Origin of the sequence: Plastoroseomonas hellenica (genome assembly GCF_018129085.1) — a bacterium.
GTDB lineage: Bacteria > Pseudomonadota > Alphaproteobacteria > Acetobacterales > Acetobacteraceae > Plastoroseomonas > Plastoroseomonas hellenica.
In genome coordinates, this window is sequence record NZ_JAAGBB010000009.1 from 113,329 (window position 1) to 170,228 (window position 56,900).

General features: G+C 69.1%; 49 protein-coding genes (2 of these 49 only partly in view). 29 read left to right on the forward strand and 20 right to left on the reverse strand.

The features are described from left to right. The 4 genes from GXW71_RS09520 to GXW71_RS09535 form a co-directional block, all read right to left on the reverse strand. Positions 1-278, reverse strand: the 5' end (the start) of a protein-coding gene (locus GXW71_RS09520; protein WP_211852257.1) for an ABC transporter permease. It extends 553 nt beyond the left edge of the window; only the first 278 of its 831 coding nucleotides appear in the window; it begins with the start codon at positions 276-278; its stop codon lies off the left edge, out of view. Then, on the reverse strand, positions 278-1,255 hold the full coding sequence (locus tag GXW71_RS09525; protein ID WP_211852258.1) for an ABC transporter permease: 978 nt from the start codon (positions 1,253-1,255) through the stop codon (positions 278-280). The genes GXW71_RS09520 and GXW71_RS09525 overlap by 1 nt, the downstream gene beginning before the upstream one ends. Before the next feature lie 166 nt (positions 1,256-1,421). Next, positions 1,422-3,020: an ABC transporter substrate-binding protein gene (locus tag GXW71_RS09530; protein WP_211852259.1), complete on the reverse strand. Its 1,599-nt coding sequence runs from the start codon at positions 3,018-3,020 to the stop codon at positions 1,422-1,424. Between the two features lie 78 nt (positions 3,021-3,098). Beyond that, the gene (locus tag GXW71_RS09535; protein WP_211852260.1) at positions 3,099-3,944 is read right to left on the reverse strand and encodes a VOC family protein; all 846 of its coding nucleotides are present in this window, start codon (positions 3,942-3,944) and stop codon (positions 3,099-3,101) included. Between the two features lie 118 nt (positions 3,945-4,062). On the opposite strand from GXW71_RS09535, the gene GXW71_RS09540 reads away from it, so the two are divergent. From GXW71_RS09540 to GXW71_RS09560, 5 genes are all read left to right on the forward strand, one after another. Then, complete coding sequence (locus GXW71_RS09540; protein WP_211852261.1) at positions 4,063-5,379, forward strand: NAD(P)/FAD-dependent oxidoreductase; 1,317 nt, start codon at positions 4,063-4,065, stop codon at positions 5,377-5,379. Then, positions 5,379-5,894 carry a cupin domain-containing protein gene (locus GXW71_RS09545; RefSeq protein ID WP_211852262.1) on the forward strand — a complete coding sequence of 172 codons (516 nt, stop codon included), beginning with the start codon at positions 5,379-5,381 and terminating at the stop codon, positions 5,892-5,894. Before GXW71_RS09540 ends, GXW71_RS09545 begins: the two co-directional genes overlap by 1 nt. A gap of 120 nt (positions 5,895-6,014) precedes the next feature. Then, positions 6,015-6,239, forward strand: coding sequence for a peptidoglycan binding domain-containing protein (locus GXW71_RS09550; RefSeq protein ID WP_211852263.1), 225 nt, complete (start codon positions 6,015-6,017; stop codon positions 6,237-6,239). A 130-nt stretch (positions 6,240-6,369) separates the two neighbouring features. Next, on the forward strand, positions 6,370-8,721 hold the full coding sequence (locus GXW71_RS09555) for an Orn/Lys/Arg family decarboxylase (RefSeq protein ID WP_211852264.1): 2,352 nt from the start codon (positions 6,370-6,372) through the stop codon (positions 8,719-8,721). Continuing rightward, the gene (locus GXW71_RS09560) at positions 8,721-9,836 is read left to right on the forward strand and encodes an RMD1 family protein (protein ID WP_211852265.1); all 1,116 of its coding nucleotides are present in this window, start codon (positions 8,721-8,723) and stop codon (positions 9,834-9,836) included. Before GXW71_RS09555 ends, GXW71_RS09560 begins: the two co-directional genes overlap by 1 nt. A gap of 173 nt (positions 9,837-10,009) precedes the next feature. Here the strand turns inward: GXW71_RS09560 and GXW71_RS09565 are convergent, their stop codons facing one another. Together GXW71_RS09565 and GXW71_RS09570 are read right to left on the reverse strand one after the other, a co-directional pair. Beyond that, positions 10,010-10,414: a hypothetical protein gene (locus GXW71_RS09565; protein ID WP_211852266.1), complete on the reverse strand. Its 405-nt coding sequence runs from the start codon at positions 10,412-10,414 to the stop codon at positions 10,010-10,012. Positions 10,415-10,790: 376 nt separating this feature from the next. Further along, positions 10,791-12,011, reverse strand: a complete 1,221-nt coding sequence (locus GXW71_RS09570; protein ID WP_246526419.1) for a M20/M25/M40 family metallo-hydrolase — start codon at positions 12,009-12,011, stop codon at positions 10,791-10,793. Positions 12,012-12,196: 185 nt separating this feature from the next. On the opposite strand from GXW71_RS09570, the gene GXW71_RS09575 reads away from it, so the two are divergent. From GXW71_RS09575 to GXW71_RS09585, 3 genes are all read left to right on the forward strand, one after another. Next, the gene (locus GXW71_RS09575; RefSeq protein ID WP_211852268.1) at positions 12,197-13,507 is read left to right on the forward strand and encodes an NtaA/DmoA family FMN-dependent monooxygenase; all 1,311 of its coding nucleotides are present in this window, start codon (positions 12,197-12,199) and stop codon (positions 13,505-13,507) included. A gap of 100 nt (positions 13,508-13,607) precedes the next feature. After that, a complete protein-coding gene (locus GXW71_RS09580; RefSeq protein ID WP_211852269.1) occupies positions 13,608-14,771 on the forward strand; it encodes an HlyD family secretion protein in 1,164 nt (387 codons plus the stop codon). A gap of 144 nt (positions 14,772-14,915) precedes the next feature. Then, complete coding sequence (locus tag GXW71_RS09585) at positions 14,916-16,499, forward strand: DHA2 family efflux MFS transporter permease subunit (protein ID WP_211852270.1); 1,584 nt, start codon at positions 14,916-14,918, stop codon at positions 16,497-16,499. Positions 16,500-16,525: 26 nt separating this feature from the next. Here GXW71_RS09585 and GXW71_RS09590 read toward each other — a convergent pair whose 3' ends face one another. Continuing rightward, complete coding sequence (locus GXW71_RS09590; RefSeq protein ID WP_211852271.1) at positions 16,526-17,548, reverse strand: bile acid:sodium symporter family protein; 1,023 nt, start codon at positions 17,546-17,548, stop codon at positions 16,526-16,528. A gap of 126 nt (positions 17,549-17,674) precedes the next feature. On the opposite strand from GXW71_RS09590, the gene GXW71_RS09595 reads away from it, so the two are divergent. The 5 genes from GXW71_RS09595 to GXW71_RS09615 all read left to right on the forward strand — a co-directional run bounded on the left by GXW71_RS09595 (position 17,675) and on the right by GXW71_RS09615 (position 24,011). After that, positions 17,675-18,538: a LysR family transcriptional regulator gene (locus GXW71_RS09595; RefSeq protein WP_246526420.1), complete on the forward strand. Its 864-nt coding sequence runs from the start codon at positions 17,675-17,677 to the stop codon at positions 18,536-18,538. Between the two features lie 159 nt (positions 18,539-18,697). Beyond that, complete coding sequence (locus GXW71_RS09600) at positions 18,698-20,935, forward strand: TonB-dependent receptor (RefSeq protein WP_211852273.1); 2,238 nt, start codon at positions 18,698-18,700, stop codon at positions 20,933-20,935. 105 nt (positions 20,936-21,040) lie between these two features. Beyond that, positions 21,041-21,724, forward strand: coding sequence for a Fe2+-dependent dioxygenase (locus tag GXW71_RS09605; protein WP_211852274.1), 684 nt, complete (start codon positions 21,041-21,043; stop codon positions 21,722-21,724). A gap of 57 nt (positions 21,725-21,781) precedes the next feature. Continuing rightward, a complete protein-coding gene (locus tag GXW71_RS09610) occupies positions 21,782-22,339 on the forward strand; it encodes a DNA-3-methyladenine glycosylase I (RefSeq protein WP_211852275.1) in 558 nt (185 codons plus the stop codon). Between the two features lie 73 nt (positions 22,340-22,412). After that, entirely contained in the window at positions 22,413-24,011 is a 1,599-nt protein-coding gene (locus tag GXW71_RS09615) for a M20/M25/M40 family metallo-hydrolase (protein ID WP_211852276.1), read from the forward strand. Positions 24,012-24,054: 43 nt separating this feature from the next. On the opposite strand, the gene GXW71_RS09620 is transcribed toward GXW71_RS09615, so the two are convergent. Together GXW71_RS09620 and GXW71_RS09625 are read right to left on the reverse strand one after the other, a co-directional pair. Next, positions 24,055-24,669, reverse strand: a complete 615-nt coding sequence (locus GXW71_RS09620; RefSeq protein ID WP_211852277.1) for a hypothetical protein — start codon at positions 24,667-24,669, stop codon at positions 24,055-24,057. A gap of 84 nt (positions 24,670-24,753) precedes the next feature. Further along, positions 24,754-25,617: an isocitrate lyase/PEP mutase family protein gene (locus GXW71_RS09625; protein WP_211852278.1), complete on the reverse strand. Its 864-nt coding sequence runs from the start codon at positions 25,615-25,617 to the stop codon at positions 24,754-24,756. 85 nt (positions 25,618-25,702) lie between these two features. On the opposite strand from GXW71_RS09625, the gene GXW71_RS35410 reads away from it, so the two are divergent. Beyond that, entirely contained in the window at positions 25,703-26,869 is a 1,167-nt protein-coding gene (locus GXW71_RS35410) for a sterol desaturase family protein (RefSeq protein WP_211852279.1), read from the forward strand. A gap of 82 nt (positions 26,870-26,951) precedes the next feature. Then, positions 26,952-27,692, forward strand: coding sequence for an SDR family NAD(P)-dependent oxidoreductase (locus GXW71_RS09635; RefSeq protein ID WP_211852280.1), 741 nt, complete (start codon positions 26,952-26,954; stop codon positions 27,690-27,692). A gap of 180 nt (positions 27,693-27,872) precedes the next feature. Here the strand turns inward: GXW71_RS09635 and GXW71_RS09640 are convergent, their stop codons facing one another. The 3 genes from GXW71_RS09640 to GXW71_RS09650 all read right to left on the reverse strand — a co-directional run bounded on the left by GXW71_RS09640 (position 27,873) and on the right by GXW71_RS09650 (position 30,648). Then, positions 27,873-29,093, reverse strand: a complete 1,221-nt coding sequence (locus tag GXW71_RS09640) for a CaiB/BaiF CoA transferase family protein (protein ID WP_211852281.1) — start codon at positions 29,091-29,093, stop codon at positions 27,873-27,875. 61 nt (positions 29,094-29,154) lie between these two features. Further along, positions 29,155-29,826 carry a MarC family protein gene (locus GXW71_RS09645; protein WP_367617275.1) on the reverse strand — a complete coding sequence of 224 codons (672 nt, stop codon included), beginning with the start codon at positions 29,824-29,826 and terminating at the stop codon, positions 29,155-29,157. A 219-nt stretch (positions 29,827-30,045) separates the two neighbouring features. Then, positions 30,046-30,648: a cysteine hydrolase family protein gene (locus GXW71_RS09650; protein ID WP_246526421.1), complete on the reverse strand. Its 603-nt coding sequence runs from the start codon at positions 30,646-30,648 to the stop codon at positions 30,046-30,048. Between the two features lie 124 nt (positions 30,649-30,772). Here GXW71_RS09650 and GXW71_RS09655 point away from each other — a divergent pair, with 124 nt between their 5' ends. Next, a complete protein-coding gene (locus tag GXW71_RS09655; RefSeq protein ID WP_211852283.1) occupies positions 30,773-31,723 on the forward strand; it encodes a 2-hydroxyacid dehydrogenase in 951 nt (316 codons plus the stop codon). Positions 31,724-31,749: 26 nt separating this feature from the next. Here the strand turns inward: GXW71_RS09655 and htpG are convergent, their stop codons facing one another. Both htpG and GXW71_RS09665 read right to left on the reverse strand, forming a co-directional pair. After that, positions 31,750-33,660 carry a molecular chaperone HtpG gene (htpG, locus tag GXW71_RS09660; protein WP_211852284.1) on the reverse strand — a complete coding sequence of 637 codons (1,911 nt, stop codon included), beginning with the start codon at positions 33,658-33,660 and terminating at the stop codon, positions 31,750-31,752. A gap of 45 nt (positions 33,661-33,705) precedes the next feature. Continuing rightward, positions 33,706-35,640 (reverse strand): AsmA family protein, encoded by a 1,935-nt coding sequence (locus GXW71_RS09665; RefSeq protein WP_211852285.1) that lies wholly within the window; start codon positions 35,638-35,640, stop codon positions 33,706-33,708. Between the two features lie 189 nt (positions 35,641-35,829). Between GXW71_RS09665 and GXW71_RS09670 the strand changes: the two genes are divergently transcribed. The 4 genes from GXW71_RS09670 (at position 35,830) to GXW71_RS09685 (ending at position 41,352) form a co-directional block, all read left to right on the forward strand. Next, entirely contained in the window at positions 35,830-36,282 is a 453-nt protein-coding gene (locus tag GXW71_RS09670; RefSeq protein WP_211852286.1) for a MarR family winged helix-turn-helix transcriptional regulator, read from the forward strand. A 111-nt stretch (positions 36,283-36,393) separates the two neighbouring features. Beyond that, positions 36,394-37,509: an efflux RND transporter periplasmic adaptor subunit gene (locus GXW71_RS09675; RefSeq protein WP_211852287.1), complete on the forward strand. Its 1,116-nt coding sequence runs from the start codon at positions 36,394-36,396 to the stop codon at positions 37,507-37,509. Next, positions 37,506-40,646 (forward strand): efflux RND transporter permease subunit, encoded by a 3,141-nt coding sequence (locus GXW71_RS09680; protein ID WP_211852288.1) that lies wholly within the window; start codon positions 37,506-37,508, stop codon positions 40,644-40,646. The genes GXW71_RS09675 and GXW71_RS09680 overlap by 4 nt, the downstream gene beginning before the upstream one ends. Then, the gene (locus tag GXW71_RS09685) at positions 40,636-41,352 is read left to right on the forward strand and encodes a TetR/AcrR family transcriptional regulator (RefSeq protein WP_211852289.1); all 717 of its coding nucleotides are present in this window, start codon (positions 40,636-40,638) and stop codon (positions 41,350-41,352) included. The genes GXW71_RS09680 and GXW71_RS09685 overlap by 11 nt, the downstream gene beginning before the upstream one ends. A 138-nt stretch (positions 41,353-41,490) precedes the next feature. Here the strand turns inward: GXW71_RS09685 and GXW71_RS09690 are convergent, their stop codons facing one another. Next, positions 41,491-43,146: an acetolactate synthase large subunit gene (locus GXW71_RS09690; RefSeq protein ID WP_211852290.1), complete on the reverse strand. Its 1,656-nt coding sequence runs from the start codon at positions 43,144-43,146 to the stop codon at positions 41,491-41,493. A gap of 124 nt (positions 43,147-43,270) precedes the next feature. Continuing rightward, a complete protein-coding gene (locus GXW71_RS09695) occupies positions 43,271-44,173 on the reverse strand; it encodes a LysR substrate-binding domain-containing protein (protein WP_211852291.1) in 903 nt (300 codons plus the stop codon). 110 nt (positions 44,174-44,283) lie between these two features. Between GXW71_RS09695 and GXW71_RS09700 the strand changes: the two genes are divergently transcribed. The 5 genes from GXW71_RS09700 to GXW71_RS09720 all read left to right on the forward strand — a co-directional run bounded on the left by GXW71_RS09700 (position 44,284) and on the right by GXW71_RS09720 (position 48,389). After that, the gene (locus GXW71_RS09700) at positions 44,284-45,993 is read left to right on the forward strand and encodes an acyl-CoA dehydrogenase family protein (protein WP_211852292.1); all 1,710 of its coding nucleotides are present in this window, start codon (positions 44,284-44,286) and stop codon (positions 45,991-45,993) included. Then, positions 45,990-46,955 (forward strand): Bug family tripartite tricarboxylate transporter substrate binding protein, encoded by a 966-nt coding sequence (locus GXW71_RS09705; protein WP_211852293.1) that lies wholly within the window; start codon positions 45,990-45,992, stop codon positions 46,953-46,955. Before GXW71_RS09700 ends, GXW71_RS09705 begins: the two co-directional genes overlap by 4 nt. A gap of 78 nt (positions 46,956-47,033) precedes the next feature. Then, on the forward strand, positions 47,034-47,864 hold the full coding sequence (locus GXW71_RS09710) for a helix-turn-helix transcriptional regulator (protein ID WP_211852294.1): 831 nt from the start codon (positions 47,034-47,036) through the stop codon (positions 47,862-47,864). Between the two features lie 101 nt (positions 47,865-47,965). Then, complete coding sequence (locus GXW71_RS09715; RefSeq protein WP_211852295.1) at positions 47,966-48,115, forward strand: hypothetical protein; 150 nt, start codon at positions 47,966-47,968, stop codon at positions 48,113-48,115. Between the two features lie 4 nt (positions 48,116-48,119). Next, complete coding sequence (locus tag GXW71_RS09720; RefSeq protein WP_211852296.1) at positions 48,120-48,389, forward strand: DUF1127 domain-containing protein; 270 nt, start codon at positions 48,120-48,122, stop codon at positions 48,387-48,389. Here GXW71_RS09720 and GXW71_RS09725 read toward each other — a convergent pair. The 3 genes from GXW71_RS09725 to GXW71_RS09735 all read right to left on the reverse strand — a co-directional run bounded on the left by GXW71_RS09725 (position 48,377) and on the right by GXW71_RS09735 (position 50,752). After that, positions 48,377-49,660 carry an ABC transporter substrate-binding protein gene (locus GXW71_RS09725; RefSeq protein WP_211852297.1) on the reverse strand — a complete coding sequence of 428 codons (1,284 nt, stop codon included), beginning with the start codon at positions 49,658-49,660 and terminating at the stop codon, positions 48,377-48,379. The two genes, GXW71_RS09720 and GXW71_RS09725, sit on opposite strands and share 13 nt — an antisense overlap. Before the next feature lie 121 nt (positions 49,661-49,781). Beyond that, positions 49,782-50,228, reverse strand: a complete 447-nt coding sequence (rpiB, locus tag GXW71_RS09730) for a ribose 5-phosphate isomerase B (protein ID WP_211852298.1) — start codon at positions 50,226-50,228, stop codon at positions 49,782-49,784. Between the two features lie 77 nt (positions 50,229-50,305). Further along, on the reverse strand, positions 50,306-50,752 hold the full coding sequence (locus tag GXW71_RS09735) for a MarR family winged helix-turn-helix transcriptional regulator (protein ID WP_367617277.1): 447 nt from the start codon (positions 50,750-50,752) through the stop codon (positions 50,306-50,308). A 128-nt stretch (positions 50,753-50,880) separates the two neighbouring features. Between GXW71_RS09735 and GXW71_RS09740 the strand changes: the two genes are divergently transcribed. Continuing rightward, a complete protein-coding gene (locus tag GXW71_RS09740; RefSeq protein WP_211852300.1) occupies positions 50,881-52,644 on the forward strand; it encodes a thiamine pyrophosphate-requiring protein in 1,764 nt (587 codons plus the stop codon). A gap of 20 nt (positions 52,645-52,664) precedes the next feature. After that, positions 52,665-53,621 carry a tripartite tricarboxylate transporter substrate-binding protein gene (locus GXW71_RS09745; protein WP_211852301.1) on the forward strand — a complete coding sequence of 319 codons (957 nt, stop codon included), beginning with the start codon at positions 52,665-52,667 and terminating at the stop codon, positions 53,619-53,621. Positions 53,622-53,770: 149 nt separating this feature from the next. Here GXW71_RS09745 and GXW71_RS09750 read toward each other — a convergent pair whose 3' ends face one another. Next, a complete protein-coding gene (locus GXW71_RS09750; protein WP_211852302.1) occupies positions 53,771-54,661 on the reverse strand; it encodes a Bug family tripartite tricarboxylate transporter substrate binding protein in 891 nt (296 codons plus the stop codon). 127 nt (positions 54,662-54,788) lie between these two features. On the opposite strand from GXW71_RS09750, the gene GXW71_RS09755 reads away from it, so the two are divergent. Continuing rightward, positions 54,789-56,393, forward strand: a complete 1,605-nt coding sequence (locus tag GXW71_RS09755; protein ID WP_211852303.1) for an ABC transporter substrate-binding protein — start codon at positions 54,789-54,791, stop codon at positions 56,391-56,393. A gap of 17 nt (positions 56,394-56,410) precedes the next feature. Continuing rightward, positions 56,411-56,900, forward strand: the start of a protein-coding gene (locus tag GXW71_RS09760; RefSeq protein WP_211852304.1) for an amidase. The gene runs 884 nt beyond the window's last position; the window shows 490 of its 1,374 coding nt (coding positions 1-490); its start codon is at positions 56,411-56,413; its stop codon lies off the right edge, out of view.

Sequence of the window (56,900 nt, forward strand, 5' to 3'; positions counted from 1 at the left end):
ATGCCGATCAGGATGGCGATGCCGGTGGCGACCAGGCCAATCAGCAGCGAGATGCGGGCGCCATGGAAGATCTGCGCCGCGATGTCCCGCCCGGAATTATCGGTGCCGAGCAGGAAGCGCGGGTTGGCGCCCGGCCATTGCAGCGGCCGCCCTGCGAGCGAAAGCGGGTCACGCGGATAGGCCCAGTCCGCGCTGAGCGCCATGGCGATGACGGCCAGCAGCAGCACCAGCCCGATCATGGCCGCGGGGCCGCGGAGATAGGCACGGATCGCGCGCATCAGCGCCCCGCCCCGATACGGGGATCCAGCCGCGCATAGGCAAGGTCGACAAGGAAATTGACCAGGATGACCAGCACCGCGGAGACGAAGACGATGCCGAGCAGCGTGTTGAGGTCGCGCTGGACCACGGCTTCATAGGCGAGCCGCCCCAGGCCGGGAAGCGAGAAGACGCTTTCCACCACCACGGAGCCGCCGAGCATGGTGCCCGCCTGCAGGCCGATCAAGGTCACCATCGGCAGCAACGCGTTGCGCAGCACGTGCCGGGTGATCACCCGCGTCTCGTCCAGCCCCTTGGCGCGCGCGGTGCGGACGAAGTCGAGCGTCAGAACTTCCAGCATGGTCGCACGCATGATGCGCAGATAGATCGCCAGGAAGATCAGGCCGAGGGTCAGTGTCGGCAGCACCAGGTGCGATGCGATGTCGAGCATGCGGGCGAAGCCGGTCAGGCCCGCCTCCACCTCCTCGAACCCGCCGGCGGGCAGCCATTGCAGATGCACGGCAAAGAGCACGATCGCCATCAGCCCGAACCAGAAGGAGGGCGTCGCATAGAACACCAGGCCGAGGGTCGATATCAGCGTGTCCGGCCAGCGGTTCACCCGCCGCGCCGCCAGCACGCCGAGCACCAGCCCGAAGAAGAACGCGAAGGAGAGCGATGCGGTCATCAGCAGCAAGGTCGCCGGCAGCCGTTCCAGGATGACGGTCGCGACCGGCTTGCCGTAGATCGCGGAGAAGCCGAGATCGAGCCGCACCAGCCGCCACAGATAGTTGCCGAGCTGCGCCGGGACCGAGAGATCGAGCCCGTAGAAGGCGCGGAGATCGGCCGCGATCTCGGCGCTGCCGCCCCCCATCTGCGCCATCAGCGCATCGACGGTGTCGCCGGGTGCGAGTTGCAGCAACAGGAAGAGCCCGATCAGGATGATCAGCAAGGTCGGCAGGGAGGCGGCGAGCCGCCGCCCCGCGAGAGCAAGGACCCGCATCAGGGGGCCGTTCTGGCGATGGCAGCGGCGGAGGTGTGGCGAGGGATTTTTCGCCCCTGGTGCGGCGGCTGACGCAGCCGATGCCGGTTGCATCGGCGAGGAAGCCGGCGTGCCGGGGGCGGAAAAGACCCGTCAGACCGACCCGCGGCCATCGCCAGGGCGGCCATCATGAAGCCAGCCAGAGATCGTGCCAGGAGGAGGAGGCCCAGCGCGGCGTGTTGGAATGGTTGCGCAGCCGCTTGCTCAGCACGGAGACGAAGATCTGTTCGATCGGCATCCAGATCGGCAGCTCGGTGTTCACGCGCCGCACGAAATCCGCGTAAAGCGCACGGCGCTTCGCGGCATCCACCTCGGACTGCGCATCGTCGATGATGCGGTCGGTCTCGGCATCGGTCCAGCCCCATTGGTTGGTCCAGGGCGCGCCCTTCGGCTGACCGGAGCGGTACCAGACGGTGGTCGAGACCGCGGGATCGTTGCGATACTGGTGCCAGCCGGTCGCGAGGTCGAAGTTCCAGTCGTTGTAGACGCTGCGCAGGAAGCCGGCGGCGTCCAGCCGCACGATCTCGACGCGGATGCCGACCTCCTGCAGCGATTGCTGGATGAAGGTCGACCAGAGCGCGATGTCCTCGCCCCAGGGCGCCGGATGCAGGCGCAGGTTGAAGCGCACGCCGCCGGCGCCGCGCCGATGCCCGGCCTCGTCCAGCAGCGCATTCGCGCGACGCCGGTCGAAGGCGTATTGCGGCATGCCCTGCGGGTAGAAATCGGTGGAGACCGAAGGGATTGGCCCCGTGCCGAGCTTCGCGAAATCGCCGAGGAAGTTCTCGATGAAGAAGGGCACGTCGAGCGCATGCGCGATGGCGCGGCGCACCCGGATATCGGCCAGCACCGGGTTGCGGAAGTTGAATTCCAGCGTGTTGGTGCGGGCATTGCCTTCGTTGCCCTTGGTCGTCACCTCGAAGCGCGGATCGCGGCCGAGGCGCTGCAGATCGGCGATGGTGAGCGAGGAGTAGGGGCTGAACAGGATCTGCCCGGCCTCCATCTGCGCCGCCGCCGCGGCGCGGTCGCCGACCACGCGCCAGATGACGCGGTCGAGATAGGGCAGGTTGTTGCGCCAGTAGTTGGGATTGCGGTCGGCGATGATGAACTGGCCGCGTTCATACTGCACGAAGCGGAAGGGGCCGGTGCCGATCGGCGCGGTGTTTGCCGGGTTCTGCCGGATGTCCGATCCCTCATAGACATGCTTCGGCGAGACATAGCCGAGATCGGGCAGCGCGCGCAGCAGCAGGCCGAGCGGCATGGCCCGCGAATAGCGGAACACCGCGGTGTGCGGATCGGGCGTATCGACGGCCTCCAGGAAGAGCTGCACGGCCGTGCCGTAGTTCAGGATCTTCTTCCACATCTCCATCGCCGTGAACTGCACATCGGCGGCGGTGAAGGGGCGGCCGTCATGCCAGGTGACGCCCTGACGCAGCTTGAAGGTGATGGTCTTGCCGTCGGGCGCCGCCTCCCAGCTTTCTGCGAGGCACGGCGCCGGATTGCCGTTCGCATCGAGGTCGACCAGCGGTTCCTGGATCTTGCCGCCGACGATGTAGACGCCTGTCGAGGCCTGCAGGCTTGGGTTCAGGATGCGCTGCTCGGTCGCGAAATGCACCGACATGATGCCGCCGCGCCGCGGCGTTTCCTGCGCGAAGGCGCGTTCGGGATGCAGCACGCTGGCCGCCAGCGCGGCCGAGGTCAGCAGGGTGGCGCGGCGCGTAAGGTCCATGGAAGAGTCCCGACAGCTAGGAGGCTTTGCACCGCAGCATGACCGGGCGCTCAGCGCGGCGTCAACGACGCCGCGCCGTCAGGCAGGAAGGAAACGCAGTGCCACGCCATTCGCCCGGGTCGCCGGCACGAAGAGTGGCGCATCCGGCATCAGACCGAGCGCCGCGGCCGTCGCGGCCGGATCGGCGGTGCCCAGCACCAGCACCGCGGCCCCTTCCTCCGGCAGCCCGGCCAGGGATTGGCCGGGGTGGCGCGCGGCAAGCGTGGTCCGGTCCAGAAAAACGAGATCGGCGCGGCCGCTGCCGGTCGGCACGCGCTGCGCACCGTCGGGATCGGCGGTCGCCCTGCGGTCCAGCAGTTGCGCCATGGAGGCCGCAGCTCCCGCGGGCGCTGTCGCCAGCACCTCCACCCGCAGGATCCGGGAGACGGCATTGGCATGGGACTGCAGCGCGGGAATCCAGACATTCTCCCGCGTCAGATGTTCGCAGGCGAAAATGCGCAGGCCACCGGGACGGGCATCGAGCGGCCATTGGAAGACGTTGAAGCGCGCTTCCGCCTCGCCGCCGCCGGGTAGCGTCACGGGACGGCCGAAGGCGATCGGGCCGGTCGCGGCGATGCCGCGCGCCTGCAGCTCCGCGACGCCCGCGGCTGCATCGTCGGTGGTGAAGGCAGCGCGTTCCAGCCCTTCGCGGCCATCGAGAAAGGCACGCATCGGCGCATTATGCGGCGTCGGCACCAGCACGCCGAGCAGCTCCAGATAATCCTCCCCGAACATGATGGTGTAATTGCCGGAGCCCATATGGGCGCTGTGCGTGCCGCGCGGCGAGACGGTGAAGCCGAGCGCCTGCCAGCCCGCGGCCGCGGCATCCAGGTCCCGCACCGCCACCACCACGTGGTCCAGCCCGATCACATGCCGCAGTGCCATCGCAGGGTCCTTTCGTTTGCCGGCCGAGTGCCGCGGAACCGCCTGCCGCACGCAAGCATGCTTGAGGTGGCCGTCCGGCGGCGCTTTGATGTCGGCTGAAAACCCGGAAAGGCAAGGCATGGCGACCAGCGGCGCGACAGAGGGACCTGGCTGGCCACCCTCGCTTTGGGCCGCCGTCACGCCGGCGGGCCCCGCGCTGCCGGCACTGGAGGGTATGGTCGAGACGGAGGTCGCGGTGATCGGTGCTGGCTTCACCGGCCTCTCCACGGCCATCCACCTGCGCGAGGCCGGCATCCCCTGCATCGTCGTCGAAGCCGCGGAGCCCGGCTGGGGTGCCTCCGGCCGCAACAACGGCCAGGTGATCCCGACGCTGTCGCGCTACGACCCGGCCGCCATCATCCGCCGCCATGGCGCCGCCGGCGAGCGTTTCGTCGCGGTGCTGCGCGATAGCGCCGCGACGCTCTTCGACCTGGCGCGCCACCACGGCATCGCGGCCGAAGCCGAACAGGCGGGCTGGGTGCAGCCCGCGCATACGCCGGGCCGCATGCGCGTGGTGGAGCGGCGGATGCGCGACTGGGAATTGCATGGCGCACCGGTCGCGCTGCTGGACCGCGCGGCGCTCAGGGAGATGCTGGGCTCGGACGCCTGGTTCGGCGGCTTCACCAACCCGACCGGCGGTCATGTGAATCCGCTGGCGCTGGCCCGCGGCATGGCTGCGACCGCACTCACGCTGGGCGCCACCATCCTCGCCCGCTCCCCGGTCACGGGGATCGCGCATCAGGGCGGGCGCTGGCTGGTGCGGAGCGAGCGCGGCACGGTTCGCGCGCGGGCGCTGGTGCTCGCGACGAATGCCTATACCGGCACCTTCAACCGATCCTTGGCACCGGAGATCGCGACGTCCGTCGTGCCGGTGCTGTCCTGGCAGATGGCGACCCGGCCGATCGGCGACAATGTCGCGCGCAGCATCATCCCCGGCCGCCAGGCCATGTCGGACACCCATGGGGAGCTGTATTTCGCCCGCTGGGATGCGCGCGGCCGGCTGGTGACCGGTGGCGCCGTCGCGATCCCCGCGAACCAGCCGGCCCGGCTGCGCCCGATGATCGGGGCACGGCTGCAACGCCTCTGGCCGCAGATCGGGGAGGTGCGGTTCGACTATGTCTGGAGCGGCAATATCGGCATGACCACCGATTACTTCCCGCATCTGCATCGGCTGGGGCCGGATGGCTATGCCTGGGCGGGCTGCAATGGGCGCGCGGTGGCGCTTTCCGTCGCACTCGGGCGCGAATTCGCCCGTGCGGTGCAGGGCGTGCCGGAAGCCGAGCTCGGCCTGCCCTTCACCGAGCCGCGCCCGGTGCCGCTGCACGGCCTGGCGCGTCGCGCGGCGTCGCTGATGCTGATGCTCTACCGTTGGCGCGATGCAAGGGAGGTGGCGTGATGGAGAAAGAGAGCCGCGGGGAGGTGCGCGTCATCGGCCCCGATGAGGCGCCGAGCTTCTGGCAGCCGGTGCCGGCCAATGGCTTCGTGCGTTGCATCCTGAGCGGGCGGGAACTCGGCACCGGCTTCTCGATGGGGACCCAGACCGTCGCCCCTGGCTGCATGGTGCGCGAGCACAGCCATGACCGCCACGACGAGGTGATCCACGTCACCGCCGGCCAGGGCTTCGCCCGCATCGAGGGCGAGGACCGACCGATCGAACCGGGCTCCACCGTCTTCCTCGGCCGTAACCGCAAGCATGGCTTCGTCAATCCGGGACCGGCGCCGATGAGTTTCGTCTGGTTCCTCGCCCCCGGCGGGCTCGAGGATTTCTTCGCCGCCATCGGCCGCCCCCGCAGCCCTGGCGAGCCGGCGCCGGAGCCCTTCCCGCGCCCCGCGGATGTCGCGGAGATCGAGCGGCGGACCGTCTTCGGCTGGGCGGATCAGATGCCGGGCTCGCGGTCCGGCGGCGACTAGATGTTCTGATATCGGTACGGAAGCCTCCCCCGCAGCGATCACACGACCGGGACGCGAAGGCGCGTGACCCCGCCCGCTCCGCTGTCCTAGGCTATCTGTCAAGCAAGCAGGGAGGCGTCGATGAGCATCGACATCGTGGACTACCCCACCTACGACACCGATTACCTGCCACACGTCATCGCGCGTTGCCTGGACAAGGCCAACAGGTACCAGGTGCCGCACCGCTTCACCCTGAACGGCGCCGTTGTGGTGGTCTCGCCTGGCCAGTCGGCCCATGCGGTCGATGAAGAAGTGCAGCGGCAATGGCAGGCCGCCAAGCACGCACCGCCGGCGGACGCCGCCTAAGCGGGACCGCCACAGTCGCCGCTACCGCCGCCGTCACTGAAGCGTCACAGGCCAATGGCTTGAATTGTCGTGACTTCGCCGGCCAGGGTCCGGCCGCGAGCGGGCGTGGCCCCGCGGAGAGGGACCCCGGATGGAATACGCGCGCCGTTTCAAGGTGCTGGTCTGCGCACCGGCCTTCGACGAGACCGACCTGGAAGGCGCCCGGCTGCGCCAGATCCTGACCGAGGTCGAGGGGATGGGCTATGCCGTGCTGCGCGCCCGCCGCGACGACGACGCGGAGCTGGTGATCCGCACCGACAGTGCCATCGGCTGCATCATCGTCGACTGGGGCAAGAAGGGCCTGCAGGGCAAGGCCGCGTCCCTGATCTCCTTCGTGCGCAAGCGCGGCCTCGATGTGCCGATTATCCTGCTGGTGCGGCGCCACCGTCTCGAGGACATCCCGGTCGAGGTGCTGGACGATGTCGACGGCTTCGTCTTCCTGGCCGAGGAGACGCCGGAATTCATCGCCAAGAACCTGGTCTCCCGCCTGCGCCAATATGCCGAGACGCTGAAGACGCCGTTCTTCGGCGCGCTGGTGGATTACGCCGAGCAGGGCAACCAGCTCTGGACCTGTCCCGGCCACAATGGCGGCATGTTCTACAGCCGCAGCCCGATCGGCCGGATCTTCGTCGAACACCTGGGCGAGGCGGTGTTCCGCGACGATCTCGACAATTCCGTGCTCCAGCTCGGCGACCTCCTGACCCATGAGGGGCCGGCCCTGAAGGCGCAGCAGGAAGCGGCCGTGATCTTCGGCGCCGAACGCACCTATTTCGTGCTGAACGGCACCTCCACCTCCAACAAGATCGCCCTCTGCGCGCTGCTGGCAGAGGACGACCTGGTGCTGTTCGACCGCAACAACCACAAGGCGGCGCATCACGGTGCCCTCTTCCTCGGCGGCGCGGTGCCGGTCTTCATCGAGACCGCGCGCAACCCGCATGGCCTGATCGGCCCGATGCGCCTCGACGCGCTTGACGAGGAGAAGCTGCGCCAATCGATCCGCGACAACCCGCTGGTCAAGGACCCCGAGGCCTGGCAGCGCCCGCGCCCTTTCCGGGCCGCGGTGATCGAGCAATGCACCTATGACGGCACCATCTACTCCGCCGAGGAGGTGCTGAAGCGCATCGGCCACCTCTGCGACTACATCCTGTTCGACGAGGCCTGGGCCGGCTTCATGAAGTTCCACCCGCTGTTCCGCGGGCGCTTCGGCATGGGCCTCGACCGGCTCGGCCCCGATGCGCCCGGCATCCTGGTGACGCAGAGCACGCACAAGCAGCTCGCCAGCTTCTCCCAGGCATCGCAGATCCATGTGAAGGACAGCCATATCGGCGATCACGCCAGGCGCGTGGAGCACCGGCGCTTCAACGAGATGTTCCTGCTGCACGCCTCGACCAGCCCCTTCTATCCGCTCTTCGCTTCGCTCGACGTCGGCGCGCAGATGATGAAGGGGCGTTCGGGGGAGGTGCTGTGGGACGATACCGTCCGACTCGGCATCGAGATGCGCAAGAAGATGCGCTTCGCCCGCCGCGAGTTCGAGGAGAAAGAGACGGATCCGGCGCGCCGCTGGTTCTTCGAACCCTTCGTGCCGAAGACCGTGCGCGTGAACGGCACCGAGCTTCCCTGGGAGGAGGCACCGACCGACGCGCTCGCCTCCGACCCCGCGCATTGGGAGCTGCGCCCTGGCGAGGACTGGCACGGTTTCGGCGATGTCGCGCCGGGCTGGGCGATGACCGATCCGAACAAGCTGACCGTGCTGACGCCGGGTTTCGCCGATGGCGGCTATGCCGAGCACGGGGTGCCGGCGCCGATCGTCGCCGAATACCTGCGGCAGAACCGCATCGTGCCCGAGAAGAACGACCTCAACAGCTTGCTCTTCCTGCTGACGCCGGGTAGCGAGAGCAGCAAGGCGGGCACGCTGCTGTCCCACCTCGTCACCTTCAAGAAGCTGCATGACGACAATGCGCCGCTCGACGAGGTGATTCCGGATTTCGTCGCGCGCCGCCCCAAGCGCTACGCCGGGCTCAGGCTCCGCGACCTCTGCGCGGAGATGCAGGCTTTCTATAGGTCGGAGAATGTCAGCGCGCTGCAGGCGGCGCAGTTCCGCGCCGAGCATTTCCCGGACATGGCGATGGCGCCGCATGAGGCGGTGCGGGAGCTGGTGCGCAACCGCGTGGACTATGTGCCGCTGGAGGAAGCGGATGGCCGCATCGCGACGACGCTCTGGTTGGTCTATCCGCCCGGCATCGCGACAGTAATCCCGGGCGAGCGGCTCGGCCAGCGATCGCGGCCGATGATCGCCTATCTCAAGGCCTTCGAACGCGCGGCGAACCTCTTCCCCGGCTTCGAGAACGAGATCCAGGGCCTGTACCGCGAGACCGCGGAGGATGGCACGGTGCGCTTCCACACCTATGTGGTGCGGGAATCGGCGAAGACCCGCGGGTCGTGATGCCGGAGCTGAAGGTCCGCTCGGGTCTGGTCATCGCCCAGCGGCTGTTCGACATCGCCTATGCGATCGACCTGAAGCGCGCCGAGCAGCTCTGGGCGCAGCGTGCCCAAGGTGCCAGCGCCCGCAGCCGGCTGGCCGGCACGCCGCCCAAGGCAGTCTCCTTCGGCGTGCCGCCGCTGGCGCTCGAGCTTGGGCCGGTGACGCTGCAGATCGGCGGCGCCGCGATGGCCGCGACCGCCAGCGTCCGCCTTTATGATTTCGGCATTGTCACCCTGGCGCTCCGCCTGCCGGTGCAGGATCTGAGCTGGAGCGACTTCACCAGCCTGGTCAACCACACCGATCTGGCGGTGGGCCCCGCCGCGGCGAACAGCATCTGGCAGGAGCTGCTGGCGCAGCTCGGCGCGCTGCTTGGCGAGGCGCTGGAGCGGCCGACCATGGCGCCACTGCAGGAGGATTACCTGCTCGCCATCGTGGATGCCTTCGACGAGCCGGTCACCGCAGAAGCGCTGCAGGAGCGCGTGGACCTGGTTCCGCTGTTGTCGGGGGAGGAGCGGCCGCTGTCGGAAGGTGCCCGGCGCGACCTGCTGCGGCAGCGCTTCTCCTACCACCCCGATGATCTCGCGGTGATCACCTGGGACCGCGCCTTCATCTATGAACCGCAGCGCGAGACCGATGTCGCCGACGTGCTGGAAATGGCGAACGCGCAGCTCCTGGAAATCCGCACTTATGACGAGATGCTGGACGAGGAGCTGCCGCGCATGCGGGAGCTTGTCGACGACGCGCGGCGGCGCACGCATCTGCTGGCCTCCCGCCGCTATGCGCGGCTGGCGCGCCGGCTGCATACGCTGGTCGCCGAGGTGACAGAGCTCGCCGAACGGGTCGACAACGCCTTGCAGGTGACGGAGGACGTCTATCTCGCCCGCGTCTATGCCGCGGCCATGGACCTGTTTCGCGTGGCCAATGTCAGCGCCGCGGTGGACCGCAAGCTCGCGATCATCCGCGAGACCTATACGGCGCTGCACAGCGAAGCGGCTGGCGGTCGCGCCGAGCTGCTGGAGATCGCGATCCTGGCGTTGATCGCCGTCGAGATCGTGCTGTCGCTGCTGCGGCACTGATGCTCGCGGGCTAGGAGCCTGTCTGAGAAAGGCCGCGGGCGGCCTGTCGGTTCTTTTTCGCCCCTGGCGCGCCGGCCTCCTCGCCGAGGCAACCAGCATCGGCTGCGTCGCCCGGCACACCAGGGGCGAAAAATCCCGCGACAGCCCTCCACGTGCCTTTCTCAGACAGGCTCCTAGCGCATGTCGATCGGATGGCTATCGAGGTAGAGCAGGAATCCGTAGACGGCGATCGCCGGCAAGGCCGCGACCGCCAACAGAGCGACAGCGGCCTTGGTCTTGCGGTGCCGCTTGAGCGCGAAAGCGCCACCCGTGGTCATGGCCAGGACTGCGATGAGAACTGCGCAGATCACAAGCTCTACGACCATCACCCCGTCATAGACGAGCATCGCAGCCGCAAACCAAAGGAGGCCGAGCACGCCGGCGATGTTTACTGAAGCCAGTCCGGCAACGACGATCTCCGTCGATTTGCCTGTACCGGGGGGAATCCGGCCTCGTCGTCCCCGTGTGCCGGAATGCAGGAGAATGGCGAATATCACGGCGCAGGCGCCGAAGATGACAAGGAGCGGCGATATGTCCAAGCGTCTTCCCCCAGCGCGAATGTCTGCTTCTAGGCATGAAAGTCAGACGACAAGACGCCCCCGTCATCGGGTTGTTTGCCGACCGGCCGCTTCCCGTGCACAGCATCGGCCGAGCGCCAAGGATCATTCGCCGAAGCTATCACGGCACCGACGGGCTTCCACATAGGCGCGGTCGCGCGGACCCTCGATTCGCTGATGGAGGCTGCCGACCTTCGAAGGTGACGCTGTAGCAGCCGGTCTCGCCCTGATCATCAATGTCGCGGTCGAAGGGGGCCACGCCCTCGCCCCAGGCGCTGCATGAGGGCGTAGTTGGCCGGCCAATGACCGGCCGCCGGGCGGGCGGATGTCTCCGCCGCTCGTCTACATGGCGGGCGCTTCAGCCGACCTGTTCCATCTCCGCCAAGGCGAGGATCGCGGCCAGGCTGGTGCGCATGCCGCGCAGGCTCTCTTCCGGTTCCACATCCAGCCATTCCTCCAGCGAATGCGCGCGCCCGCCACGGCCGCCGGCGCCGATCTTGAGTGCGGGAATACCGAGGCTCATCGGCACATTGGCGTCGGTCGACGAGAACTCGAAATGCGGCGCATAGCCTTCCGCCGCGACCGCGGCGGCAGCGAGGCTGCGGATCGGCATTCCCTCCGGCGTCTCGCCAGCCGGGCGATCGCCGACCCGCGCGATCTCGGCCGTGATGGCGCCGGAGGCGGTGGAGCGCGCGGCATTCTCCGTTGCTACCGCCTCGTTCACGATCTCCAGGAAACGCGTGTCGAGCCGCTCCAGCTCGGCGGCGGAGGCGGATCGCAGATCGACCTCGATCGTCACCGCATTGGCGATGGCATTGATCGAAGTGCCGCCGGAGACGACGCTGACGCAATGTGTGGTCGGCGGCGACTGCGGCACCGGCACCGCGGCCAGCGCGCGCGTCGCCTCGGCCATCGCATACATCGGGTTCACCAGACCGAAGGCGGCATAGGAATGGCCGCCGGGGCCGCGGAAGGTCACGCGATAGCGGCGCGAGCCCACGCCGCCGGAGACGATGCGCTCCACCTCCGGGCTGTCGACCGTGAGGAAGGCGCGGATGCGCTCGCGATGCCGCCCCTTGGCGAAAAGGTGGCGGATGCCGCGTAGATCGCCGAGCCCCTCCTCTCCCACATCGCCGACGAAGAGCAGGTCATGCCGGGTGCGGATGCCGGCGGCATCGAGCGCCCGGATGAAGGCGAGGTTGACCGCGAGGCTCCAGGTATCGTCGCTGACGCCGGGGGCGAAGAGCTTCGTCCCCTCCCGCCGCACGCGCACATCGGTGCCGGCCGGGAAGACCGTGTCGAGATGCGCGGCGACGACCAGGATGTCGCCATTGCCGAAGCCGCGGCGCAGGCCCATCACATTGCCGATCTCATCCTGCTCCACCTGCTCCAGCCCATGTGCGCGGAGCATCTCCAGATAGGCCGCGGCCCGCTTCTCCTCCCCGAAGGGCGGCGACGGGATCTCGGTCAGCGTCACCACATCGGTGACGGTGCGGTCGTGGTCGGCGCGGAGCCGGTCGCAGGCGACCTGGAAGCGGGCGTCGGCGCGGATGGCGGCAATGGTCTCGGTCGGGGTCATGGAGCTTGTCCCGTGAATTGGGTCGCGCGGCGTGGCGACAGCTTCGCGCATCGCAGTCTTCGCCGATTCAGGCAAGAGGGTTCGGCGGGTCGAGTGGCATGGTGATTGCTGCATCGGGGCTTGGTCGAGATTTTGTCGAACGCCGGGACCGGTGCCAGAATCCGCGTCCCGGCACGGAGCTGCCCATGCCCCCATCGCGCAAGATGCATCTGGTCGCCTATCTCAAGGCCGGGCCGTCGGCGAGCTATCCCAGCACCTGGCGCCACCCCGCGGCGACGCTTGATGACCTGTTCGAACCGCAGCGCTGGGAGCAGATCGCGCGCGTGCTGGAAGCCGCCTGCTTCGATGCCTGCTTCTTCGCTGACGGCCTCGGCATCCCGGATCTCTACAAGGGCAGCTATGCCGATTATGTCGGCCGCGGCGGCCAGCTCAGCCTGCTCGACCCGATGACCTTGCTGCCGATGATGGCGCGCGCGACGCGGCACCTCGGCCTCGGCGTCACGCTCTCCACCAGCTTCATGCCAGCCTATATCCTGGCGCGCTATCTCGGCTCGCTGGATATCCTGAGCAAGGGCCGCGCGGCGTGGAACGTCGTCACCACGGCGCGCGACTTCGAGGCGCAGAATTGCGGCATGGCCGGGCTGCCGCCGAAGGAGCAGCGCTACGACATGGCCGATGAGGTCATGGAAGCCTGCGACGCGCTCTGGACCGGCTGGGACGAAGACGCGCTGGTCTTGGACAAGCAAGCCGGCGTCTTCGCCGATCCCGCGAAGATCCGCTACGCGAATTATGTCGGCCACTACGTCAACACGCGCGGCCCACTCTCGATCCCGCGCAGCCCGCAGGTGCGGCCGGCGATCATGCAGGCCGGCTCCTCCCCGCGCGGCCGCGCCTTCGCGGCGCGCTGGGCGGAGATGCTGTTCTGCACGCCGGCGACCAAGGCCGATGCGCTCGCTTTCCGCACCGACATGCGGAGCCGCGTGGACGCTGCCGGCCGGCCGCCGGACGAATGCGCCGTCCTGCCTTCGATCACCGTGGTGGTGGGCGAGACGCCGTCGATCGCGCAGGAGAAGGCCGCTTATCTGGAGTCGCTGGTCGATCCCGAGCTGGTGTTGGCCGCCAGCTCCTGGTCCGTCGTCGCCGACCTCAGCAGGATCGATACGCCGGAGGCGCTGGATGCCGGTGGCGGCAACCAGGGCGTCCAGGGCCATCGCGACCGCATGCTGCAGGTGGCGCGCGACAAGGGCATCAGCTTCGCGGAAGCCGTGCGCCGGCCGCGCGCGCTGCTGGCCGGCACGCCGGCGATGATCGCCGACGTGATGGAGGACTGGTTCCGCGACGGCGCCTGTGACGGCTTCATCCTGCCGCCCACCGTCTTCCCGGCCACCTTCGAGGAGTTCGGCCGCCTGGTGGTGCCGGAGCTGCAACGCCGCGGGCTGTTCCGCACCGCCTATGCCGGCCGCACCCTGCGGGAGAATCTGCGCAATCCTGGCTGAGGCGTCAGGGGCTGGATTTGGCCTCTGGCGCATTGTGGTCCTATCCTTCCGCTGCCGCATCGCCGCGTCAGACGGCGGATGCGGGCAAGGAAGCGTTCAAATGGATGTCGGGCCGTCCAAGAGCCCCACACAAGAGACCGCCGATCCGGTCAGGCGCAAGCCGCTCCGCCGCTACGCGCGTCTGATCGGGCTGGCGCTGGTGGCGGCTCTCGGGCTGGGGCTGACACTCCGCTGGGTGCATTGGCAGTTCACCCATGTGGTGCTCGACGATGCCCGCATTGCATCCGACATGATCATGCTCGCCAGCCGCGTGCCGGGTTGGGTGCAGCGCCTGCCGGTGACCGCCGGCGACAACCTGCGTGAAGGCGAGCTGCTGGTGCAGATCGACCCGCGTGAGGCAAGCTTGGCGGTGCAGGAGCTGGAGGCGCGCATCGCCGGCATCGCCGCTCGCCGCGCCGAATTGCAGGCTCGGCTCACGATGGTCGACCGGCAGAGCGCGAGCCAGCATCAGGCGGCGATCGCGCGCCTCGACCAGGCGCGCGCGACGCTGCCGGCGGCGGAGGCCGATCGCCTCTTTGCCACATCCGAGCTGGCGCGCGCGGAAGGGCTGATCGCCTCCGGCGCCGGCACCCGGCAGCGCCTCGAGCAACTGCGCGCCGGCCTCGATTCCGCGCGCCAGCGGGTGATCGGCGCTGCTGCCGAGATCCGCAACGCGGAGGCGCTGATGGCCGCGGCGCAAGCGGCACGGGAGGAGATGGAGGTCATCACCCGCCAGCTCGAGGCGCTGGCCCCGCAGGAACGGGAGCTCACTGCGTCGCGCGACCGCGCCGCCCTCGACCTCGCGGACCGCACGATCCGCATGCCCTTCGACGGCGTCGTGGACCGCATCTTCGTCGATCCCGGCGAATACGTGCTGGCGGGCCAGCGCATCATCCTGGTCCACAACCCCGCGCAGATCCGCGTCGAGGCAAATGTGAAGGAGACGGATATCCGCTTCTTCCGCCCCGGCACGCCGGTGCGGGTGACAGTGGACGCCTGGCCGGACCGCGTCTTCGACGGCGTGGTGGACCGGGTGATCGAAGCCGCGACCAGCGAGTTCGCGCTGCTGCCGAGCCCCAATCCCAGCGGCAACTTCACCAAGATCACCCAGCGCCTGCCGCTGCGCGTGCAATTGCGGCCACCGCCACCGCCCGGCCTGCTGCGCCCGGGCATGATGGTGCGGGTGGAGGCCGAGGCGCGCGATACGAGCGGGCCTGACCGTTGACACGATCAAGGCCCCCTCAATCGCGTCGTGCCGGAGGCACGCCTCCCGGCGTGACGCGGGCGGCATCCGCCGCCTTGGCTTTCGCGCGACTGCGCGCGGGCCGCATTCGCGGCCTCGGACCGGTCGAAGAACCGGTCCGCTGCCATGAGTGACGCCGCGCCGACGCGCGGCCCTTCCGTCGAGGCGATGTTCGCGCGCTACGGCCCGGCCTTCCGCTGGCTGGTGACGCTGACCGTGCTGACCGGCACCGTGTCCTGCATCCTGTCGTCCACCATCGTGAACGTGGCGCTGCCCGACATCACCGGCGCGCTCGGCATGGGACATGAGGAGGCGCAGCTCCTTTCGACCGGCTTCCTCGCCGCGACCACCAGCATGATGCTGCTGAACGCCTGGGCGGTTGACCGCTTCGGCTTCCGCGCGACCTATATCGGCTCCATCAGCGTCTTCATCCTGGCCTCGGTGCTCGCCGGCATCGGCAACGATGCCACCCTGATGGTGATGTGTCGCATCGCGCAGGGGGGTGCTGCAGGGTTGCTGCAGCCACTGTCGATGCAGATCATCTTCCTGGTCTTCCCGCCGGAACGCCGCGGCACCGCCATGGGCTTGTTCAGCTTCGGCGTGGTGATGGCGCCGGCGATCGGACCGACGCTCGGCGGCGTGCTGGTGGATGAGTTCAGTTGGCACGCGGTGTTCTATCTGAGCCTGCCCACCGCGATACTGGGCCTCGTCATGGGCCTGTTCTTCATGCCCGGCCGCATCGCGACCGGCGCGCCCCGCGCCTTCGACTGGCTGGGGTCGGTGCTGCTCGCCGCCGCCATCGGCACGCTGCTGGCCGGCCTCACCGACGGGCAGCATTACGGCTGGGGCTCCGACCGGGTTGTCGCGCAGTTGTTGATGGCGCTCGCCGCTGCCGTCGGCTTCCTGGTCTGGCAGGGCGTCGCGCCGGCGCCGCTGATGAACCTCCGCGTCTTCGCTCATGGCGGCTTCACGGCAGCGGCACTGGTCGCCTTCATCTATGGCGCGGCGATCTTCGGCTCCACCTACCTGCTGCCGCTGCTGGTGCAGGTGGTGCAGGGCTATACGCCGACGCGCTCCGGCCTGATCCTGATGCCGGCGGGGCTGGTGGTGGCGGTGGTCTTCGTCATCGCCGGCCGGCTTGCGGATGTATTGCCGCCCTGGCTGCCGGTCTGCGCCGGGCTGGCGCTCTTCGCGCTGTCGAGCTGGCTGATCGGCGGCGTCGGCACCGACACGCCCTTCTGGGGGCTGGCCTGGTGGATCCTGATCGGCCGTGTCGGCCTCGGTCTCACCATGCCGAACATGAATGTCGGCGCCATGCGCGCGCTGCCGGTGCAGCTCTTTGGCCAGGGCGCCGGCACCATCAATTTCTGCCGCATGCTGGGCGGCGCCTTCGGCACCAACCTGCTCTCGGTGTTCCTGGAACGCCGCACGCAGTTGCATGCGGAGATGCTGAACGCGGGCGCCGAGAGCAGCGCGGCGGTGCTGGAGACGCGGCGGCTCCTGGAGATGCTCTATACCCAGGGTGGCCTGCCGGAGGTGATCCGGCGCGACGCCGCCTATGACTTCATGATCCGCATGGTCGAAGCCCAGGCCGGCATGCTGGGCTTCCGCGATGCCTTCATGGCGATCGGCGTGATCTGCCTGCTGGCGATCCTGCCGGGGCTGACCTTGCGGCAGAAGCCACCCGGAGCGATCGGGGCCGCGCGGTGAAGCGTGTGGCGCCGCGACCGGCGCCCTCAGGCCGGCCGGGCTGCGCCTTCCAGGCCGGCGTCCGGCGCCTGCGCGGCCTCCGAGCGCCGCGCGTACCGGCGCGCCAGCGTCGCACAGGCGAAGAGCTGAGCCTGGTGGAACAGCATCAGCGGCAGCACGATCAGGCCTAGCGCCTGCCCGGCGAAGAGGATGTTCGCCATCGGGATGCCGGCGGCCATGCTCTTCTTCGAGCCGCAGAAGACGATCGCGATCTCGTCCTCCGTGGAGAAGCCGCACCAGCGGCTGACCCGGGTGGTGACCAGCAGCACCAGCGCCAGCAGCACCATATCCAGCAGCAGCACGATCACGAGGCCCGTCGGGCTGACCCGCGACCAGATGCCGGCGACCATGCCGGCGCTGAAGGCCGCATAGACCACCAGCAGGATGGAGCCGCGGTCGACGACCGAGGTGATCGCCTTGTGCCGCAGCAACCAGGCGCCGATCAGCGGGCGCAGCAACTGACCGGCGACGAAGGGCAGCAGCAATTGCAAGGCGATATCCGCCAGTGCCTTCAGGCTGAAGCCGGTGCCGTGGGTGTTCAGCAGAACCACCATCAGCGCCGGCGTCAGCACCATGCCGAGCAAGTTGGAGATCGAGGCGCTGCAGAGCGCTGCCGAGACATTGCCGCGCGCGATGGAGGTGAAGGCGATGGAGGATTGCACGGTCGATGGCAGCGCGCAGACGAACATGATCCCGAGCGTCAGCTCCGGCGTCAGCCAAGGGCGCAGCAGCGTGGTGAGGAGCAAACCTGCCGCCGGGAACAGGATGAAGGTGCTGGCGAAGATGATGGCTTGCAGGCGCCAGTGCATCAGCCCGGCAAGCACCGCCTGCGGCGACAGGCGTGCCCCATAGAGGAAGAAGAGCAACGCGACCGCCGCACGAACGGCCCAATCCATCGCCTCTGCGCCGGCGCCGCGCACCGGCAGCAGCGCCGCCAAGGCCACAGTGCCGACCAGGGCGGCCAGGTAGGGATCGATGTGCAGGCTGGACCAGATCCGGGTGAGCGACATCGGCCGCGCTCCTCTGTAACCGTCAAGGACCTGCAACTTAGGCTCGCCGTGGAGATCGCATATCCGAATATCTTCGATAATAGTATTCATGGATCGTGATATCGGAGTGCGGCCAGCATGGTGTCGATGCCCAGTCCCGAACTGCTGCGGTCCTTCGTCGCGGTGGCGGAGATGCGGAGCTTCACCCTGGCCGCACAGCGGCTCGGGCTGCGCCAATCAACCGTCAGCCAGCACATCAAGCGGCTGGAGGAAGGTCTCGGCCGCCGCCTGCTGGCGCGCGACACGCATTCCGTAGCCCCGACCCCGGACGGCGACGCGCTGATGGGCTATGCCCGCCAGGTGCTCGATGCGCATGAGCGCATCGACCGCTTCTTCACGGGATCGGAGCTGCGTGGCCGCATCCGCTTCGGCGCATCCGAGGACTTCGTCCTCTCCGGCCTGCAGGCGGTGCTGGCGGAATTCGCCGAGCGCCACGCCTCGGTCGATCTCGAGCTGACGGTCGGGCTCAGTGGCGTGCTTTACGAGCGCTTCGACGCCGGCGAGCTCGATGTCATCTTCGCCAAGCGCCGCGCCGGCGACACGCGCGGGCAGGTCGCCTGGCGGGAGCAGCTCGCCTGGATCGGCCGGCCCGGCATCCGGCCGGACCCGCGCCAGCCGCTGCCCCTGCTGCTGTACCCGCCGCCGAGCATCACCCGCGCCGTGGCGCTGGACGCGCTGGAACGGGCCGGCCGGTCCTGGCGGCTCGCCTGCACCAGCGGCAGCCTGAGCGGCCTCTGCGCCGCCGCCTGGGCGGGGCTTGGCGTCGCGCCGCATTCGGCGCGGCTGCTGCCGCGGGGCCTCGCCGCCCTGCCAGCCTCCCGTTCGCTGCCGGAACTGGCCGAGGTCGAGTTCGTCGTCATCGGCCCGGGCCAGCACCACCGGACCGCTGCCGCGCTGATGGCGGCGATCCTGCGCCACGCAGGTCCTGCCCAGGCCGCCCCACCGGTCTGAGCCCGCCGTTGCGGTCCGCAATGGCCGGTAATGCATCGACAGAGCACTATTGCGAGTCATTATCATTAGCAGTAGAGCAAATTTGTTCGAACCCCGGCTCGCCGGGGTCCGGCCCGCGGCGACGCGGGGCGAGGGGAAGCTCTTGAAGGGGGTGTCGAGGTGACCAGGACCAACACGCTGCGAACGGCGGTTTCGCACAGTGCACTCGGGGCCAGCCTAGCCGTGGGCTTCGCGGTCGGCATCGAGACGCCGGCCGCCGCCCAGACCGCGGCCACGCCCGAAGGCGGATCGGTCAATCTGCCGGCGATCGATGTCGAAGGCCGCGCGCCGGACAACACGCTGCGCTCGGGCACCGGCCTCGGTCGCTTGCAGGGGCCGATCCAGAGCCTGCCGCAGACCATCCAGGTCATCCCGCAGGAGGTGCTGCGCCAGCAGAACGTGACGACGCTGGAGCAGGCGCTGCGCAACGTGCCGGGCATCACCTCCTCGATCGGTGAAGGCAATGGCGGCGTCAATGGCGACCAGCTCCGCATCCGCGGCTTCACCGCGCAGAACGATCTCTATGTCGACGGGCTTCGCGATTTCGGCACCTATCGCCGCGACGCCTTCACCTTCGAGGAGGTGCAGGCACTGCTCGGGCCGTCCGGCACCACCTTCGGCGCCGGCTCCGCGGGCGGGGCGGTCAACGTCAACAGCCGCGTGCCCTTCCTTGGCAACGCCTACAACGCCGTGGTCACCGGCGGCATGGGCCCCTTCGCGCGCGGCACGCTGGACCTGAACCAGCGGCTCGGCGAGACCACCGCCATGCGCCTCAACCTGATGGGGCAAACAGGATCGATCGTCGGCCGCAACCTTGATTCCGGCGACCGCTGGGGCGTCGCGCCGTCGATCGCCTTCGGCCTCGGCACCAACACCACCTTCACCCTCGAATATCTGCACTACCACTACAACGAGGCGACCGATGCCGGCGTCCCGGTGCTCACGCCGGCCGGCGCCTCGGTCGGCCGGCCGGTCACCGAATACGGCATCGGCCGCGGCACCTGGTACGGCGGGCCGGTTGACCGCGACCGCTCGACGGTCGATCGCCTGACCGCCCGGTTGCAGCACCGCGCCACCGACTGGCTGACGCTCTACAACGACACCCGCCTCGGCTACCAGGAGCGCTTCTTCAGCTACAGCATCGCGTCCTGCGATGCGACCTGCACACAGCGTTTCTTCACCGGCCGCGGCGGCGTGCCGCAATACTCCTTCAGCGGCGCGGGCTCGCCCTATGAGAGCACCACATGGGGTCTGCAGAACGTGACCACCGCCGTCGCGCGCTTCAACACCGGCTCGATCCGGCACGAGGCGACGCTCGGCGTCGATGCTTCCTATGAAGATTACGAGCGCATCGGCTATGCCTATGGCACCGACCGCACGAATTTCCGGGGCAACCTGCTGGCGCCGGACAACGACGCGGCCTTCGGCTACACGCGCTCTACCGCGAACAATGCGACGCGCCGCGCACAGACGACGGCTGTCGGCGTCTTCGCCAGTGATCGGATCTGGTTCACGCCGGAGATCTCGGTCCTCGGTGGCGTGCGCTGGAGTCGCTTCCAGACCGACTACCAGCAATTCGGCCCCGGCTTCCCACAGACCGAACTCAATGCCGACAACAGCTTCTGGGATCCGCGCGCTGCCATCATCTGGGAGCCGACACCGAACGCGACCTTCTACTTCTCCTATGCTCAGTCGACCTTCGCGCCGGGGTCGAACTTCACCACCCAGCCCGGCCAGGCGAATGCGAACAACACAGCGCTGGAGCCGGAGCGGAACACCATTTACGAGCTCGGCGCCCGCGTGAACGTGCTGGACGGCAGGCTCGGGCTGAGCGCGGCCGTCTTCCAGATCGAGAAGAACAACGCCATCGAAAGCGACCCTTCCACCGGTGTGACGTTCTCCTCCGGTGACCGGCAGCGCGTGCGCGGCTTCGACCTCGGCGCGACCGGGCGGATCACCGATGCCTGGCTCATCAATGCCCGCTACAGCTACCTCGATAGCGAGACCACGCGCTCGCTGACGGCGGCGAATGTCGGCCACCGCGTGGCATTCGTGCCGCGCCATTCCGCCTCGCTCTGGACGAGCTATGAGCTCAACCGGGGCCAGCCCTGGAACGTCACGCTCGGCGGCGGTGTCACCTGGAACAGCGGCCAGTTCCTCAACCCTGCGAACACCGCGGAGGTACCGCAGAACTTCTCGCTCGATGCGCTGATCTCGCATCGGATCAACGACAATCTACAGGTCTCGATCAACGGCTATAACCTGACCGATCATCGCAACTACACTCAGCTCTGGACCAATCGCGCCGTGCTCGGTGCCGGACGGACGGTGCTGGTTTCGCTGAGCACCACCTTCTGATCGGCCGGCGATGGCGATAGCGTGAGTGGGGCCGGCAACGGCCCCTCTCTTTTTCCTGTCCTGGGCATCGCCCTAGGATGGCCTGCCGACTGCCAGGAGCGTCTGATGCTCGTCCACATTCCCCAGGTGCTGACCGCGGAAGAGCTTGCCCATATCCACCGCGCCCTCGAAGCCGCCGACTGGGTGGATGGCAAGGTCACGGCCGGCGACCAGTCGGCCAAGGCCAAGCAGAACCTGCAGGTTCCCGAAAACTCCGCCGCCTCCCGCGAGCTCGGCGAGATCGTGCTGCGCGCGCTCGGCCGCTCGCCCCTCTTCACCTCGGCGGTGCTGCCGCTCCGGGTGTTTCCGCCGCTGTTCAACCGCTACGACATGGGCATGGTCTTCCACGCGCATGTGGACAATGCCATCCGTGCCGTGACCGGCGGCGGCGGCCGCATCCGCACCGATGTCTCCTCCACCCTCTTCCTCACGCCGCCCGAGGACTACGACGGCGGCGAGCTGGTGATCGAGGACACCTATGGCACGCAGACGGTGAAGCTGCCGGCGGGGGATATGATCGTCTATCCCTCCACCAGCCTGCATCGCGTGAACGCGGTGACCCGCGGCAGCCGCTGGGGATCCTTCTTCTGGACCCAGTCGATGATCAAGGATGACGGTCAGCGCCGCCTGCTGTTCGACATGGACATGGCGATCATCCAGGCGCGGCAGGCGCTGCCCGACGATCACCCGAGCGTGCTCGGCCTGACCGCCTGCTATCACAACCTCATGCGCATGTGGTGCGAGCTGTAAGAGGCTGCCGCGCCCTGGACCTCGTCCGGTGTCGTGGGGGATGATGCCGCGCGCCGGATGAGAGGACCGCCAGTGCTGCAACGCTGCCGATGGGCCGAAAGCGACCCGCTGCTCAGTGCCTATCATGACGAAGAGTGGGGCGTGCCCGAGCGCGACAGCCGCGCGTTATGGGAGAAGCTGATGCTCGACGGCTTCCAGGCCGGCCTCGCCTGGATCACCATCCTGCGCAAGCGCGACGCCTTCCGCGCCGCCTTCGCCGGCTTCGACCCTGCGATCGTCGCGCGCTTCGGCCCAGCGGATGTCGAGCGGCTGCTGGCCGATCCCGGCATCGTGCGCTCGCGTGCCAAGATCGAGGCCACGATCGGCAATGCCCGCGCCTACCTGGCGATGCAGGCGGCCGGCGAGGATTTTTCCGACTTCATCTGGTCGATGGCAGGCGGCGCACCGGTCCGCGGCGATGGCATCACGATGCACACGAAGACGCCGCTGTCGGAGGCGATCTCGGCGGCGCTGAAGAAGCGCGGCTTCAAGTTCGTGGGGCCGGTGATCGTCTACGCCTGGCTGCAGGCGACCGGCATCGTCGACGATCACACCGCTCAGTGCCACCGGCGATAGCGGCCCCCCGTCTGGACGGCCCCGTCACCTTCTGGAACCTTCGGCGCGCACAGACCACGGCAAGGACAGACCGATGCAGGACCAGGACGCCATCCGCGCGCATGCGCTGGACTGGATCGCCGCCAACCAGGAGCGGCTTTCCGCCTTCAATGCGCGGATCTGGTCCCATGCCGAGCCGGCCTGGCGCGAATATCGTTCGGCCCGGGACTATGTGGAGCTGCTGCGGGCCGAAGGCTTTTCCGTCGAGGAAGGCTCGGGCGGCATGCCGACAGCCTTCGTCGCGAGCTGGGGCCAGGGTGGGCCGGTGCTGGCGAGCTTTTCCGAATACGACGCGGTGCCGGGCAATTCGCAGCAGGTGGTGCCCTATCAGGCGCCGCGCGAGGGGCTGCATCCCTATGCCGCCGGGCATACCGACCCGCATTCCGTCCTCGGCACCGCCGCACTCGCGGCGATCCTCGGCGCCAGGGCGGCGATGCAGGCGCATGGCGTCGCCGGCACGCTGAAGCTGTTCGGGGAGCCGGCGGAGAAAGTCTGCGGGTCGAAGCCCATCCATGCCGCCAAGGGCTACTACGACGGGCTGGACGCCGCCGTGGTCTGGCATCCCTGGCCGTCCAACACCGTCACCGGCGAGACCCATTTTGGCGCTTATTGGAGCGCCGTCATCAGCTTCGAGGCCGATACGCCGGAACAGTGGATCGATCCGACGCTGGTGCCGATCGAAGGCGCGCATGCAGCCGCCCGCTGCCCGGGCGCGCTGGATGCGCTCTGCCTCATGTACACCACGACCAAGTACACCAAGGAGGCGATGTTCCCCCATGCCGGCTCCTGGACGCTGAACGAATTCGTGCTCGGCGATGGCGGCGCCACATCGGACAACCTGCCGCCGCGCTTCTCGCAGATCCAGTATTCCTGGCGCTCCTCCTCGCTCGGCATCCAGGAGCAGATCTGGCGGGTGCTGGCGAACAATGCGCGCCATGCCGCGGCCAGCACCGGCTGCCGCGCCTTCGTGCGCTGGGTGACCAAGACGCGCGTCGGCGTGCCGAACACGGTTATGACCGATCTCACCTGGAAGAACCTGCAGGTGATCGGCGCACCGACCTATGCCGAGGAAGCACTCGAGTTCGGCCGTGCGATGCAACGCAACCTCGGCCTGGAGCCGATGCCGGATCCCTTCATCGCCGAAGTGAGCAAGCTGACGCCGCCGGAAGCGAATGAGGCGCGGCTGCGCGCCGGCCTGCCCTCCTGGCAGAAGCACCTGAGCGCCGATGATTACGTGGAGTTCTGCTGGCACGCACCGACGGTGCGGCTGCTCGCGGCGCGACCGAGGCTGCGGCCGCCGTCCAGGGGCTACGCCTATCCGAACTGGGCCTACAACGCGCTCGGCGGGTTGCCGGCGGCGGTCGATCCCGGCCTTTTCGTCGCAGCGAAGACCATGGCGCTGACCCTGGTCGACCTGGCGACGCAGCCGGCGGTGCTGGCCGCCGCCCAGGCGGAGTTCCGGGAGCGGACCGGGGGTGGCGTCGGCGGGCCGGATTGGGTGGGTCCGCTACTGCCGTCCGACTTCGCGCCGCCGGTCGACCTGCGCTGGCCGGAATATGTGACGACCGCGCGTGGCGAGGAGTGGTGCATTCCGACCCCACATGCCGGCACCGGCGCGGGCGAGCCGCTCTGATCGCATCGGAAGGCCCTGCATCGCAGGGCTTCCTTTGCTGGCGCTATGACGGCATGCCGCCAGTGTACTGCTTGATGCCGGCGGTCCGGCGGGTGAAGCCGGTCTGGAAGGCCGTATTGTCCGCGTTGCCCGGTGCATCCGTACCGGTGAGCGGCTTGTTGTCGGTTTCCCGGCAGATCACGCCGTCTTTCACCTTGTGCACGTCAAGGACATTCGGCGCGGTGGCATCCAGCAGATTGTGCGCCAGCTCGTGCAGGATGCAGTTGGCGACCACCGTCTCCCGGTTCGTCGTGGCGTTGCCGCGGGGGTCACCGCCCTGCACGATCTGGCGCAGATAGACTTCCGACACCACGGCCTTGTCGGCGGCGCTGAGCATCGTCGAGCCGGAGACGCCAAGGGTGATGTCGCCGGTCGCCTTGGTGGCGACGATGCTGTCCGCGGCGCTGGTCAGCAGGTAGCAGACGAAGTCGGATGTGGTCGGGTCCGCCGCCTTGCCATCCCAGATGACCGAGACCGCGTTGTACTTCGCGACGCTCGGGATGATGGCGTCGAAATAGGCTTTCAGCTTCTCGCCGCAGGTCTTGCGGTGGCTGTCGTCGAAGCGGCCGGACAGGTCGCCGGCCTTGTTGACGAGATAGACCTTGAGCGTCGCTGCCATGGCGGGGCCCTCCTGGCGCCCCGCCGATCCTATCAATTCCGGAACGATTCTTCCACCGCGAAATCGCTCCGGAGCGACGCTCCGTCACCCCGGCAGGATGAAGGGCTTCGCCTCAGCGTCGTAATCCGCGTAGCCCAGCATGGCGCGCAGCTCCGCCGGCGGCAGCGCGCCCGCCGCCTCCGAGGCGCCGGCGGCGATCGCGGCGAGCCCGGCCTGCATCCCGGCCGCCGCGGGAGACAGCATGCCGGTCGGGAAAGTGCCGATCTTGAAGCCGAGCTCGGCGGCCTGGCTCTGTGTGGGCGTCGCCCGCGCGCCGCCCGGGGACAGCACCACGAAGGACGGCTTGCCGCCGGCGGCGGCGATGCCACGGCGGATTTCGGCGTCATCGGCGGGGCTGTCCAGGAACAGGATGTCGGCGCCTTCAGCCGCGAACATCCCGATCCGCGCCACCGCCTCATCGATGCCCTGGGTCGGGCGGCAATCGGTGCGCGCCAGGACCAGGACGCCGGAGTCCTTCGCCGCCTGCACGGCCGCCCGGATCTTCATCCGCGCCTCCTCCCGCGGCAGGCAGGGCTTGCCGGCCGAGGTCAGGGCGCGCGGGGTGATCTTGTCCTCGATCAGGATCGCGGCGGCGCCGGCGCGGCCATAGGCGCGCACCGTCCGCTGCACGTTCATCGCATTGCCGTAGCCATGGTCGCCATCGGCCAGCACCAGCAGATCCGGCGCGGCGCCGCGCACCATGTTGAAGCTGTCGAACATCTCGGCGAAGGAGATCAGGTCGAGATCAGGCCCACCGAGGCGGCTCGCCGCCACGCAGGATCCGGAGAGGAAGGCGGTGCTGAAGCCGGCGCCGGTCGTCAGCTTGGCGGTGAGCCCATCCCAGACCGCCGGCATCACGACGAAGTCCGGCTTGGCCAGCAGGGCACGCAGACGATCGGGGGCGGTCATGGAAGTTCCTCTGGATGACTTGTTGCCATGACGATATCGCCATCCCGCATTCCCACCAAGCCGCCGCCGAAAACCGCGGCCGGGTGTGCAGAATGATTCTGTCATCGTTTCGTCGACCGTCTATTCTGGCCCGATGACGCATGACAGCCAGAGCCGGCCGCTCGTCCTCGGGGATGGCCGCATCAGCGGCTACCTCTCCATCGCCCTCGGTGTCCTCAGCACGCTCGGGGTGCTTTGCTTCCGCTTCCCCGACCTGCTGACCACGCCATCGCTGCGCGCCGGCTACGACCTCGACTGGATGCGCATCCTGCTGGGCGCAGGGATGCTGTTCTCGGTAGGCTTCGGGCTGCTGACCTTCATCCTGGGCCGGCAGCGGAAGCTCGGCGCCATCGGGGTGCTGCTGACCCTGCTCGCCTTCTGGCTCGGCGGCGCCGGGGTGCAGGTCGGGCCGCGCTACGACATCCGCACCTATATCGGCCTCGACTGGTTCATCCTCGACCTGCTGATGTCGGCGATCGTCTTCATCTTCCTGGAGAAGATCATGCCGCGGGCGCGCGAACAGGCGGTGCTGCGGCCGGATTTCTGGCATGACGCGCGCTACTTCGCCTTCAACCACCTGGCGATCGGCATCTTCCTGTTCGTCGGCACCATCCTGGTGCCGTCGCTGTTCTCCTGGAGCATCAATGCCGGGCTGCAGGCCTGGTTCCGCGATCTGCCCGGCGTGGTGCAGTTCGTCACGGTCCTGGTGCTGGCCGATCTGATCGAATACGCGATCCATCGCTCGATGCATGAGATTCCGGCGCTCTGGCGCTTCCATGCCGTGCACCACAGCGTCGAGCACATGGACTGGCTCGCCGGATCGCGTCTGCATATCCTGGAGCCACTGGTGACCCGGGCCATGGTGATGCTGCCCGCCTTCATCCTGGGCGCCGAGCCTGGCCCGATGCTGGCCTATGTGGTCTTCGCCGGTTTCCAGGCCGGGCTGATCCACGCCAATGTCGGGGTGAATTTCGGCCCGCTGGAGCATCTCTTCGCCACGCCGCGTTACCACCACTGGCACCACTCGAGCGACCGCGAAGCCATCGACGTGAACTACGCCGCGCATCTGCCCTTCATCGACCGCCTCTTCGGCACCCACCATCTGCCGGCGGAGCGCTGGCCGGAGCGCTACGGCGTCGTCGGCGATCCGTTGCCCAAGGGCATGCTGCGGCAATTCGCCTATCCGTTCCGTCGCAAGCCGAAGACCGGTTAGGACGATTCCGGCTTTCCCCCGGCGCCGCGCTCTGGTGAGGTCGGGCGATCAACGAATGCCCGACCCAGGGGGAAGCAGAGAGATGACCCAACGACGCAAGGCCGCCCTTGTCACCGGTGCTGGCCGCAATATCGGCCGCGCCGCGGTGCTGGCGCTGGCCGGCGATGGCTTCGATGTCGCCATCAACGGTTCCAGCAACCGCGCAGCCTGCGAGGCGGTCGCCGAGGAAGCGCGCGCGCTCGGCGTGGAGGCGCTGGTGGCCATGGGCGATGTCGGCCGTCCCGAGGATTGCGCCCGTATCGCGGCGGAGGCCATCGCCCGCTTCGGCGCCGTCGACGTGCTGGTCAACAACGCGGCGCTGCGGCCGGCCAAGCCCTTCCTGGAGACCAGCGAGGAGGAGTGGCGCCGCGTCATCGCCGTCGACCTGGACGGTGCGGTGTGGCTGATCCGGGCCTGCGTGCCCGGCATGCTGGAGCGCGGCTGGGGCCGCATCGTGAACTTCACCGGCATGAACGCCATGCACGGCTATGCCGGGCACTCGCCGGTCTCCGTCTCGAAGCACGGCGTCTGGGGGCTCACCAAGGCTCTGGCCAAGGAGTTCGGGCCGAAGGGCGTCACGGTCAACGCGATCTCACCGGGCCCGATCGCCGAGGATGGCGAGGATCTGGTCAGCGAGCGCCGCGCAGCGGCGATCGCCCGGGTCCCGGTCGGCCGCATGGGCACGCCGAAAGAGGTCGCGGCCGCGGTGCGGCTGCTGGCCTCCGAGGACGGCGCCTACATCACCGGCCAGATGCTGCAGGTGAATGGCGGCGGGCAGACGTAATTCTGGCCTCAAACGCCGGCGCCGGCATCCGCCGGCTTGGCTTGCGCGCTGTCACGTGCGCGCCCGACGCGGCTGCTGGTCGCGCGCGGGGGCCGCATTCGCGGCCCCGGAGCATCGGCTTCGCCTCGCTCCGCAGGAACCAGTGGCGGCCTCCGGCCGCGGTTTCGACCCAGGCGCGCGTCACACCACGCGCGCAGCGTGCAGCGCCGCGATCCGCGCCGCGTCGTAGCCGAGCTCCGCCAGCACGGCATCGGTCGCCGCGCCGGCGTCCTCGGTCGCGGTGCGTGGGCTGTCGTCGATCCCCGTCAGGTTGATCGCCGAGCCGACGATGCGCTGCTCGCCGAGGCGCGAATGCGTGACGCGCTTCGCCATGTCGAGATGCTGCACCTGCGGATCCGCGAAGACCTCGTCGATGCGGTTGATGGCGCCGCAGGGGATGCCGGCAGCATCCAGCACCTCGATCCAATGCAGGCGCGACTTCTCCTGCGTGACCGCCGCGATCGCCGCGTTGATCGCGGCGCGGTCGCGTGACCTTCCGTCGGTGGTGCTCCATTCCGGCTTCTGCAGCCATTCCTCGCGGCCGATCGCCTCGCAGAACCGCACCCATTGCCGCGCCGAGGAGGCGGCTAGGGTGATCGGCCCGTCGGAGGCCGGGAAGACACCGGTCGGAATCGAGGTCGGATGGTCGTTCCCCGCCTGGCCCGCGACCTGCCCGGCCATCAGCCAGCGCGAGGCCTGGAAGTCCAGCATGAAGACCATGGATTCGAGCAGGCTGGTGTGCACCCAGCGGCCACGGCCGGTCTCCTCCCGCTGGAACAGGCCCATCATGATGCCGAGCGCGAGCAGGTTGCCGGCCGTCAGGTCGCAGACGGGAATGCCGACCCGCATCGGCCCGCCATCCGGCGCGCCGGTGATCGACATCAGCCCGCCCATGCCCTGCGCGATCTGGTCGACGCCGGCGCGATGGCCATAGGGGCCGTCCTGCCCGAAGCCGGAGATCGAGCCATAGACGATGCGCGGGTTGATGCGGCTGACCGTCTCATAATCCACGCCAAGCCGGTACTTCACCTGTGCCCGCATGTTCTCGACGACCACGTCGGAGCGCCGGACAAGCGCGTAGAAGATCTCCCGCCCCGCCTCGCTCTTGAGGTCGAGGTGCATGGCGCGCTTGTTGCGGTGCAGGTTCTGGAAATCAAAGCCGTCGCGATTGCCGGTGATGTCGCCGCCGGGGCCGGCGGGCGGCGGCTCGATGCGGATCACCTCCGCGCCCCAATCGGCCAGGTGGCGGACGCAGGTGGGGCCGGCGCGGGCGAGCGTCAGGTCCAGCACGCGGATGCGGTGCAGCGGCAGCGCTGCATGCGGATCCCCCGCCCCAGGATCACCGGCCGGCCGTTCCGACATCGCTTTCCTCCTTGGATACAAAGGAAGGCTGCGACCGGAAGGCCGGGTTGTAAACCGGGATTCAGCGAGGCGGATGCATGCCCTGGAAGATCGGCATCAGAAGGTCCTGCACGCCGGTCGAGAGGATCTGCACGCCGATGCAGAGCAGCAGGAAGGCCACCAGCCGCGTCACCACCCGCGCGCCGCTATGGCCGAGCAGGGCGATGATCCGATCCGCCGAGGTGTAGGCGATCCAGACGAGCAAGGCGATCAACACGGCCGCAGCGGTGACGCCGACGAAGAAGCCCCAGAGGCCTGGACCGCTCTCCGGCCGGGACGCACCCAGCGCGATCGCGACCGAGATCGTGCCGGGCCCGGTCGTGAAGGGCATGGTGAGCGGGAAGAAGGCCACGTCCTCATCGGCGCTGGCGGGTGCTGCCTGGCGTTCCTTCCGCTCCTCCTGCACCTCGGGCGCCATCAGCAGCTCCCAGGCGCGGATCGCCACGAGCAGCCCGCCGGCGGTGCGGAGCGCGCCGAGCGAGATGCCGAAGAAGTTCAGGACATAGGATCCCGCCCAGAGCGAGACCAGCAGCACGGCGAGCGAATAGCTGCCGACCAGCCGCGCGAGACGGGCGCGTTCGTCATGCGTCCGGTGCGCCATGACCTGGCTGAAGATCAGCGCCGAGCCGATCGGGTTGACGATCGAGAACAGCGCCGGGAAGGCGAGCAGGAAGGCCGCGAACATGGTGCTCATTCGGCGCGGATCCGATCGATGGAAATCAGGTCAGCGGCGCAGCGTCAAAAGGGCACCGACGCCCTCCTTGATGCCGCCGCGCCGGCGGGTCGGGCCTTGCGTCTTCATCGCGAATTCCTCTTCCTGCCTCTGCACGCGCGCGACGTCAGCGCCGGGCGACACGCTACCCGGCCAGGGCCTGCCATGTCACCGTGAGCTTGCGCGGCATCTGCGCGCCCATCAGCGCCAGCAGCGCAGGATATCGTCGGCCTCCGCGGTTTCCACCTGCTGCCCATAGCGGGAGCGGTACAGCGTCAGGAGCGCATCATGCGTCTGGTCCGAGGAGCTGCAGATCGCATCGGTCGCGATCACGACGCGATAACCGCGATCCACGGCGCCAAGCACGGTGGCCAGAACGCAGACATCGGTCTCGGCGCCGGTGATGATCAGGCTGTCGATGTCCCGCCCGCGCAAGACCCGGTCCAGCGCCGGGTCGATCCAGGGCGAGTAGACGCGCTTGTCGATCACCGCGGCGGGCGGGACCAGCCGCAGCAGGGGCGGCACCAACGCAACCAGATCCGCCGGTAGCGCATCGAGCGTCATGTTGCGCCAACGCTCATAGTAGCGCCGCCAGGTCCCGGTGGCGTCGTCCGGCCGTTCGGCGGGTATGAAGCGGGTGAAGACCGTGCGCTCCGGCCTGGCCTGTGCGATGCGTTCCACCACCGGCAGCACCCGCTCCATCCAGGGCGTGTGCCATTCCGTCTCCTGCGCGAAGAGGTTCTGCATATCGACGCAGAGATGCGCACAGCTCGCCGCCAGTGGGCCGTATTGCAGCGCTTCCAACCGGACCTCCCGCGCATTCCCCGGCGCGAACCGCCTTCGAGATGATGCAACGCCGAGAGCAGGCACGGGGTTTGCATGCTGCTTCGCAGCATTGCAGCATTTCGTCCAGCGAAGGCGCGGAGCCATGAAGCCCACGATCCTCACCACCATGCCCGTCTCGCTGACCCTGCATGATCGTCTGAGCGGGCTCTATGCTCTGCACAGGCTCCCCGAAGGCGCAGGCCCGGATGCCGTCCCCGACCTCGCGCGCGGTGCGCGCGCGCTGATCACCCTGGGCAGCCTGCGCACCGATACGGCGCTGATGGATGCCCTGCCGGAGTTGGGATTGATCTGCTGCTATGGAACCGGCTTTGAAGGGGTGGATCGCACCGCCGCCGCCAGGCGCGGCATCGTCGTGACCAATGCGGGCGATGCCAATGCGGCGAGCGTCGCCGAATTCGCCGTCGGGCTGATGCTCACGGCATCACGCGACATCCTCATCGGCGATCGCCTGGTGCGCGCCGGCGGCTGGACCAGCCTGAAGCTCGATCGCATGCCATTGGTCCCGGGACTGGCGGGCCGGCGCCTCGGCATCTATGGCCTCGGTGCCATCGGCATGCGGATCGCGCAGCGCGCGGCCGCCTTCGACATGGCGATCGGCTATCACAACCGCTCACCGCGCCCCGATGTCTCCTATGCCTTCCATGGCAGTCTGATGGATCTGGCGCGCTGGGCGGATGTCCTGATGGTGGCCGTGCGCGCCGGCACCGACAACCGGCATGCCGTCAACCGCGATATCCTTGCGGCGCTCGGCCGGGACGGCCTGCTGGTCAACATCTCCCGCGGCATTGCCGTCGACGAGGCCGCGCTCTGCGAAGCCCTCGAGACAGGCGCCATCGCCGGAGCCGCGCTCGACGTCTACGAGGACGAACCCCAGGTGCCGGACCGCCTGAAGGCGTTGCCGAATGTGGTGCTCACCCCGCACATGGCCGCGCTGTCGAGCGCGGCGCAGGGCGCGCAGCAGGAGATCCTGCTCGGCAATCTGGAGGCCTTCTTCGCCGGCCGCCCAATACGATGGCAGGTCCCACCCGCATAAGGCTGCCGCAGCCGCCGACAGCGCCGTCAGGCGGCCGGCGGGGGCCGCATGCCGGCCGCGATCGCATCCGCCACGCGCCGGGCGAAGGCCGCGGGGTCGCGCGGGCTGTCGCCATCCTGCACCCGGGCGAGGTCGAGCAGCATCTCCGCGATCTCCGCCACGCCCGCATCGGTCTCCGCCCGGGCCGCCAGGGTCCGGATCAGCGGATGGCGGGGATTGATCTCCAGCACCGGCATGCCGGCACCAAAACTCCGGCCCGCCCGCTGCAACAGCCGCTGCTGGTGCAGGTCGAGCCCGTCCGCCGGGGCCGCGAGCACGACGGCGCTGTCCACCAGACGATCGGTGGCTCGCACATCGGAGGCCTGGTCCTTGAGCGCGTCCTTCAGCAGTGGCAGCAGCCTGGACAGATCCGCGGCCTCATCGGGGGTTCCATCCTGCCTCGCGATCTTCGAGAGATCGACGGCGCCCTGGGTGATGCTCCGGATCGGCTTCTCCTCGAAGCGTTCCAGCCGCTCCGGCCAGAAGGCGTCGATCTGATCGGAGAGAAGCAACACCTCCACGCCACGGGCGCGGAAGCCTTCCAATTGGGGCGATTTCGCCAGCGCCTCCGACGCGTCGCCGGTCAGGACGTAGATCGCCTCCTGCCCCTCCTTCATGCGCGTGACGTAGTCGGCAAGCGAGGTCCAGCCTTCCACAGCGGAGGATCGGAAGCGCAGCAGCGGTGCCAGGTCCTTGCGATGCTCCGTATCCTCCCACAGCCCTTCCTTGAGGGTCGTGCCGAAGTTCTCCCAAAACTTAGCGTAGTCCTCGGCATCCTTCGCCCGGGTCTTCAGCTCCGAGATCACGCGGCTTGTCACCGCGCGCCGGATGCGGGCCAGCACCGGCGTCGCCTGCAGCATCTCGCGGGAGACGTTCAGCGGCAGGTCCTCGGTATCGACGACGCCCTGCACGAAGCGGAGCCAGGGCGGCAGCAGCTCCGCCTGATCGGTGATGAACATCCGCCGCACATGCAGGCGCACCCGGCTCTCGCGCTCGCCCTCGACCACCTGGAAGGGCTTCATGCCGGGGACGAAGAGCAGCGCCGTGAAATCGAGCGCGCCCTCGGCGCGCCAGTGCAAGGTCGCCCAGGGCTTGTCGAAGACATGACCGAGATGGCGGTAGAGCTCGGTATAGCTCTCCTCGCTGATCTCGGATTTCGGCTTCCGCCACAGCGCCGTCCCGTCATTGGCCGGCTCATCCTTGCCGTCGCGGGCGATGGTGATCGGGATGGTGATGTGATCCGCCCATTTGCGGATGATCGTCTGCAGCCGGAGCGGCTCCAAAAACTCCTCGGCGTCCGCCTTGATGTGCAGGACGATATCCGTCCCGTCCTCCGCCCGCTCGGCGGGGGCGAGGGTGTAGCTGCCCTGCCCTTCCGAGGCCCAGGCCCAGGCCTCCTCGCTGCCGGAGCGGCGGGAGGTGACCTCGACCCGGTCGGCCACCATGAAGGCGGAATAGAAGCCGACGCCGAATTGCCCGATGAGGCTCGGACGGTCGCCGGGCTTGGCCTCGGCGAGGGACTGGCTGAAGGCGCGCGTGCCGGACCGGGCGATGGTCCCGAGATTCGCCGCGAGCTCGTCCTTGGTCATGCCGATGCCGGGGTCGGCGATGGTGAGGGTGCGGGCGGCCTTGTCCGGGATGATCCGCACCGCGGCATTCTCTGGCAGGGCGGGAACGGCCTGGGTCAGCGCCTCGAAGCGGCGCCGGTCCACGGCATCCGCGGCATTGGCGACCAGCTCCCGCAGGAAGATCTCGCGATCCGAATAGAGCGAATGGACCACCAGGTCCAAGAGGCGCCCGACCTCGGCGCCGAATTCATGGCGCTCCACCGTTTCCGTCACACTGTCCCTCCAAGGCTTTGCGGCAACCGAGGCCCGATATGCAAAGCCGCCACGCATCCTTCAAGAGCATGCGGAACGATCGCGGGGCCCGCAGGAGCCGCCTCAACGCTGCCGCGGCCGGTCCTGCTCCGGCCGGCGGATCCGGTCCAGCATGGCGTTGCAGCGCGGGTCGTCACCGATGCCGAATTCGATCGTCGGCAGGATGGCGAGCGGCCCCGCGGCCAGCCCCAGGGCGGCCGCGAGGCCGCCGCGCACGCCGAGCTCCAGCACCTCCGGCGTCACGGAAGGGTTGCCGAAGCGGCCGGTGATGAGGACGCCGGTGGGGAGCGCCGCGATCGTGAAGCGCTTGGCGGCGCTCCGGATGCGGTAGTCGATGCTTTCCTGGTCGAGCCGGATGGTGCCGCTGCCGGAAATCAGCGCGCTGTCGGTCTCGAGAAACAGGGCCCGCGTGTTCAGCGTGCCGCGTTCCAGTGCGAAATCTGCGACGAAGCATTCGATGGGGGCCCGGTCCGGCATGCCGAGCGCCGAGAGGATGGCGCTGCCAAGCCGCAGCCCCGAGAGATCGACCAGCAGGGCGCTGAGATTGCCGCCGGAGGTGCTCAGGGTCAGGGCGCCATTGCCGCGCGCGAGCAGTTGTGCCGTGGACCGCCCGGTGCCCTCGATCCTGGCCCTGCCGCTCAAGGCGCCACCGCCCTGCGATCCCGCCGCCTGCATGAGGCGGGAGATGTCGACGCGGCGAAAATTGATATCCGCAACCGCATGCGCCTGGTCACCCTCCCGCGGCGTGAGGGTGATGTCCGCCGCGATCTCGCCTCGTCCCACGCCGAAGCGCAGCGGCCGTAGCGTCAGCACGCCATCCACCAGTTCCAGCGCCACATCGAGATTGTCGAGCGGCGTCGAACGGCCACGGATCTGGCCGGCCCGATAGCGGAGATGAACATTCGCGGCTTCGAACTTGGGGAGATTGATCGGCGTATCCGGCAGGATGCGGCCGGAAGCGCCGGCATCCGGCCGGGTCGGCGCATCCCGCCCGGGCGTGCCGCCGATGAAGCCGGTGAGATCCGCGAGATCGACTCGCCGCGAGCGCAGATCCGCGGTCACATCCGGCCGATCGCCCTTCGGATCGACGGCGATGGAGCCGCCGAGATCGCTGTTGCCGACCTGGCCCTGCATCTCGGTGAAGCGCACGCGGCCATCGGCATAGGCGAGCTGGCCCTGGACCCGGTATCGCGGCGTCTGCGGGATCGGGATGCCGGTCAGCGGCATCAGCAGCCCCATGCTGGGGCCGGCAAGCTCCAGCCGCAGATCGGCGCCGGCGAAGGCCAGCGGATCGCGGAGCGTGCCGGTGAGCCGGGCGCGGGTCGGGCCATTCTCGATACGGAGATCGATGGGCCAGGGGCGTTCCGTCTCCCGCAGGGAGAGAATGGCGCCGCCGGTCAGCTCGGCGCTCAGCGGCTGGTCGGCATAGGTGCCGTTCGCCCGGGCCAGGAGCTGCGGTTCCGTATTCGCGCTCTCGCGGGTTTCGAGCTCAATGTTGAAGTCGGCGCGAAGCGGTGCATGCGCGACATGCACCCGGCCATTGCGGATGTTCAGGACACCGATGCGCGGGCCCGATGACGGGTCGGCCGCAGCACCTTCACCGCTGGGCCCGCCGAGCGCGAAGGTGAAGTTGTTGCTCTCCTTCGACGCCGCGATCGCCTGCACATCGGCGCCGTCGACGGTGATCGAGGGAATGACAATCGCCCGTTCGTTCCAATAGGCCATGACATCGACCAGGGCGATCAGGGTCCCGAGTTGCGCGAAGGGCCGTTCCGCCTGGAAGCCTTCGGGATTGTCGACCCGGACACCGCGGAGCGTGATCTCCGTGGTGCGTCCCAGCCTGACATCGAGATCCTCGATCGCGACATTCCGCCCGAGCGCGGCCGAAGCCTGCTGCTCCAGGATCGGAATGAACCAGCGCCAAGTGAACAGATAGGCGATCACCGCGATCGCGATGACCGGCACACCCAGAGAAATCATCCAGCGCCGCAGCCGCATGGCGCACCCTCCCGGGAGGCGCAGCGCTTCCGCTGGCCTCTCTGAAGCCGAACGTGGCAGGCGGCCGGGAGTTTGGCCGCCATGCATTCCCCGCCTCCGGGCCGCTACGCCACCAGGCGCCCGGGGCTGTCCTGGTCGATCCCGAGAGAATGCGATTGACATATAGGTGCATATACACATACTGACGGCATGCCGCATGCCCCTGGCCTCAGCCCCGACACCGTCGCCCGGATCGCGAAGGACTGCCTGTGCCTTCGGGTACAGCGGGCCAGCCGCGCCGTGGGGCGGCGCTTCGATGAGGTGCTGCGCCCCGTCGGGCTGAACAATTGGCAGTTCTCCCTGCTGATGACGCTGCATCAGCCCTCGCCGCCGACCATCAACGGCCTTGCTGAGGAACTCGGCATGGACCGCACCACGACGACGAAGAACTTGAAGCCGCTGGAGCGGCGCGGATTGCTGGAAATCCGGCAGGACTGGGAGGATGCGCGCACCCGGCGCATCCTGCTGACCGATGCCGGCCGCGCGCTGCTGGCCGAGGCCGCGCGATACTGGCAGGACACAAACGACGCCGTCGCCGCCAAGCTCGAGGGCACCGAGCTCGCCGGCTTTCGCTCCGCCCTCGAGGCCATTGCCCGTGACTAGGACGCGCCGCTCGATGCCGCATAGGTGCATATCCACCTTCCTGCCAAAGCCTGTGGCCACACCCGCACGCCCTCGCTCCCCAAGACCCTTCGCCCGAGAGCTCCCCCTGTCATGACCCGCGCCAAGACCGCCTTCCTCTCCGCCACCGCCGCCGTAGGGATCCTCGGCCTCGGCTCCATGGCCGTGATCGGCCTGGGGGGTGCCAGGGCGACGGTCGAGGACCCGCGGCGCGAGCCGCCACTCGTCCAGGTCGCCGCCGTGCGGCCGGCCGCGGCAGCGGACCGCGGCTTCACCGGCGTCATCTCCGCCCGCGTGCAGAGCAACCTCGGCTTCCGGGTACAGGGCAAGGTGATCGAACGCCTCGTCGATACCGGCGAGCGGGTGCGAGCCGGGCAGCCGCTGCTGCGGATCGATCCGAAGGACCTCGCCCTCGCGCTCACGGCCCGGGAGAACGCCGTCGCGGCGGCCCGGGCGCTGGTCGTCCAGACCACGGCGGACGAGGCGCGCTATCGCAGCCTTCTCGCCAGCGGCTGGGCCCCGCGGCAGCGCTACGAGCAGGCGAGAGCCGCGCTCGATAGCGCGATGGCGCAACTGGCAGCCGCCGAGGCGGAAGCCGAAGTGGCACGCAACGAGACCGGATATGCGGTGCTGACCGCCGATGCCGACGGGACGGTCGTCGAGGCCCTGGCCGAACCCGGGCAGGTGGTCGCCGCCGGCCAGATCGTCGTCAGGCTCGCCCATGCCGGGCCGCGCGAGGCGACCGTCAACCTGCCGGAGACCGCACGCCCGGCGATCGGATCGGCGGCGCAGGCGAGCGTCTATGGCGCCGGTCCCGGCCGCTCCCCGGCGCGCCTCCGCCAGCTCTCCGACGCCGCCGATCCCGTGAGCCGGACCTATGAGGCACGCTATGTGCTGGATGGCGATGCCGCCCAAGCGCCGCTCGGCGCCACGATCACCGTCTGGGTCCCCGCGCATGGCAATGGGCCTCAGGCCTCCGAAATCCCTCTCGGCGCACTGTTCGACGACGGCAGAACGAGCGGGGTCTGGATCCTCGATCCGGCTGCCTCGGCCGTCGCCTTCCGCGCCATCCAGGTGCAACGCCTGGGCCAGGAGACCGCGGTGGTGACCGGCGTCACCGCAGGCGAGCAGGTGGTGGCGCTCGGGGCGCATCTGCTGCATGCCGGCGCGCGAGTTCGCGTCGCCGGCGCGCGGACCGCCGCGCGATGAGCGGCTTCAATCTCTCCGCGCTGGCGGTGCGCGAGCGTGCCGTCACCCTGTTCCTGCTCATCGCGATCGCCCTCGCCGGCACCTCCGCCTTCCTGAAGCTGGGGCGCGCCGAGGATCCGTCCTTCACGGTCAAGGTGCTCACCGTCACCGTCGCCTGGCCGGGCGCAACGGCACAGGAGATGCAGGATCTCGTCGCCGAGCCGCTCGAAAAGCGGCTGCAGGAACTCCGCTGGTACGACCGCGTCGAGACGATGACGCGCCCGGGCCTCGCCTTCCTGACGCTGACGCTCCGGGACGACACGCCGCCGACCGAGGTGCCCGAGCAATTCTACCAGGCCCGCAAGAAGCTCGGCGACGAGGCCCGCACCCTGCCGACCGGCGTACTCGGCCCCTTCGTCAATGATGAATATTCCGACGTGACGTTCGCGCTCTATGCGCTGCGTGCACCGGGCATGGCCCCGCGCCTGCTGGTCCGGCAAGCGGAGGCGATCCGGCAGCAACTGCTGCACGTCCCCGGGGTGAACAAGGTCAACATCCTGGGCGAGCGGCCGGAGCGGATCTTCGTCGAGTTCTCCTACCCGCGCCTGGCGACCCTCGGCATCACCGCGCAGGACATCTTCGCCGCCCTGCAGCGCCAGAACGCGATCACCCCGGCAGGATCGATCGATGCCGATGGGCCACAGGTCGTCATCCGCCTCGAAGGTGCCTATGACGACCTGCAGAAGATCGCGGATACGCCGGTCGTCGCCGGTGGCCGCAACCTGCGCCTGTCCGATATCGCGGAGGTACGCCGAGGCTACGAGGATCCGGCAACCTTCCTGATCCGCAATCAGGGCGAACCCAGCCTCGCGCTCGGCGTCGTGATGCGGATCGGCTGGAATGGCCTCGAGCTCGGCAGGGCGCTGGAAGCGGAGACCGCCAGGATCGCGGGCACCCTGCCGCTCGGCATCAGCCTGAGCAAGATCACGGACCAGGCGGTCAACATCGCCGAATCCGTCGACGAGTTCATGCTGAAGTTCTTCATGGCGCTCGGCGTCGTGCTGCTGGTCAGCCTGGCGAGCCTCGGCTGGCGCGTCGGCCTCGTGGTCGCCGCCGCGGTGCCGCTCACCCTCGCCGCCGTCTTCGTCATCATGCTGGAGACCGGGCGCTTCTTCGACCGCATCACGCTCGGCGCCCTCATCCTCGCCCTCGGCCTGCTGGTCGATGACGCGATCATCGCCATCGAGGTCATGGTGGTGAAGATGGAGGAGGGCATGGACCGCATCCGTGCCGCCGCCTATGCCTGGAGCCACACCGCCGCGCCGATGCTCTCGGGCACGCTGGTGACGGTGGTCGGCCTCATGCCCGTGGGCTTCGCGCAGTCCTCCGCCGGCGAATATGCCGGGAATATCTTCTGGATCGTCGGCTTCGCGCTGATCGTGTCCTGGGTCGTCGCCGTGGCCTTCACGCCCTATCTCGGCGTGAAGATGCTGCCCGCGATCAAGCCGGTCGAAGGCGGCCACCAGGCGATCTACGGCACGCCCAATTACCGCCGGCTGCGCCGGATGGTCGCGTGGGCCGTGCGCCGCAAATTCATCGTGGCCGGCGCCGTCGTCGCGGTCTTCGCGCTGTCAGTCGCCGGCATGGGCGCGGTGAAGCAACAGTTCTTCCCGATCTCGGACCGGCCTGAGGTTCTGGTCGAGGTCCGGATGCCGGAGGGAAGCAGCATCGCTGTGACCAGCGAAGCGGTCGCGAGGGTGGAGTCCTGGCTGCGTCAGCAGCCGGAGACGCGCATCGTCACCAGCTATATCGGCCAGGGCGCGCCCCGCTTCTTCCTCGCAATGGCGCCGGAGCTGCCGGACCCCGCCTTCGCCAAGATCGTGATCCTGACGCCGGATGCGGAGGCGCGGGAGGCTCTCAAGCAGCGGCTCCGCACGCAGATCGCCGAGGGTCTGGCGCCGGAGGCGCATCTCCGCGTCACCCAACTCGTCTTCGGCCCCTATACGCCCTTTCCGGTCGAGTTCCGGGTCAGGGGTCCGGATGCGACCGTGCTGCGGGGGATTGCGGATGAAGCCCTCGCGGTGATGCGGGCCAATCCGCATTCACGCCAGGTCAACCGGGACTGGGGACAGCGGTCCCCGACACTTCGCTTCGTCTTCGACCAAGATCGCCTGCGGCTGATCGGCTTGTCGCCGGCGGAAGCGGCGCAGCAGCTGCAGTTCCTGTTGACCGGCGTGACCGTCACGCAGGTGCGCGAGAATATCCGCACGGTCGATGTCGTCGCGCGCAGCGCCGGCACAGAACGGCTGGATCCCGCCCGGCTCGCCGATTTCACGCTGATGTCGCGCGATGGCCGGATGATCCCGCTCGATCAGATCGGCCGTGCCGAGGTGCGGATGGAGGATCCGATCCTGAAGCGGCGCGATCGCGTGCCGACCATCACCATCCGCGCCGATATCGACGAAGCGCAGCAGCCCCCCGAAGTCTCCATGGAGATCCTGGCTGCGCTGCGGCCGCTGATGGCGCGCCTTCCCGAAGGCTATCGCATCGAGATGGCCGGCTCGATCGAAGAGGCGACCAAGGCCAATGTCGCGCTCGCCGCGGTCTTCCCGATCATGGTGGCCCTGATGCTGACGGTCATCATGATCCAGGTCCGCTCCTTCTCCGCGACCGCCATGGTGATGCTCACCGCGCCGCTCGGGCTGGTCGGCGCGGTGCCGGTCCTGCTGCTGTTCCATCAACCCTTCGGCTTCAATGCGATCCTGGGGCTGATCGGGCTCGCCGGGATCCTGATGCGCAACACGCTGATCCTGATCGGCCAGATCCACAGCAACCAGGCGGAAGGCCTCGACCCGTACCATGCGGTGGTGGAAGCGACGGTCCAGCGCGCCCGCCCGGTGATCCTCACCTCACTCGCGGCGGTGCTCGCCTTCATCCCCCTTACCCACTCCGTGTTCTGGGGGTCGATGGCTTATACGCTGATCGGCGGCACCGCGATCGGCACCGTGCTCATCCTGGTCTTCCTACCGGCGCTCTACGCCATCTGGTTCCGGGTCAGGTCTCAGGATCGGTCAGGAGAGGTGGGAGGCTTGCTGAGTCCCTCCGGCCCTGCGGTGCGGGCCGCCATGGCAAGTACGGGGGGCAATGATGGCCATTAGCCCCTCCTGGTGGACCCTGACCTTGGAAGTGGGCGAAGCCGCCAGCCCGGCTACCATAGGCTGCAACTCGCAATCGGTGAGCGAGTCTCCGATGCTGACAGCGCGCGGCAGCACTAGAAGCCATTGCTCTGCCAGCGCAGCGCCTAAAGTCGCGGAGCGCCTGTTGGCTGCCGCGAGTGAACTCTTCTACCGCCAAGGCTTCCGCGCCGTCGGCGTCGAGCAAATCGTCCGCGAGGCACGAACTACCAAGCCCACTCTCTATCGATACTTCGCGTCGAAGGACGAGCTGAGCGCAGCATGCTTGCGCAAGCAGGCAGCGTCGGAGTGGGCGATCTTGGCACAGGTCGCCATTGGACTTGCGGACGATCCCCTCGCGCATCTGCGCTCCATCATTATGTCTGTTGCCCGGCGAATCAGCCATCCCGACTATCCGGGCTGGCCGATGACCCACGCCGCGATCGAATTCCCGCAGCAAGGCCATCCTGCTCGTCAAGTGCTCGATGGCTTCAAGGCCCAGATGCGGGTGATGTTAACAGACCTTGCGGAGAAAGCCGCGCTGTCGGATCCAGGGAGCCTCGCGGACGGGCTCCTGCTGCTCATCGAGGGAGCTGCCGTGAGCCTCCACAGCTTCGGCTCTGACGGCCCCTCGAATGCCCTGAGTGAGGCAGCCGACGCACTCATCGAGGCGTATAAAGCGAGGCGGTGAAGGGATCTGTCTGCCCGCTGGCCGATGCCCTCGCCAGGCTGCACCGCGAGCCGCCGCTCATCGCGCTGCCCCTTCCGCCGCGGTGAGGCGGCGTCCGCGACGCGTGCGCTGATCCGCCCGGCGGCGGAGGAGGGATGATCAGGCCGAGGGCTGCGCCGGCACCATCGCGCGAAGCTCCTCGACGAGCACCCGCGTGTTCTCCGTGTAGTCCACAGGCGTCGCGACCAGGTGCACGCCGCCGGCGGCGAAGGCCGCCTCCAGCGTCGGAACCAGATCCTCCGTCCGCGCGATGCGCCAGCCCTTGGCGCCATAGGCTTCGGCGTAGCGCACGAAATCCGGATTGCCGAAGGTCATGCCGAAATCGGGGAAGCTGTCCACCGCCTGCTTCCAGCGGATCATGCCGTAGGCGCCGTCATCGAGGATCAGCACGACGAGGTTCAGGCGCAGGCGGACCGCCGTCTCCATCTCCTGGCTGTTCATCATGAAGCCGCCATCGCCGCAGACCGCGAGCACCCGCCGCTGCGGATAGAGCATCGCGGCCATCATCGCCGAAGGCAGGCCGGCGCCCATGGTCGCCAGCGCATTGTCGAGCAGCAGGGTATTGGCGACCCGGGTGCGGTAGTTGCGCGCGAACCAGATCTTGTACATGCCGTTGTCGAGCGCGACGATCCCGTCTTCCGGCATCGCCTGGCGCACGTCATGCACGATGCGCTGCGGCGTCGGTGGGAAGCGGCCCTCCTCGGCGCGATCCAGGATGCGCCCGAGGATCTGCGCGCGGAGCGGCAGCAATGCGCCGGCATTGGGAAGCTGGCCGTCCAGCCGGTCGGCCAGCAGCCGAAGGCTCGGCCCGACATCGCCCACCACTTCGGCGTGGGGGAAGAAGACCTGCTCCACGCTGGCCGGCGTATAGCCGACATGGATCACCCGTGGTCCGCTGGGGCCCATCAGGAAGGGCGGCTTCTCCACCGTGTCATGGCCGATGGCGATGATCAGGTCGGCACGGTCGATCGCCACATGCACATGGTCGCGTTCCGAGAGCGCGGCCGTGCCCATGTAAAGCTCGGTGCCGCCGGCGACCGAGCCCTTGCCCATCTGTGTCGTGAAGAAGGGGATCCCGGTGCGGCGCACGAAATCCAGCAGCCCGGCGGCGAGGCGCGGACGGCTGGCGGCGGCACCCAGCATGATCAGCGGCCGCTCGGCAGCGAGGATCATGCCGGCGGCCCGATCGAGCGCCGCTGCCTGCGCCACCGGGATCTCCACGGGATGCGGCGGCACCAGCGGCGGCGGATCGGCGAGCTCCTCGGCCGCGATATCCTCCGGCAACTCCAGATGCACCGGGCCCGGCCGCTCCTCCATGGCCACGCGGAAGGCGTCGCGCACCAGGGTCGGGATGCTGGCCGCGCTGACGATCTGGCGCGCGACCTTGGTCAGCGGCTTCATGGTCGCGACCACGTCGACGATCTGGAAACGGGCCTGCCGGCTGGACATGATCGGCTTCTGGCCGGTGATCAGCACCATCGGCATGGCGCCGAGATGGGCATAGGCCGCGCCGGTCGCGAGGTTCAGCGCACCGGGGCCGAGCGTGCTGAGGCAGACCCCGGGCCGGCCGGTCAGCCGGCCATGGGTCGCCGCCATGAAGGCCGCCGACTGCTCGTGCCGGGTCAGGATGAGTTCGATCCGCGACCGGCGGAGCGCGTCGAGGACGTCGAGATTCTCCTCGCCGGGGACGCCGAAGATGCGATCGACGCCTTCATTCTCCAGCGCGGCGACCAGCAGCGCGGCTCCATTGGTCATTCTGGCCATCTCTGTCCTCGTCCCCTGGATCTCACCACGATGCAGGAATACACCGCCCGCATCCCTGCCGCACCCGCGCCGGCCGCAATCCAGCAGCGGCCATGGCCGCCCCATGGCATCGCTTTCACGACGTCGCTGCCGGTGCGGCGTCCCGCGCCGCTTCCTCGACCAGCCAATCGCAGAAGCGACACAAAGCGGGCTCCTGCCTGCGGGCCGCTTCCACCATGAGCACGAAGCTGCGGGAGGAGCGCCGGACGCCTGGCACCGGGACGACCACGCGCCCTGCCGCCAGGTCGGCGCCGATCAGGCCCTGGATCGCCAGCGCGACGCCCAGGCCCTCGCACGCGGCATCGACGGCCAGGCTGATGCTCTCGAAGGATGGCCCAGCCTCGGCATCCACGCCCGCCACGCCCTGAGCCGCCAGCCAGCGCGCCCAGTCCCGCGGCCGCTGGCGCGAATGCAGCAGGGTCTGCCCTTCCCAGCGGAACCGCCCGGGGCCGAGCAGCGACGGCGCGCAAACCGGCACCATTTCGATCGGCAGCAGCCGGTGCGTCCAGAAGCCTGGACGGGGGCGGTCCTCCGCGACAGCGATGACCGCATCGAACTGGCCGGGCAGCAGCTCCAGCGGATCGGCGCTGGTGGTGAGCGCGATCTCCAGCCCCGGATGCCGCTCCCGGAACCGGCCCCAGCGCGGGATCAGCCAGCGGCTGGCGAAATGCGCGTAGGCGCCGACCGAGAGGAGCACCGGCTTCGCCGCCTCCCGCGCTTTCGCCACCCCGGCTTCCATCCTGTCGAGCGCGCCGCCGCAGGATTGCTGCAGGACGCGGCCGGCTTCGGTCGGCACAAGCCCGGCGGGGCCGCGCGAGAACAGCACCAGCCCCAGATCCTCCTCGAGGCCGCGCACCTGACGACTGACGGCACCCGGCGTCACCCCGAGCTCATCGGCGGCTCGGGTGACGCTGCGATGCCGCGCCGCGGCCTCGAAGGCGCGGAGCGCGTTGAGGGAAGGCAGTCGCCGGTAGGTCATGACGCCGTTGAGTTTATCTCAAAGCGTCCGGCCGAGAAATCGATTGGAGCAGGGGCCGGGATGCGCTTCTGATCCGCCGGACGGAAACGCTCCAAGAAAACAGGCGCCCCATGCATCTGCGCACTCTCGCCCCACCCTCCGGCGCCGCGGCGGTCCCCGACAGCCAGGGCATCAACCTCTACCAGGCCGATCCGACGCTGGCGCGGCTGCTCGGCCTCTATCTGCCGCCCGATCTCGGCCTGCATCTGGCGCCGCATCTCGACCGGCTCGGCGCCCTGGCGGGCGGTATGCTGGAGGCGCTGGCGCTGACCGCGGACCGCAACCCGCCGGTGCTGCACAGCCGGACGCGGCGCGGCGAGGATGCGCAGCACATCGAGTACCATCCGGCCTATCGCGAGATGGAGCGCCTGGCCTTCGGCGAATACGGGCTGGCCGCGCTATCGCATCGCGGCGGCGTGCTGGGCTGGAATGCGCCGATGCCGCCGGCGGCCAAATACGCCATCACCTACCTGTTCGTGCAGGCGGAGTTCGGTCTCTGCTGCCCGGTCAGCATGACCGACAGCCTGGCCCGGACGCTGCGCAAGTTCGGCGATCCCGCGCTGGTCGCGCGCTACCTGCCGGCGCTGACCAGCCAGGACCTCGATGCGCTGAGCCAGGGTGCGATGTTCATGACCGAGCAGGGCGCCGGGTCCGATGTCGGCGCCACCGCCGTGATGGCGGCGCCGCAGTCGGATGGAAGCTGGCGGCTCACCGGCGACAAATGGTTCTGCTCCAACGCCGATGCCGAGCTCGCCATGGTGCTGGCACGCCGCGAAGGCGCGCCGCCGGGCCTCAAGGGCGTCTCGCTTTTCCTGCTACCACGGAGCCTGCCGGATGGGACCGCCAACCGCTATCGGATCGTCCGGCTGAAGGACAAGCTCGGCACGCGCTCCATGGCGAGCGGCGAGGTGCGGCTCGAGGGCGCCACCGCCTATCTGGTCGGCGATCCCGCCGCCGGCTTCAAGCAGATGGCCGACATGGTCAACAATTCCCGCCTCTCCAACGGGGTGCGCGCCGCCGGTCTGATGCGCCGAGCCGTGACCGAGGCGCTGTTCATCGCGTATCGCCGCGTCGCCTTCGGCCAGCGCATCGCCGACATGCCGCTGATGCGGCGGCAACTGATGAAGATGCTGCTGCCGGCCGAGCAGGCACGCAGCATGGTCTTCCAGACCGCGGAGGCGCTGCGCCGCGCCGATGCCGGAGAAGAAGACGCCTATGCCCTGCTCCGCATCCTGACGCCACTGCTGAAATTCCGCGCCTGCCGTGATGCGCGGCGCGTCACCGGCGATGCCATGGAGGTGCGCGGCGGCTGCGGCTACATCGAGGAATTCTCGGATGCGCGCCTGCTGCGCGATGCGCATCTCGGCAGCATCTGGGAAGGCACCAGCAATATCGTCGCGCTCGACGTGATGCGCGCGGTGCAGCGCGAGGGTTCCCTGCCGGTGCTCGCCGCGCATATCCGCGCGCAGCTCGGCAATGGCGCGGTGCTACCGGAAGCCTTGCCGGCGCTGGAGCGCACGGAGGGGCTGGTGATTGCGGCGCTGGATGACCCGGCCTTGGCCCGCCAGGCGGCCTCCGCACTCTATCACCTCGCCTCCGCCGCCGCCCTCGCCTGGGAAGCGGAGCGGCTCGGCATGCCGGAGCGCCTGGCGGTGGCACGGCTGGTGCTGCGGCATCGCCTGCTGCCGCGCGACCCGCTCGACCCCGAACCCTCGACGGAGGATACGGCGCTGGCGCCGCTGCTGGCCGATCCCGGCGCGCTCGCGGGGATGGCGGCATGATCGCGCGTCGTCGCCTGCTCGGCACCGCCGCTCTCGCCGCCCTCGCCGCACCGGCGCTGGCGCAGCCTTCGGGCAAGCCGGTGACGCTGGTGGTGCCCTTCGCGCCGGGTGGCCCCACCGACCTGATCGCCCGCCGCCTCGCCATCGCCTTGCATGACGGGCTCGGGCAGACGGTGATCGTCGAGAACCGCGCCGGTGCCGGCGGCAATGTCGGCGCGGACTACGTCGCGCGGGGCGCTGCCGACGGCAGCCTGATCCTGTTCGGCACCTCCGGGCCACTCGCCATCAACCGCATGCTCTACCCCGGGCAGAGCTACGACCCGACGCGCGACTTCGCGCCGATCGGGCCGATCGGCCGCATCCCGAACGTGCTGGCGGTGCATGCCTCGGTCCCCGCGCACTCGGTGCCGGAACTGATCGCGCTCGGCAGGCGTGGCGAACGTCTCGCCTTCGGCTCCTCGGGCAATGGCGCTTCCTCCCACCTCGCGGGCGCGCTGTTCAACCGCATGGCGGGCACCAGCTTCGAGCATGTGCCCTATCGCGGCACCGGCCCGGCGCTAAACGACCTGATCGCCGGGCATATCGCGATGGTCTTCACCGATGTCCTGACCGCCCTGCCGCATCTCCGTGAAGGCCGGCTACGCGCCCTCGGCATCACCACCGAAGCGCGGTCCACCGTGCTGCCGGACGTCCCGACGATCGCGGAACAAGGACTTCCCGGCTACGACGCTTCCGTCTTCTTCGGCTTCGTGGTCGCTGTGGCGACGCCGCCCGCCGCGCGCGAGGTGCTGCGCGCGGCGACGGAGAATGCCGTGCGGCAGCCTGAGCTGCGCCGCTGGTTAGAGCAGCAGGGCATGCAGATCGCGCCAGCGATCACGCCTGCCGCGCTGAGCGCGCTGATGGCGGAGGAGACGGCGCGCTGGAGCGCTGTCATCCAGGAGACCGGTGCGCGCGCCGATTGACTGGCGCCGGCCGGCGCCGAGCTGTCGATGACCGGGGATTCCTGCTAGGCTTCGGGCCGGGAGGACATCCGTGCGCCCATGTCGCAATTCACCGTGCAGCTTCTCCTGGACACAGAAACCGCGGCGATCCGCGACGTCGCCTGCGGCGGCAAATGCCGGCACAAAAGCGCCGAGGAATGCGCCAGCGCCACGCATCTCGTCTTTCCCTATCGTGGCATCTATGTCCGCCATGTCGGCCGCAGCGATGCGGTGGCCGAAGCCAATCAGCTCCTGTTCTTCAACAAAGCGGAAGCCTATCGCGTCAGCCACCCTGTCGCGGGCGGCGATGCCAGCCTGACCCTGGCGGTGAAGGAGCCCCTGCTGCAGGAGCTGGCGCCAAAGGAGCAGCTCCGGCCGGGCGCGGGGCCGGTCTTCCGTCGGCTGCGCCGGCGCATCGACCCGCGCACCCAGGCGCTGGCGGCGCTGCTGCGGCACAGCCTGCAGCGTCAGGTCGCCGAAACCCTCGAGGCTGAGACCCTGGCGCTGACGCTGGTGCGGCGCGCCCTCGGCGAGCGGACATCGCATGCGGCGGGCGCGAGCTTCGGGCGCGAGAAACTGGTGGATCGCGCCAAGCTGGTGCTGGCATCGGATCTGGCGCGGCGCTGGACGCTGGCCGAGGTCGCGGCGGAGGTCGGCGTCTCCCCGGTCTATCTCACGCAGGTGTTCCAGCAGGTGGAGGCGATGCCGCTCTACCGTTACCAGCTCCGCCTGCGGCTGGCGCGCGCGCTGGACCTGCTGGGGCAATATGATGACCTCACCGCCCTCGGCATGGATCTCGGCTTCTCCAGCCACAGCCATTTCAGTGCCGCCTTCCGGCAGGCCTATGGCCGCACGCCGAAGGAGTTCCAGCGCTCCCTGCGCCTGCGCTGATCCGCACGCAGATCGCTAAAGAATCTGACAGCGGCCAGGCCACCAGACGTGGTCCTTCTGTCTCCGCCCGGATCCCCCGGGATCTTCCAGGAGATGGAATCATGACCGCGAAAACCTGTGCCGCCTGCGACTGCGAGCTGGATGCCAATGCCATCCAGGTGAAGATCGGCGGCCATACGGTGGAGGTGTGCTGCGAAGAATGCGCGCAGGCCCTTCGCGAAGCCGAGGCCGCGAGCCAGGGCAAGGCCTGACGCCATGGCACCGGGCCTGACCATCGCGCAGCCTTTCGGCATCCTCGCATGGGCCTTGCACGGCACGGCGAAGCTCCTGGAGGCACGCCGCAACCGGCGCGCCATCAGGCGCCTCGCCGCCTGCGAGGACCGCATGCTGAAGGATATCGGCCTCAGCCGCTCGCAGGTGATGGGCGCGCTGGAAGCCCGCTACGACGAGGACCCGTCGCGGCTGTTGCAGCAACGGCGGTGGCGCCGGCCCCTTCCCGGCGCCGAACCGCCTCACCCCCGATAGATCCGCTGCACCCGGCGCTCCGCACGCACCACCGCGTCCCGCGGGGAGGCCTGGCCGCTGACGGCTTCGGCGAACATGTCGGCGACGATGCCTTCGGAAAACGCGGTGGCGGCGTTGATCCCGAGTGCACCGGCATAAGAGAGCGGCCGGCCGCGCGCCGCGACATCCCGGAACACCGTGATCCTCGGGTCGCTCCGCCAGACCGGGCTATCGTCATGGGCGCGGAGCGCGTGGCTGAGATAGCCGGCCGAGTTCTCCAGCACCCGCCCATATTGCGGCTGCTCCAGCATGTAGGTCAGCAGCGCCTTCACGGCGTTCGGGTAGCGGCTGTAGCGGAAGGCGATGAAGGGGTAGACCAGATGCAGCTCGGTCGGTTGGCCGACCGGCCCGACCGGCCAGAGCGCGTGGTCGATGTCATCCGCGATCTCCAGCCGATCGGCGCGCGCCTTGCCATAGATCGAGATCGCATTGTTGGTCAGCGCGACCTGTCCCGCGAGGAAGGCGGAGTTGTTCGAGGCATCGTTCCACCCGATCGTGCCGGGGATGAAGTGGGCACCCAGGGCACGTGCATATTCCACCGCGCGGATGGTCTCGGGGCTGTTGAGCGCCACGCGGTTGCTCTCGTCGACCAGCTTGCCGCCATGTGACCAGAGCAGCCAATGGCAGAAGGAATTGCCATCGCTGGGTGCGCGGCTGAAGGCGAAACCCGCCGGCTTGCCGATGCGCTTCAGCCCTTCGCAGAGGCGCAGGAACCCATCGGTATCGGTCGGGAAGCGCTCGAACCCCGCCTCGCGGACCGCAGAGATGCGATAGACTGGCAGCACGCCGATGACGACGTTCGAGATGCCGATCCAGCGGCCATCCCGCTTCCCGTACTGCTCGATCAGCGGATACCAGCCGCCATACTTCCCGCCGATATGCTCGGCGACATCGGTCACGTCCAGCAGCTTGTCGGCGAACATGTGCGGCGTCGTGTGCAAGGTCCAGGCGAGGTCCGGCCCATTGCCGATGCGGGCCGCCACGCTCAGCTGCGGCAGCACGTCATCTTGCCAGACATTGTCGATACGCACCGGCACGCCGGTCGCTTCGCTGAAGGCGCGGATATTCTCGGTGGTCGCCCGGTCCTCGGCCTCCAGGAAGCGGCTCCAGCGCAAGAAGCGAAGCTGCGCACCCGGCTCGGGTCGGAATGGCTGCGCTTGCGCCCAGGCCCGTGCCTTCTCGAGCAAGGGCGTGGCGGCCGCAGCGCCCAGCAGGTGACGGCGTCGAATCATCAATCCTGTTCCTCCCTGTCCTTCTGGCCCGCTCTGCGACGGGCTCGGCGCGATGCTAGAGTACTGTGTCTTGGCGAGCAGATTCACGCCTCCGGGCGATTCCGCCCTCCGGCGATCTGCTCTATCCTTCCTGCTCCAGCTCCGCGAGCTTGGCGACGCGGCGCCGATGATCCTCCGTGGCGTCGAAGCGCGCTTCCAGGAAAGCGCGGACCAGGTCGCGCGCGAGCCAGGCACCCACGATCTGCGCGCCGATGCACATGACGTTCACATCGTCATGCTCGACCGACTGATGCGCCGAGTGGACATCGTGGCAGACGGCGGCCCGGATGCCGCGACGCTTGTTGGCCGCGATCGCGGCGCCGACACCGGTGCCGCAGACCAGCATGCCGCGCGACGCAGCGCCGGAGGCCACACGGGCGCAGACGGTGCGCGCGATATCGGGGAAGTCCACCGGGTCCGGCGTATGCGTGCCGAGATCCTCGACCTCGTGTCCCAGGCCCCGGATCACATCGATCACGGCGGCCTTCATGGGATATCCGGCATGGTCGCAGCCGATCGCGATGCGCATTCCGCGTGCCTCCCCTCGGCCGGATGCCTCCGCCGGACTTATCGTAGGCGGCACCTCGGGCGGTGGCCTCTCACGCTTCAGTCAAGGCCGCCGATGATGCGCCGCAGCAGACGCAGCAGGGCGAGCTTGCCGGCCGGGCCGACCAATTCGTCGAGTTGCCGGTCATGCGCCGCCGCATGCGTCATCAGTCGGGCCAGGACCTGGCGGCCGCGCGCGGTCAGCATCAGCGCATAGCTGCGGCGGTCCTCCGGCGCCCGGCCCCGCAGCACCAGGCCGCGCACCACCAGATCGTCGAGTGCCGTGGTCAGGGTCGATTTGTCCCGGGCCGAGGCCCGGGACAGGGCGGTCTGGGTGATGCCCGGATTCTCGGCGATCAAGGCCATGATGGCGAAGCGGCTGGGGCGCAGCCGACGATCACCGACGCGCTGCGCGAAGGCCCGGAAGGAGGCTTCCTGCGCCAGCCGCAGATGGAAGCCGATGAAATCCTCGAGCGGGCCGAGGCGAACCACCGGAACCGGCGTCACCCTATCCTTCCTCGGCCTTGTCGCCTTCGGCATCGGATCTCTCCCAAGCGCGCATCCTTGACTTGACGCGAAAAGGTTGGACTTCCAACAATCAGGGACAAGATCTGTTCCTTCAGGGAGGAACGCGCATGGACGGCACCAGCAAGACGGGCCCCGTGCCCATAAGCGCGGGGCACACCGCCTCGGGCGCCTTTCTCGACGCACTGCAGGATGCGGGCGTCGAGTACATCTTCGCCAATTTTGGCTCCGACCATCCGGGCCTTGTCGAGGCGCTGGCCGAGGCGCGCGCCCATGGCCGCAAGCTGCCGAAGGTGATCACCTGCCCGAACGAGATGGTCGCGCTGACCGCGGCGCAGGGGCACGCCCAGGTGTCCGGTCGCGCGCAGGCGGTGGTCGTGCATGTGGAATGCGGCACGCAATCCCTGGCCGGCGCCGTCCACAACGTCGACAAAGGCCGCGTGCCCGTCCTGATCTTCGCCGGCGCCAGCCCCTTCACCCAGTTCGGGGAGATGCGGGGCAGCCGCAACGAATTCATCCAGTGGATCCAGGACGTGCACGACCAGCGCGGCATCCTGCGCGGCTACATGCGCTACGACGCCGAGATCCGCAGCGGCCGCAACATGCGCCAGATGGTGTTCCGCGCGCTGCAATTCGCGCAGTCCGACCCCAAGGGCCCGGTCTATCTGATGGGCGCGCGGGAGGTGATGGAGGAGGTGGTGCCGCCGGCCGCGACCGATCCGGCGGATCATGTGCCGATCGGACCCGCGGCCCTGCCGACGGATGCGGTCGAGGCGCTGCTGGCGGATCTGCTGGCGGCACGCCGCCCGCTGATCGTCACCTCCTATCTCGGCCGCAACACCCGTGCGGTGGAGGAGCTCCGTCGCCTGGTCGGCGCGCTCGGCATCGGCGTGCTGGACAGCGTGCCGAACGCTGTGAACCTGCCGCATGACGACCCGATGCATCAGGGCTGCCAATGGAACGAGCCGCAGCAGAATCCCGTACTGGCCGAGGCCGACCTGGTCGTCGTGATCGACAGCGACGTGCCCTGGATCCCGACCGTCTCGAAGCCGCGGGAGGGCGTGCGGATCTGGCATCTGGACGTCGATCCACTGAAGCAGCAGATGCCGGTCTGGTCCATCCCGGCACGCCGCGTCTTCCGCGCGCATGCGGAAACGGCGCTGGCGCAGCTCAACGCGGGGCTCAAGCGCATCACGCCGAATTCGGGACCGCTCGACGAGCGTCGGGCCTTCTGGGCGGCGCGCCATGCCGAGCGCCGTGCCGCGCTCGTGCGAATGGAGCAGCCCGGCACAGGGGATTCCATCACGCCCGAATACCTGACGGCGCAGGTCCGCGCGTTGATGGATGAGCGCACGCTGATCCTGAACGAGGGCATCACCAACTACCCCGTCATCTGCAACCACATTGCGCCGACGCGCGCGGGGCAGATGCTGAATTCGGGTGGTGGCAGCCTCGGCTGGGCCGGCGGCGCCGCGATCGGGGCGAAGCTCGCCGATCCCTCGCTGACCGTCATCTCCATGCTCGGCGATGGCTGCTACCTGTTCAGCCAGCCTTCCACCGTGCACTGGATGGCGCGGCGCTACAGCACGCCCTTCCTGCAGATCGTGTTCAACAACCGCGGCTGGAAGGCGCCACGCTTCTCGACGCTTGCCGTGCACGACAAGGGCTACGCGGCCGCGGCTGACGATCTCGACGTGGCCTTCGACCCGCCGCCCGACCATGCCGCGATCGCCGCCGCGGCCGGCGGTGCTTTCGCGCGCAAGGTGGAGCGCGCGAGTGATCTGCCCGCCGCGCTGGAGGCAGCGATGCACGCTGTGAAACACGAAGGACGCGCCGCGGTGCTGGATGTCTGGCTGCCCCACCTGATGGCCTGACCACGGATAGGGAGGAGACAGTGAACAGGATCACGCGCCGCACCGCCCTTCTGGGCGCCGCCGCCCTGACCGCCCCCGCCGTCGCGCAGACGCGGCCGGTCCGCATCGTCGTCGCCTTCCCGCCCGCAGGTGCTGCGGATATCGTCGCGCGCCTGCTCGCCGATCGCCTGCGCGCTGCCTGGGACACGCCGGTGGTGGTGGAGAACCGCGCCGGCGCCGGCGGCAATATCGCCGGCGCCGAGGTCGCGCGCGCCGAGCCGGACGGGCACACGCTGCTCATCACCTCCCAGTCGATCGCGGTGAACCGCCTCCTCTATGCCCGCATGCCCTTCGATCCCATGGCTGATCTCGCGCCGGTCGCGATGGCGATCCAGGTGCCGAACGTCATGGTGGTTCCGGCGGGCGCGCCCGACCGCAGCGTCGCGGATGTCCTCGCCCGCGCACGCGCGGCACCCGGCCGGCTGAACTACGGCTCCGCCGGCGTCGGCACGTCGATCCACCTGGCCGGGGAGCTCTTCGCCCATCTGGCCAGCGTGCGGATGACCCATGTGCCCTATCGCGGCGCCGGTCCCGCCATGCAGGACCTGATCGGCGGACGGCTCGACGTGATGTTCGACACGCTCACCGTCTCGGCCGGGCCGATCCGCCAGGGCGGCATCCGCGCGCTCGGCGTGACCACGCCGGCCCGTGCGCCCACCCTGCCCGAGGTGCCGCCGATCGCGGACACGGTGCCGGGCTATGCTCTCAGCTCCTGGTTCGCCTTTTTCGCCCCAGCGCGCACGCCGGCCGCCACCGTGGCGCGCCAGGCGCGGGATATCGGCGCCGCGTTGCGGGAGCCCGCGGTCGCGGCGCGCCTCGCCGAGCTCGGTGCCACGCCGGTCGGTTCGACGCCGGAGGCGCTGGCGGTCGCCATGCGGGACGAGGCCAGGCTGTGGGAGCCGATCATCCGCGCAGCCAATATCCGTATCGAGGAATGACACGAGGGACGCTGCGCGTGACGCTTGCGCGCTCCGGACCGGCTCCTTTGCTATCCGGCACGCGCACCGCTCCGTACCACGGCCTCCGACCAGCGCCGCCGCTCCTGCGCCAGGAATTCCTCCAGCGACCGTCCCGCAAGCTCGATCGGCTACGCGCTGCGGCTGCGCATCAGGGTCCGATAGCCATCGGAGCTCACAACCTCCGCCAATACCGCCCGCAGGCGCGCCTGGACCGGGCCCGGCACGCCGGCCGGCGCGAAAAGGCCAAACCAGTTCACGGCATCAAGACTCGGGAAGCCCGCCTCGACCAGGCTCGGGACGTCGGGCAGGTCCGGAATCCGCGCCGCCGTGGCGGTGCCGACGATGCGCGCCTGGCCCCCCTGATGCAGCGGCAGCGCCGTGGTGATCGCGTCGAACATCATGCTGATCTGCCCACCGGCCAGGTCGGCCAGCGCCGGCGGACTGCCGCGATAGGGCACATGCACCAGCCGCAGCCCGGCATCGGCGGCCAGCAGCTCCGCAGTCAGATGCGTCAGCGACCCGTTGCCGGAGGAGCCGAACGCGACTTCGCCGGGCCTTGCCCGTGCCGCCGCCAGGAAGGCCGCAAGCGTCGGCTCCGGCAGGGCGCGGGGGCTGACGAGCATCACATTCGCCTGCGCGCCGAACAGGCCAAGACACGCGAAGTCCGCATCCGGATCGTAGTTCAAGCGATCATGAAGCGGCTTGGCGATCCCCATCACCGCCGGCCCGACAGCGAGCAGCACATGCCCATCGGCCGGCGCCTTGGCGACCGCTTCCGACCCGATATTGCCGCCCGCACCGGCGCGGTTCTCGACCACCACGGGCTGGCCCAGCAGCGGCGAGAGCCGGTCCGCCGCCGCGCGCGCCAGGATGTCGGTGATGCCCCCGGGGGCGAAGGGCACGACGATGCGCACCGGACGATCGGGGAATCCCGACGCGCCTTGCGCCTTCACGCTGGACGCGCGAGCCGCGAGCATCGCGGCGCCCCCGGCGATCAGGCGGCGGCGCGAAGCTTCCATGGGCAACATCCTTCCCGGCTGCAGCGCAAAGCGGCAATACGTGCGCGGCCCGCATGGTGAATGGGCGGAGATGGGTTGCGCAAGCCATCGCTTCGGGAGACGCTTGCCGCAATCACCATCCGTGAGGATGACGCCGCTGCCGAACCGGCCGAAGACATCCAAGCGCCCCTTGTACCTCGGCATGCTGATGGCCCTGGCCATGCTGACCGCAAGCGCAGCGCGGGCGCAGAGCCTCACCATCGCCCTGGCCTCGATGCCGACGGCGGTGGATCCGCATTTCCACAATCTCGTCCCCAACAATGCGATCGCTGCGCATGTCTTCGATCGGCTGGTGCACCAGGACGAACGCCAGCGCCTGATCCCCGGCCTGGCGGAAGCCTGGCGTCCCGTCTCCGACACGGAATGGGAGTTCCGTCTGCGCCGCGGCGTGGTGTTCCACGACGGCGCTCCGCTGGAGGCCGAGGATGTGGCGGCGACCCTGCGGCGCGTGCCCGCGGTCCCCAACAGCCCCGGCCCCTTCACCCAGTTCACGCGCAGCATCGCGGCCGTGGAGGTTATCGACCCGCTGACGCTGCGCATCCGCACGCGCAGCCCGGCGCCGCTGCTGCCGATCGACCTCTCGGTCATTCCCATCATCCCGCGCCGCTTCGAAGGCGCCGCCACATCGGCCTTCGCCAATGGCAGCGCGATGGTCGGGTCCGGCCCCTTCCGGTTCGAGAGCTTCGTGCCCGGCGAGCGCGTGACGCTCCTCCGCAACGACGCTTATTGGGACGGGCGCCCACCCTGGGCGCGCGTGACCTTGCGCATCGTGCCGAATGATTCGACCCGCGCGGCCAGCCTGCTCGCCGGCGATGTGGATGCGGTGGAAGCGGTGCCGCTGACCCAGCTCGCCGCCCTACGGCGGCGGCCGGACCTCCGGCTGTGGCGCGCGGTGTCGAACCGCGTGATGTTCCTCTCCTTCGACACCCACCGCGACCTGACGCCCTTCGCGGCCGAGCGCGGCGGCCGGCCGCTGGCGACGAACCCGCTGCGCGACCGCCGGGTGCGTCTCGCCATATCGAAGGCGATCAACCGCCCGCTGATCGTCGAGCGCCTGATGGAGAACGAGGCGATCGCCGCCGGCGGCTTGCTGGCCGAGGGTTTCTTCGGCGCGAGCCCGCGCCTGGCGCCGGAGCCCTTCGACCCGGACGGCGCCCGGCACCTGCTGCGGGAGGCGGGATGGCCCCAGGGCTTCCAGCTCACCCTCCATGGCCCGAACGACCGTTTCCCCAATGACGAACGGATCCTGCAGGCGGTGGCGCAGATGCTGGCGCGCATCGGCATCGAGGCGCGCGCCGAGGCGATGCCCTTCAACCTGCTGCTGGCGCGGGGCGGTCCGCCGGACCACGCCTTCTCCGCCCTGCTGCTGGGATGGGGCAGCAACACGGGCGAGGTGTCGTCTCCCTTGCGCGGCCTGCTCGCGACGCCCGATCGCCAGACCGGGATGGGGGTCGCCAATCGCGGCCGCTATTCGAATGCCGCGCTCGATGCGCTGCTGAGTCGCGCCCTCGGCACGGTGGCGGAGGATGAGCGTCGCCAACTGCTCGAACAGGCGAGCGAGGTCGCGATCGGTGACCACGCCATCGTGCCTGTCCTCTACCAGGTGAACATCTGGGCCACACGGCGCGGCCTCACCTATGCTGCTCGGGCGGATGAATGGACGCTCGCGCAATTCTTCACGCCCGATCCCTGACCACGGAGACCCGAGTGATGCCCGACGCATTGTGGCGCCTGTCCGCAACCGAGCTCGCCGCGCGCTTCCGGCGCCGGGAGACGACGCCGACCGCCGCCCTGGACGCGGTGCTGGCGCGCATCGAAGCCGCTGATACCGCGATCAACGCCTTCACGACGCTCGACGCCGCAGGCGCGCGATCCGCGGCGGCCGCGGCCGATGCACGCCACGCGGCCGGCGCACCGCTCGGGCCCATGGACGGCGTGCCCGTCTCGATCAAGGACAACATCACGGTCGCCGGGCTCCGCTGCGCCTGGGGCAGCGAGCTCTACCTCGATCATGTGCCGGATGCCGACGAGACGCCGGTGGCACGGCTGCGCGAGGGCGGGGCCGTGATCCTCGGCAAGACGAACGTGTCGGAGTTCACGCTCGGCCGTGGCAATGTCTCGACCAAGGCCTTCGGCACCACGCGCAACCCGTGGAACACGGCGCTGGTGCCTGGCGCCTCCACCGGCGGCGGCGCGGCGG

Bases quoted from the DNA above. Each gene is read 5' to 3' on its own strand.
- GXW71_RS09620 (WP_211852277.1), bottom strand. From the start codon at position 24,669: ATGGCAGCGACGCTCAAGGTCTATCTCGTCAACAAGGCCGGCGACCTG.
- GXW71_RS09725 (WP_211852297.1), bottom strand. From the start codon at position 49,660: ATGATTCGACGCCGTCACCTGCTGGGCGCTGCGGCCGCCACGCCCTTG.
- GXW71_RS09545 (WP_211852262.1), top strand. From the start codon at position 5,379: ATGGAGAAAGAGAGCCGCGGGGAGGTGCGCGTCATCGGCCCCGATGAG.
- GXW71_RS09625 (WP_211852278.1), bottom strand. From the start codon at position 25,617: ATGACCGCCCCCGATCGTCTGCGTGCCCTGCTGGCCAAGCCGGACTTC.
- GXW71_RS09685 (WP_211852289.1), top strand. From the start codon at position 40,636: ATGGCCATTAGCCCCTCCTGGTGGACCCTGACCTTGGAAGTGGGCGAA.
- GXW71_RS09615 (WP_211852276.1), top strand. From the start codon at position 22,413: ATGCAGGACCAGGACGCCATCCGCGCGCATGCGCTGGACTGGATCGCC.
- GXW71_RS09675 (WP_211852287.1), top strand. From the start codon at position 36,394: ATGACCCGCGCCAAGACCGCCTTCCTCTCCGCCACCGCCGCCGTAGGG.
- GXW71_RS09755 (WP_211852303.1), top strand. From the start codon at position 54,789: ATGACGCCGCTGCCGAACCGGCCGAAGACATCCAAGCGCCCCTTGTAC.
- GXW71_RS09580 (WP_211852269.1), top strand. From the start codon at position 13,608: ATGGATGTCGGGCCGTCCAAGAGCCCCACACAAGAGACCGCCGATCCG.
- GXW71_RS09750 (WP_211852302.1), bottom strand. From the start codon at position 54,661: ATGGAAGCTTCGCGCCGCCGCCTGATCGCCGGGGGCGCCGCGATGCTC.
- GXW71_RS09605 (WP_211852274.1), top strand. From the start codon at position 21,041: ATGCTCGTCCACATTCCCCAGGTGCTGACCGCGGAAGAGCTTGCCCAT.
- GXW71_RS09690 (WP_211852290.1), bottom strand. From the start codon at position 43,146: ATGACCAATGGAGCCGCGCTGCTGGTCGCCGCGCTGGAGAATGAAGGC.
- GXW71_RS09720 (WP_211852296.1), top strand. From the start codon at position 48,120: ATGGCACCGGGCCTGACCATCGCGCAGCCTTTCGGCATCCTCGCATGG.
- GXW71_RS09670 (WP_211852286.1), top strand. From the start codon at position 35,830: ATGCCGCATGCCCCTGGCCTCAGCCCCGACACCGTCGCCCGGATCGCG.
- GXW71_RS09540 (WP_211852261.1), top strand. From the start codon at position 4,063: ATGGCGACCAGCGGCGCGACAGAGGGACCTGGCTGGCCACCCTCGCTT.
- GXW71_RS09560 (WP_211852265.1), top strand. From the start codon at position 8,721: ATGCCGGAGCTGAAGGTCCGCTCGGGTCTGGTCATCGCCCAGCGGCTG.
- GXW71_RS09705 (WP_211852293.1), top strand. From the start codon at position 45,990: ATGATCGCGCGTCGTCGCCTGCTCGGCACCGCCGCTCTCGCCGCCCTC.
- GXW71_RS09645 (WP_367617275.1), bottom strand. From the start codon at position 29,826: ATGAGCACCATGTTCGCGGCCTTCCTGCTCGCCTTCCCGGCGCTGTTC.
- GXW71_RS09680 (WP_211852288.1), top strand. From the start codon at position 37,506: ATGAGCGGCTTCAATCTCTCCGCGCTGGCGGTGCGCGAGCGTGCCGTC.
- rpiB (WP_211852298.1), bottom strand. From the start codon at position 50,228: ATGCGCATCGCGATCGGCTGCGACCATGCCGGATATCCCATGAAGGCC.
- GXW71_RS09535 (WP_211852260.1), bottom strand. From the start codon at position 3,944: ATGGCACTGCGGCATGTGATCGGGCTGGACCACGTGGTGGTGGCGGTG.
- GXW71_RS09530 (WP_211852259.1), bottom strand. From the start codon at position 3,020: ATGGACCTTACGCGCCGCGCCACCCTGCTGACCTCGGCCGCGCTGGCG.
- GXW71_RS09740 (WP_211852300.1), top strand. From the start codon at position 50,881: ATGGACGGCACCAGCAAGACGGGCCCCGTGCCCATAAGCGCGGGGCAC.
- GXW71_RS09525 (WP_211852258.1), bottom strand. From the start codon at position 1,255: ATGCGGGTCCTTGCTCTCGCGGGGCGGCGGCTCGCCGCCTCCCTGCCG.
- GXW71_RS09635 (WP_211852280.1), top strand. From the start codon at position 26,952: ATGACCCAACGACGCAAGGCCGCCCTTGTCACCGGTGCTGGCCGCAAT.
- GXW71_RS09595 (WP_246526420.1), top strand. From the start codon at position 17,675: ATGCCCAGTCCCGAACTGCTGCGGTCCTTCGTCGCGGTGGCGGAGATG.
- GXW71_RS09710 (WP_211852294.1), top strand. From the start codon at position 47,034: ATGTCGCAATTCACCGTGCAGCTTCTCCTGGACACAGAAACCGCGGCG.
- GXW71_RS09665 (WP_211852285.1), bottom strand. From the start codon at position 35,640: ATGCGGCTGCGGCGCTGGATGATTTCTCTGGGTGTGCCGGTCATCGCG.
- GXW71_RS09640 (WP_211852281.1), bottom strand. From the start codon at position 29,093: ATGTCGGAACGGCCGGCCGGTGATCCTGGGGCGGGGGATCCGCATGCA.
- GXW71_RS09575 (WP_211852268.1), top strand. From the start codon at position 12,197: ATGCCCCCATCGCGCAAGATGCATCTGGTCGCCTATCTCAAGGCCGGG.
- GXW71_RS09715 (WP_211852295.1), top strand. From the start codon at position 47,966: ATGACCGCGAAAACCTGTGCCGCCTGCGACTGCGAGCTGGATGCCAAT.
- GXW71_RS09590 (WP_211852271.1), bottom strand. From the start codon at position 17,548: ATGTCGCTCACCCGGATCTGGTCCAGCCTGCACATCGATCCCTACCTG.
- GXW71_RS09585 (WP_211852270.1), top strand. From the start codon at position 14,916: ATGAGTGACGCCGCGCCGACGCGCGGCCCTTCCGTCGAGGCGATGTTC.
- GXW71_RS09555 (WP_211852264.1), top strand. From the start codon at position 6,370: ATGGAATACGCGCGCCGTTTCAAGGTGCTGGTCTGCGCACCGGCCTTC.
- htpG (WP_211852284.1), bottom strand. From the start codon at position 33,660: ATGCGTGGCGGCTTTGCATATCGGGCCTCGGTTGCCGCAAAGCCTTGG.
- GXW71_RS09655 (WP_211852283.1), top strand. From the start codon at position 30,773: ATGAAGCCCACGATCCTCACCACCATGCCCGTCTCGCTGACCCTGCAT.
- GXW71_RS09550 (WP_211852263.1), top strand. From the start codon at position 6,015: ATGAGCATCGACATCGTGGACTACCCCACCTACGACACCGATTACCTG.
- GXW71_RS09610 (WP_211852275.1), top strand. From the start codon at position 21,782: ATGAGAGGACCGCCAGTGCTGCAACGCTGCCGATGGGCCGAAAGCGAC.
- GXW71_RS09695 (WP_211852291.1), bottom strand. From the start codon at position 44,173: ATGACCTACCGGCGACTGCCTTCCCTCAACGCGCTCCGCGCCTTCGAG.
- GXW71_RS09700 (WP_211852292.1), top strand. From the start codon at position 44,284: ATGCATCTGCGCACTCTCGCCCCACCCTCCGGCGCCGCGGCGGTCCCC.
- GXW71_RS09570 (WP_246526419.1), bottom strand. From the start codon at position 12,011: ATGACCCCGACCGAGACCATTGCCGCCATCCGCGCCGACGCCCGCTTC.